Annotated in this window: 53 protein-coding genes (2 of these 53 running past the window's edge); 38 read left to right on the forward strand and 15 right to left on the reverse strand. The window is 72.1% G+C overall.

Translation table 11 applies throughout. From position 1 onward, the window contains the following. The 3 genes from AC5WRL_RS01310 to AC5WRL_RS01320 all read left to right on the forward strand — a co-directional run. On the forward strand, positions 1-438 hold the end of the coding sequence (locus AC5WRL_RS01310; protein ID WP_496086340.1) for a site-2 protease family protein. The gene continues 807 nt to the left of window position 1, outside the view; only the last 438 of its 1,245 coding nucleotides appear in the window; its start codon lies beyond the left edge, outside the window; the stop codon is at positions 436-438. A gap of 58 nt (positions 439-496) precedes the next feature. Then, positions 497-1,435, forward strand: a complete 939-nt coding sequence (locus tag AC5WRL_RS01315) for a tRNA (adenine-N1)-methyltransferase (protein WP_496086341.1) — start codon at positions 497-499, stop codon at positions 1,433-1,435. A 108-nt stretch (positions 1,436-1,543) separates the two neighbouring features. Beyond that, positions 1,544-2,101 carry a hypothetical protein gene (locus AC5WRL_RS01320; protein WP_496086342.1) on the forward strand — a complete coding sequence of 186 codons (558 nt, stop codon included), beginning with the start codon at positions 1,544-1,546 and terminating at the stop codon, positions 2,099-2,101. 60 nt (positions 2,102-2,161) lie between these two features. Here AC5WRL_RS01320 and AC5WRL_RS01325 read toward each other — a convergent pair whose 3' ends face one another. Continuing rightward, complete coding sequence (locus tag AC5WRL_RS01325; protein ID WP_496086343.1) at positions 2,162-2,491, reverse strand: ferredoxin; 330 nt, start codon at positions 2,489-2,491, stop codon at positions 2,162-2,164. A gap of 242 nt (positions 2,492-2,733) precedes the next feature. On the opposite strand from AC5WRL_RS01325, the gene arc reads away from it, so the two are divergent. The 5 genes from arc to prcA all read left to right on the forward strand — a co-directional run bounded on the left by arc (position 2,734) and on the right by prcA (position 8,192). Further along, positions 2,734-4,506 carry a proteasome ATPase gene (gene arc, locus AC5WRL_RS01330; RefSeq protein ID WP_496086344.1) on the forward strand — a complete coding sequence of 591 codons (1,773 nt, stop codon included), beginning with the start codon at positions 2,734-2,736 and terminating at the stop codon, positions 4,504-4,506. A gap of 72 nt (positions 4,507-4,578) precedes the next feature. Further along, positions 4,579-6,090 carry a depupylase/deamidase Dop gene (gene dop / locus AC5WRL_RS01335; protein ID WP_496086345.1) on the forward strand — a complete coding sequence of 504 codons (1,512 nt, stop codon included), beginning with the start codon at positions 4,579-4,581 and terminating at the stop codon, positions 6,088-6,090. 123 nt (positions 6,091-6,213) lie between these two features. Continuing rightward, positions 6,214-6,426, forward strand: coding sequence for a ubiquitin-like protein Pup (locus tag AC5WRL_RS01340; RefSeq protein WP_019434989.1), 213 nt, complete (start codon positions 6,214-6,216; stop codon positions 6,424-6,426). A 146-nt stretch (positions 6,427-6,572) separates the two neighbouring features. Continuing rightward, positions 6,573-7,418, forward strand: a complete 846-nt coding sequence (gene prcB / locus AC5WRL_RS01345; RefSeq protein WP_496086346.1) for a proteasome subunit beta — start codon at positions 6,573-6,575, stop codon at positions 7,416-7,418. A gap of 33 nt (positions 7,419-7,451) precedes the next feature. Continuing rightward, the gene (gene prcA, locus AC5WRL_RS01350; RefSeq protein WP_496086347.1) at positions 7,452-8,192 is read left to right on the forward strand and encodes a proteasome subunit alpha; all 741 of its coding nucleotides are present in this window, start codon (positions 7,452-7,454) and stop codon (positions 8,190-8,192) included. A 199-nt stretch (positions 8,193-8,391) separates the two neighbouring features. Here the strand turns inward: prcA and AC5WRL_RS01355 are convergent, their stop codons facing one another. Continuing rightward, positions 8,392-9,426 carry a LacI family DNA-binding transcriptional regulator gene (locus AC5WRL_RS01355; RefSeq protein ID WP_496086348.1) on the reverse strand — a complete coding sequence of 345 codons (1,035 nt, stop codon included), beginning with the start codon at positions 9,424-9,426 and terminating at the stop codon, positions 8,392-8,394. A 64-nt stretch (positions 9,427-9,490) separates the two neighbouring features. Here AC5WRL_RS01355 and AC5WRL_RS01360 point away from each other — a divergent pair, with 64 nt between their 5' ends. The 10 genes from AC5WRL_RS01360 (at position 9,491) to AC5WRL_RS01405 (ending at position 20,231) form a co-directional block, all read left to right on the forward strand. Then, positions 9,491-10,753: an MFS transporter gene (locus AC5WRL_RS01360; RefSeq protein ID WP_496086349.1), complete on the forward strand. Its 1,263-nt coding sequence runs from the start codon at positions 9,491-9,493 to the stop codon at positions 10,751-10,753. Positions 10,754-10,762: 9 nt separating this feature from the next. After that, entirely contained in the window at positions 10,763-12,124 is a 1,362-nt protein-coding gene (gene pafA, locus AC5WRL_RS01365) for a Pup--protein ligase (RefSeq protein WP_496086350.1), read from the forward strand. 81 nt (positions 12,125-12,205) lie between these two features. After that, positions 12,206-13,195 carry an FKBP-type peptidyl-prolyl cis-trans isomerase gene (locus AC5WRL_RS01370; protein WP_496086351.1) on the forward strand — a complete coding sequence of 330 codons (990 nt, stop codon included), beginning with the start codon at positions 12,206-12,208 and terminating at the stop codon, positions 13,193-13,195. A gap of 53 nt (positions 13,196-13,248) precedes the next feature. After that, positions 13,249-13,620 carry an FKBP-type peptidyl-prolyl cis-trans isomerase gene (locus tag AC5WRL_RS01375; protein ID WP_496086352.1) on the forward strand — a complete coding sequence of 124 codons (372 nt, stop codon included), beginning with the start codon at positions 13,249-13,251 and terminating at the stop codon, positions 13,618-13,620. A gap of 97 nt (positions 13,621-13,717) precedes the next feature. Further along, complete coding sequence (locus AC5WRL_RS01380) at positions 13,718-14,671, forward strand: helix-turn-helix transcriptional regulator (RefSeq protein WP_496086353.1); 954 nt, start codon at positions 13,718-13,720, stop codon at positions 14,669-14,671. Between the two features lie 17 nt (positions 14,672-14,688). Further along, positions 14,689-15,657, forward strand: a complete 969-nt coding sequence (locus AC5WRL_RS01385; protein WP_496086354.1) for a helix-turn-helix transcriptional regulator — start codon at positions 14,689-14,691, stop codon at positions 15,655-15,657. Between the two features lie 43 nt (positions 15,658-15,700). Continuing rightward, the gene (locus tag AC5WRL_RS01390) at positions 15,701-15,895 is read left to right on the forward strand and encodes a hypothetical protein (protein WP_496086355.1); all 195 of its coding nucleotides are present in this window, start codon (positions 15,701-15,703) and stop codon (positions 15,893-15,895) included. A 138-nt stretch (positions 15,896-16,033) separates the two neighbouring features. Continuing rightward, positions 16,034-16,336: a Sec-independent protein translocase subunit TatA gene (tatA, locus tag AC5WRL_RS01395; protein WP_496086356.1), complete on the forward strand. Its 303-nt coding sequence runs from the start codon at positions 16,034-16,036 to the stop codon at positions 16,334-16,336. 74 nt (positions 16,337-16,410) lie between these two features. Then, positions 16,411-17,316 carry a twin-arginine translocase subunit TatC gene (gene tatC, locus AC5WRL_RS01400; RefSeq protein ID WP_496086357.1) on the forward strand — a complete coding sequence of 302 codons (906 nt, stop codon included), beginning with the start codon at positions 16,411-16,413 and terminating at the stop codon, positions 17,314-17,316. Between the two features lie 104 nt (positions 17,317-17,420). Then, entirely contained in the window at positions 17,421-20,231 is a 2,811-nt protein-coding gene (locus AC5WRL_RS01405) for a DEAD/DEAH box helicase (protein ID WP_496086358.1), read from the forward strand. Here AC5WRL_RS01405 and AC5WRL_RS01410 read toward each other — a convergent pair. The 4 genes from AC5WRL_RS01410 to AC5WRL_RS01425 all read right to left on the reverse strand — a co-directional run bounded on the left by AC5WRL_RS01410 (position 20,228) and on the right by AC5WRL_RS01425 (position 24,296). After that, positions 20,228-21,145 carry a 5'-3' exonuclease gene (locus AC5WRL_RS01410; protein ID WP_496086788.1) on the reverse strand — a complete coding sequence of 306 codons (918 nt, stop codon included), beginning with the start codon at positions 21,143-21,145 and terminating at the stop codon, positions 20,228-20,230. The genes AC5WRL_RS01405 and AC5WRL_RS01410 overlap by 4 nt on opposite strands. Positions 21,146-21,213: 68 nt before the next feature. Continuing rightward, positions 21,214-21,909, reverse strand: coding sequence for a gamma-glutamyl-gamma-aminobutyrate hydrolase family protein (locus AC5WRL_RS01415; protein ID WP_496086359.1), 696 nt, complete (start codon positions 21,907-21,909; stop codon positions 21,214-21,216). Between the two features lie 39 nt (positions 21,910-21,948). Further along, the gene (gene eat / locus AC5WRL_RS01420; RefSeq protein WP_496086360.1) at positions 21,949-23,415 is read right to left on the reverse strand and encodes an ethanolamine permease; all 1,467 of its coding nucleotides are present in this window, start codon (positions 23,413-23,415) and stop codon (positions 21,949-21,951) included. Between the two features lie 125 nt (positions 23,416-23,540). Beyond that, the gene (locus tag AC5WRL_RS01425; RefSeq protein WP_496086361.1) at positions 23,541-24,296 is read right to left on the reverse strand and encodes a FadR/GntR family transcriptional regulator; all 756 of its coding nucleotides are present in this window, start codon (positions 24,294-24,296) and stop codon (positions 23,541-23,543) included. 73 nt (positions 24,297-24,369) lie between these two features. Here AC5WRL_RS01425 and AC5WRL_RS01430 point away from each other — a divergent pair, with 73 nt between their 5' ends. The 6 genes from AC5WRL_RS01430 to mycP all read left to right on the forward strand — a co-directional run bounded on the left by AC5WRL_RS01430 (position 24,370) and on the right by mycP (position 31,874). Further along, positions 24,370-25,737: a glutamine synthetase family protein gene (locus tag AC5WRL_RS01430; RefSeq protein ID WP_496086362.1), complete on the forward strand. Its 1,368-nt coding sequence runs from the start codon at positions 24,370-24,372 to the stop codon at positions 25,735-25,737. A 31-nt stretch (positions 25,738-25,768) separates the two neighbouring features. Further along, positions 25,769-27,139, forward strand: coding sequence for an aldehyde dehydrogenase family protein (locus tag AC5WRL_RS01435; RefSeq protein WP_496086363.1), 1,371 nt, complete (start codon positions 25,769-25,771; stop codon positions 27,137-27,139). Positions 27,140-27,143: 4 nt separating this feature from the next. Next, entirely contained in the window at positions 27,144-27,929 is a 786-nt protein-coding gene (locus tag AC5WRL_RS01440; protein ID WP_496086364.1) for a 3-oxoacyl-ACP reductase, read from the forward strand. 47 nt (positions 27,930-27,976) lie between these two features. Further along, the gene (locus AC5WRL_RS01445; protein ID WP_496086365.1) at positions 27,977-28,900 is read left to right on the forward strand and encodes a DUF2510 domain-containing protein; all 924 of its coding nucleotides are present in this window, start codon (positions 27,977-27,979) and stop codon (positions 28,898-28,900) included. 842 nt (positions 28,901-29,742) lie between these two features. After that, positions 29,743-30,546 (forward strand): hypothetical protein, encoded by an 804-nt coding sequence (locus AC5WRL_RS01450; protein WP_496086366.1) that lies wholly within the window; start codon positions 29,743-29,745, stop codon positions 30,544-30,546. Positions 30,547-30,758: 212 nt separating this feature from the next. Then, positions 30,759-31,874 carry a type VII secretion-associated serine protease mycosin gene (gene mycP, locus AC5WRL_RS01455; protein WP_496086367.1) on the forward strand — a complete coding sequence of 372 codons (1,116 nt, stop codon included), beginning with the start codon at positions 30,759-30,761 and terminating at the stop codon, positions 31,872-31,874. On the opposite strand, the gene AC5WRL_RS01460 is transcribed toward mycP, so the two are convergent. Then, entirely contained in the window at positions 31,843-32,817 is a 975-nt protein-coding gene (locus AC5WRL_RS01460; protein ID WP_496086368.1) for a serine hydrolase, read from the reverse strand. The genes mycP and AC5WRL_RS01460 overlap by 32 nt on opposite strands. A gap of 167 nt (positions 32,818-32,984) precedes the next feature. Between AC5WRL_RS01460 and AC5WRL_RS01465 the strand changes: the two genes are divergently transcribed. Both AC5WRL_RS01465 and AC5WRL_RS01470 read left to right on the forward strand, forming a co-directional pair. Continuing rightward, positions 32,985-33,722 (forward strand): SseB family protein, encoded by a 738-nt coding sequence (locus AC5WRL_RS01465; protein ID WP_496086369.1) that lies wholly within the window; start codon positions 32,985-32,987, stop codon positions 33,720-33,722. Between the two features lie 84 nt (positions 33,723-33,806). Beyond that, complete coding sequence (locus AC5WRL_RS01470; protein WP_496086370.1) at positions 33,807-34,658, forward strand: MIP/aquaporin family protein; 852 nt, start codon at positions 33,807-33,809, stop codon at positions 34,656-34,658. On the opposite strand, the gene AC5WRL_RS01475 is transcribed toward AC5WRL_RS01470, so the two are convergent. After that, positions 34,655-35,041, reverse strand: a complete 387-nt coding sequence (locus AC5WRL_RS01475; RefSeq protein ID WP_496086371.1) for a DUF1844 domain-containing protein — start codon at positions 35,039-35,041, stop codon at positions 34,655-34,657. The genes AC5WRL_RS01470 and AC5WRL_RS01475 overlap by 4 nt on opposite strands. Before the next feature lie 288 nt (positions 35,042-35,329). On the opposite strand from AC5WRL_RS01475, the gene infC reads away from it, so the two are divergent. From infC to pheT, 7 genes are all read left to right on the forward strand, one after another. Beyond that, complete coding sequence (infC, locus tag AC5WRL_RS01480; protein WP_496086789.1) at positions 35,330-35,968, forward strand: translation initiation factor IF-3; 639 nt, start codon at positions 35,330-35,332, stop codon at positions 35,966-35,968. A 114-nt stretch (positions 35,969-36,082) separates the two neighbouring features. Beyond that, a complete protein-coding gene (gene rpmI, locus AC5WRL_RS01485; protein WP_019435018.1) occupies positions 36,083-36,277 on the forward strand; it encodes a 50S ribosomal protein L35 in 195 nt (64 codons plus the stop codon). A 112-nt stretch (positions 36,278-36,389) separates the two neighbouring features. Beyond that, a complete protein-coding gene (rplT, locus tag AC5WRL_RS01490; RefSeq protein WP_019435019.1) occupies positions 36,390-36,773 on the forward strand; it encodes a 50S ribosomal protein L20 in 384 nt (127 codons plus the stop codon). Positions 36,774-36,928: 155 nt separating this feature from the next. Then, the gene (locus AC5WRL_RS01495) at positions 36,929-37,777 is read left to right on the forward strand and encodes a TrmH family RNA methyltransferase (RefSeq protein ID WP_496086372.1); all 849 of its coding nucleotides are present in this window, start codon (positions 36,929-36,931) and stop codon (positions 37,775-37,777) included. 108 nt (positions 37,778-37,885) lie between these two features. Next, complete coding sequence (locus tag AC5WRL_RS01500) at positions 37,886-38,965, forward strand: PAS domain-containing sensor histidine kinase (RefSeq protein WP_496086373.1); 1,080 nt, start codon at positions 37,886-37,888, stop codon at positions 38,963-38,965. 326 nt (positions 38,966-39,291) lie between these two features. Then, on the forward strand, positions 39,292-40,428 hold the full coding sequence (gene pheS, locus AC5WRL_RS01505) for a phenylalanine--tRNA ligase subunit alpha (protein ID WP_496086374.1): 1,137 nt from the start codon (positions 39,292-39,294) through the stop codon (positions 40,426-40,428). Continuing rightward, entirely contained in the window at positions 40,428-42,959 is a 2,532-nt protein-coding gene (pheT, locus tag AC5WRL_RS01510) for a phenylalanine--tRNA ligase subunit beta (RefSeq protein WP_496086375.1), read from the forward strand. Before pheS ends, pheT begins: the two co-directional genes overlap by 1 nt. A 70-nt stretch (positions 42,960-43,029) precedes the next feature. On the opposite strand, the gene AC5WRL_RS01515 is transcribed toward pheT, so the two are convergent. Both AC5WRL_RS01515 and ligD read right to left on the reverse strand, forming a co-directional pair. Next, entirely contained in the window at positions 43,030-43,509 is a 480-nt protein-coding gene (locus tag AC5WRL_RS01515) for a nitroreductase family deazaflavin-dependent oxidoreductase (protein ID WP_496086376.1), read from the reverse strand. Between the two features lie 83 nt (positions 43,510-43,592). After that, complete coding sequence (gene ligD / locus AC5WRL_RS01520) at positions 43,593-44,471, reverse strand: non-homologous end-joining DNA ligase (protein WP_496086377.1); 879 nt, start codon at positions 44,469-44,471, stop codon at positions 43,593-43,595. A gap of 40 nt (positions 44,472-44,511) precedes the next feature. Between ligD and ku the strand changes: the two genes are divergently transcribed. Next, positions 44,512-45,477 carry a non-homologous end joining protein Ku gene (gene ku / locus AC5WRL_RS01525; protein ID WP_496086378.1) on the forward strand — a complete coding sequence of 322 codons (966 nt, stop codon included), beginning with the start codon at positions 44,512-44,514 and terminating at the stop codon, positions 45,475-45,477. 15 nt (positions 45,478-45,492) lie between these two features. On the opposite strand, the gene AC5WRL_RS01530 is transcribed toward ku, so the two are convergent. Next, complete coding sequence (locus tag AC5WRL_RS01530) at positions 45,493-46,353, reverse strand: 3-hydroxybutyryl-CoA dehydrogenase (protein WP_496086379.1); 861 nt, start codon at positions 46,351-46,353, stop codon at positions 45,493-45,495. A 124-nt stretch (positions 46,354-46,477) separates the two neighbouring features. Then, positions 46,478-48,724: a WD40/YVTN/BNR-like repeat-containing protein gene (locus tag AC5WRL_RS01535; RefSeq protein ID WP_496086790.1), complete on the reverse strand. Its 2,247-nt coding sequence runs from the start codon at positions 48,722-48,724 to the stop codon at positions 46,478-46,480. Positions 48,725-48,993: 269 nt separating this feature from the next. Between AC5WRL_RS01535 and AC5WRL_RS01540 the strand changes: the two genes are divergently transcribed. Further along, positions 48,994-50,253, forward strand: a complete 1,260-nt coding sequence (locus AC5WRL_RS01540) for a glycoside hydrolase family 10-like protein (protein ID WP_496086380.1) — start codon at positions 48,994-48,996, stop codon at positions 50,251-50,253. A 43-nt stretch (positions 50,254-50,296) separates the two neighbouring features. Here AC5WRL_RS01540 and AC5WRL_RS01545 read toward each other — a convergent pair whose 3' ends face one another. Both AC5WRL_RS01545 and AC5WRL_RS01550 read right to left on the reverse strand, forming a co-directional pair. Beyond that, complete coding sequence (locus tag AC5WRL_RS01545; protein WP_496086381.1) at positions 50,297-50,554, reverse strand: DUF1918 domain-containing protein; 258 nt, start codon at positions 50,552-50,554, stop codon at positions 50,297-50,299. A gap of 79 nt (positions 50,555-50,633) precedes the next feature. Next, complete coding sequence (locus AC5WRL_RS01550; protein WP_496086382.1) at positions 50,634-51,584, reverse strand: EamA family transporter; 951 nt, start codon at positions 51,582-51,584, stop codon at positions 50,634-50,636. Between AC5WRL_RS01550 and AC5WRL_RS01555 the strand changes: the two genes are divergently transcribed. Together AC5WRL_RS01555 and AC5WRL_RS01560 are read left to right on the forward strand one after the other, a co-directional pair. Continuing rightward, the gene (locus AC5WRL_RS01555) at positions 51,583-53,031 is read left to right on the forward strand and encodes an aminotransferase-like domain-containing protein (RefSeq protein WP_496086383.1); all 1,449 of its coding nucleotides are present in this window, start codon (positions 51,583-51,585) and stop codon (positions 53,029-53,031) included. The two genes, AC5WRL_RS01550 and AC5WRL_RS01555, sit on opposite strands and share 2 nt — an antisense overlap. Before the next feature lie 62 nt (positions 53,032-53,093). Beyond that, positions 53,094-53,654 carry a histidine phosphatase family protein gene (locus AC5WRL_RS01560; protein ID WP_496086384.1) on the forward strand — a complete coding sequence of 187 codons (561 nt, stop codon included), beginning with the start codon at positions 53,094-53,096 and terminating at the stop codon, positions 53,652-53,654. Positions 53,655-53,801: 147 nt separating this feature from the next. On the opposite strand, the gene AC5WRL_RS01565 is transcribed toward AC5WRL_RS01560, so the two are convergent. Then, a complete protein-coding gene (locus AC5WRL_RS01565; protein ID WP_496086385.1) occupies positions 53,802-55,919 on the reverse strand; it encodes a B12-binding domain-containing radical SAM protein in 2,118 nt (705 codons plus the stop codon). A gap of 262 nt (positions 55,920-56,181) precedes the next feature. Here AC5WRL_RS01565 and AC5WRL_RS01570 point away from each other — a divergent pair, with 262 nt between their 5' ends. Further along, a protein-coding gene (locus tag AC5WRL_RS01570) for a non-ribosomal peptide synthetase (protein ID WP_496086386.1) crosses the window boundary here: on the forward strand, positions 56,182-56,951 show its beginning. It continues 14,827 nt past the right edge of the window; the window shows 770 of its 15,597 coding nt (coding positions 1-770); it begins with the start codon at positions 56,182-56,184; its stop codon lies beyond the right edge, outside the window.

A 56,951-nucleotide genomic window follows, 5' to 3' on the forward strand; every position in this document is an offset into this window, starting at 1 on the left:
AGCCTCAAGATGGCGCGGCTGCGCGAGCGGCTGCCTGCCCTCAACGCCCGCGTCCTCACCCGCCGGGCCGTCCCCGTCACCGCCCAGACCCCGCTCTCGGAGGCCCTGCGCCGCGCCAACGAGGCCGGCGCCCGCGCCCTGGTGGTGGTCGACGGCCAGGGCGCCCCGCTCGCCCTGGTCCGCGAATCCGGCATCGCCGCCGTCCCCGAGCACCGCCGCCCCTGGGTCGCCGTCTCCACCCTCGCCCAGGACCTGGCGGACGGCATGCGGGTGCCCGCCGACCTCACCGGCGAGGAACTGCTCGACCATCTGCGCGCCACCCCCGCCACCGAGTACCTGGTGGTCGAGGAGAACGACGAGATCTACGGGGTGCTGTCCACCAGCGATGTGGAACGCGCCTTCATGGACGCCATGAGCGGCCCCGCCGCCCGCCGCTGACCGCCGCCCCACCGCCCCGCGGACGGCGCCCGCCCCGTCCTGCACTAGGCTGACCCCCATGTCCGAACCGACCGGTGCCGCCCGCCGACGCGGGCCCTTCCAGGTCGGGGACCAGGTACAGCTCACCGATCCCAAGGGTCGCCACTACACGTTCACGCTCGAAGCCGGGAAGAGCTTCCACACCCACAAGGGTGCCTTCCCACACGACGAGCTGATCGGCGCCCCCGAGGGAACCGTTGTCCGCACCACGGGGAACGTCGCCTATCTCGCGCTGCGCCCCCTGCTCCCCGACTACGTCCTGTCCATGCCCCGCGGAGCCGCCGTGGTCTACCCCAAGGACGCGGGGCAGATCCTGGCCATGGCCGACATCTTCCCCGGCGCCCGGGTCGTCGAGGCCGGCGTGGGCTCCGGCTCGCTCAGCACCTTCCTGCTGCGCGCCATCGGCGACCAGGGCATGCTGCACTCCTACGAGCGTCGCGCCGACTTCGCGAAGATCGCCCAGGAGAACGTGGAGCGCTACTTCGGCGCCCCGCACCCCGCCTGGCAGCTGACCGTCGGCGACCTCCAGGACCAGCTGTCCGACACCGAGGTGGACCGCGTCATCCTGGACATGCTCGCCCCCTGGGAGTGCCTGGACGCCGTCTCCAAGGCCCTGGTCCCCGGCGGGATCGTGTGCGCCTATGTCGCCACCACCACCCAGCTGGCCCGCACCGTGGAGACCATCCGCGAGCACGGCACCTTCAACGAGCCGACCGCCTGGGAGACCATGGTGCGCACCTGGCACGTGGAGGGCCTGGCCGTCCGCCCGGACCACCGCATGATCGGGCACACCGGCTTCCTGCTCACCGCCCGCCGGCTGGCCGACGGGGTGGAGCCGCCGCTGCGCCGCCGCCGCCCGGCGCCCGGCGCGTACGGCTCGGACTATTCCGGGCCGGGCAAGGGCACCGGCGCCGACGCCGCCCGCCCGGCGGAAGCACCGGCGGACGGGGCCGGGTAACCCCGCCGTATCCCGGTGATGTGAGGTGTGGCACGATGCCGGGACCTGCCAACGCGCAGGTCCCGGCATCGAGTTGTTTCTCCGCCTCTCGCCCCAGGAGTCTTCCGCGTGCAGTCCCCGGCAGGCGCAGCACCTCTGTCCCCCAGTGGCCGCCCCGTGCACTGGCTCACCACCGCCGTGGCACTGGCCGCCCTCACCGCGGCAGCGGCCTGGCTCGGCCCCGACGGCGCCGCCGCCGAGCCGCCCGGCACCCCGGGAGAGGGCCCGGACCCCACCGCCGCCGACTATCCGGTGGACTGCGGCCCGTACGGCGTCACCGTCACCGACCACACCGCCGCCGACCTGGACGGCGACGGCATCGCGGAGACCATCGCCGCCGTGCACTGCGACGCCGGCGCCGGCACCCCGCCGCACGGCCTGTACGTCCTCACCGCCCCGGCCAGGGGCGAGAGCGCCCCCCGGGTGGCGCTGACCCTGGTGGACCCGGCCGAGGGCATGACCCTGGAGAACCTGGCCGTGACCGGCGGCACCGTGTCGGTGCGGCTGCTCGGCTACTCCTCGCCCGATGTCCCTCGGTACGCCCCCGACCAGCGCCGCGATGTCTCCTGGGAGTGGACGGACGGCACCCTGGCGCTGCGCGCCGCGCCACCGCCCGGCAGTTACTGACCCGCCGTTCCGCCGGGCGCGGGAGTACGCTCGGCGGTGACCGATGACCGACGACGCGACCTACTGGGCGTTCGTGGCGTCCACGACGGCGTCCGGGCCGTACACCTCGGCCTTGTCCGCCGTCCGGCGCACATGGATGCACTCACCCGGACAGTCCTTGGCCGACTCGATCACATCCCGCAGCAGGGGCAGCGGCACCGGCGCCGTGGCACCGGGAGCGGTGAGCAGCTCGGCCTCCTGGCCGGCGGGCGCCGGAGGCTTCACATACGCGAGGCCGTCGATGTCCAGCTCGAACACTTCCGGGGCGTACTGCGCGCAGATTCCATCGCCCGTGCACAGATCCTGGTCGATCCAGACTTCCAGGTCTCCGGATTCATTCCGCGCGGTCATGTGGCCTGCCGATTCTTGAGAGTGTGAAACAAAGAGAGCCATCCCTGCCGGGTGTTGACCGCTTACGACCATACAACCGTCGGCTTTCCACTCGCCCGGGGTGGGTATTCCCTGGCATGAGGGAGTGCGCAAGGGTGAAGATCGGATCCACCTCGACCGTCTTTGTGATCTAGGGGTTTCGAACCGCACCGGTCCAGGTAGGGTCTGGAAGCGTCCAGCTCCCTTTGGAGGAGGTGAGGACCGTGGCATCCCACGATGACGACAGCAACCGCGGCATCCGGCCCGGTCGGGCATCCGACGACCCGTCCCGGCAGCTTGCCGATCTTGAGCAGGAGATCACCGTCCTGCGCCGAAAGCTGGCCGACTCTCCGCGACACACTCGTGTCCTTGAGGAGCGGATCGTCGAGCTACAGACCAATCTGGCCGGCGTGTCCGCGCAGAACGAGCGGCTCGCCACTACCCTCCGCGAGGCCCGTGACCAGATCGTCGCCCTCAAGGAAGAGGTCGACCGGCTGGCACAGCCCCCGGCCGGTTTCGGCGTCTTCCTGCACGCGAACGAGGACGACACCGCCGACATCTTCACCGGGGGCCGCAAGCTCCGGGTGAATGTCAGCCCCAATATCGAACTGGACAAGCTGCGGCGTGGCCAGGAGGTCATGCTCAACGAGGCGCTCAACGTGGTCGCGGCCATGGAGTTCGAGAGCGTCGGCGAGATCGTCACCCTCAAGGAGGTCCTGGAGGACGGCGAGCGCGCCCTGGTCGTCGGGCACACCGACGAGGAGCGCGTGGTCCGGCTGGCCGAGCCCCTGCTCGCCTCCGGCATCGTGCTGCGCTCCGGGGACGCCCTGCTGCTGGAGCCCCGCTCCGGCTACGTGTTCGAGGTCGTGCCCAAGAGTGAGGTCGAGGAGCTCATCCTCGAAGAGGTCCCGGACATCGACTACAACAAGATCGGCGGTCTGGGCGGCCAGATCGAGCTGATCAGGGACGCGGTGGAGCTGCCGTATCTGCACCCGGACCTCTTCCGGGAGCACGAGCTGCGGCCCCCCAAGGGCGTCCTGCTGTACGGCCCGCCCGGCTGCGGCAAGACGCTGATCGCCAAGGCGGTGGCCAACTCACTGGCCAAGAAGGTCGCCGAGGTCACCGGCAAGCCCGCGGGGAAGAGCTTCTTCCTCAACATCAAGGGCCCCGAGCTGCTCAACAAGTACGTCGGCGAGACCGAGCGGCACATCCGGCTGGTCTTCCAGCGGGCCCGTGAGAAGGCCAGCGAGGGCGCGCCCGTCATCGTCTTCTTCGACGAGATGGACTCCCTCTTCCGCACCCGTGGCTCCGGGGTCAGCTCGGACGTGGAGAACACCATCGTCCCCCAGCTGCTCTCCGAGATCGACGGTGTGGAGGGCCTGGAGAACGTCATCGTGATCGGCGCCTCCAACCGCGAGGACATGATCGACCCGGCCATCCTGCGCCCCGGCCGGCTCGATGTGAAGATCAAGATCGAGCGTCCGGACGCCGAGGCCGCCCAGGACATCTTCTCCAAGTACCTCACCCCCCGGCTGCCGCTGCACCCGGAGGACCTGGAGGAGCACCACGGCAACGCCGAGGCAGCCGTCGCCGGCATGATCCAGACCGTCGTCGAGCAGATGTACGCGGAGACCGAGGAGAACCGCTTCCTGGAGGTCACCTACGCCAATGGTGACAAGGAAGTGCTCTACTTCAAGGACTTCAACTCCGGCGCCATGATCCAGAACATCGTGGACCGGGCCAAGAAGATGGCCATCAAGGCCTTCCTGGACCAGAATCAGAAGGGTCTGCGGGTCTCCCATCTCCTCGCCGCCTGCGTGGACGAGTTCAAGGAGAACGAGGACCTGCCCAACACCACCAACCCCGACGACTGGGCCCGGATCTCCGGCAAGAAGGGCGAGCGGATCGTCTTCATCCGCACCCTGGTCACCGGAAAGAAGGGCGCCGACACCGGCCGTTCCATCGACACGGTGGCGAACACGGGTCAATACCTGTAGTAGCGAAGCGTCCGGCTGCGGGGCATGCGACGGCATGAACCGCAGCCGGACGCTTCTCCCAAGGAGGGCCGCATGACTGTACGGCGAGTGATGGGCATCGAAACGGAGTACGGCGTCTCCGTCCCCGGCCACCCGAACGCCAACGCCATGCTCAGCTCCTCCCAGGTCGTGAACGCCTACGCGGCGGCCATGCACCGGGCCCGGCGGGCACGCTGGGACTTCGAGGAGGAGAATCCGCTGCGCGACGCCCGCGGATTCGATCTGGCACGCGACAACGCCGACGCCAGCCAGCTCACGGACGAGGACATCGGCCTGGCCAATGTCATCCTCACCAATGGCGCGCGACTCTACGTCGACCACGCCCATCCGGAGTACAGCGCCCCCGAGACCACCAGCCCACTGGACGCCCTGCTGTGGGACAAGGCGGGCGAGCGGATCATGGCCGAGGCCGCCCGGCGGGCCGCCGAGGTGCCCGGCTCCCAGCCCATCCAGCTCTACAAGAACAACACCGACAACAAGGGCGCCTCCTACGGCACCCACGAGAACTACCTGATGAAGCGGGAGACGCCGTTCTCCGACATCGTGCGCCATCTGACGCCGTTCTTCGTCTCCCGGCAGGTGGTGTGCGGCGCCGGCCGGGTCGGGATCGGGCAGGACGGCAGCGAGCACGGCTTCCAGCTCAGTCAGCGCGCCGACTACTTCGAGGTCGAGGTGGGTCTTGAGACCACCCTCAAGCGGCCCATCATCAACACCCGCGACGAGCCGCACGCGGACGCCGAGAAGTACCGGCGGCTGCATGTGATCATCGGCGACGCCAATCTGGCCGAGATCTCCACCTATCTGAAGCTGGGCACCACCGCGCTGGTGCTGTCCATGATCGAGGACGGCTTCATCGCGGTCGATCTCGCCGTGGACCAGCCGGTACGCACCCTGCACCGGGTCAGCCACGACCCCTCGCTGCGCAAGCTGATCACCCTGCGCAGCGGGCGCAAGCTCACCGCCGTACAGCTCCAGATGGAGTACTACGAGCTGGCCCGCAAATACGTGGAGGAGCGGTGGGGAGTGGACGCCGATCCGCAGACCACGGATGTGCTCAGCCGCTGGGAGGACGTGCTCGGCAAGCTGGAGACCGACCCGATGAGCCTGGCGGGGCAGCTGGACTGGGTGGCCAAGCGGGAGCTGATGGAGGGCTACCGGCGCCGTGACTCGCTGGGCTGGGACGCGGCCCGGCTGCATCTGGTGGATCTCCAGTACGCGGACGTCCGTCCCGACAAGGGGCTCTACAACCGGCTGGCGGCCCGTGGCCGGATCACCAGGCTGCTGGACGAGGAGGATGTGCTGCGCGCCCAGGGCAGCCCGCCCGAGGACACCCGCGCGTACTTCCGCGGGCGCTGTCTCGAACAGTACGCCGACGATGTGGCGGCTGCCTCCTGGGACTCGGTGATCTTCGATCTGCCGGGCCGGGATTCCTTGCAGCGGGTGCCCACCATGGACCCGCTGCGGGGTACCCGTGAGCATGTGAAGGACCTGCTGGACGCCAGTGCCAGCGCACAGGACCTGCTCCGGGCGCTGTCCGGGGGCTGATTTCCTCCGGATCCGGGAATCATGCGGAGGACCCCCGGACGTTGTAGCAATGAAGGAGCCGATGTCAGCACCGGCTAGTAGGGTCTGATCTTGTTACGTCGAAGCTGAGCAGGGGTGAGGGAGATGGCGACCAAAGACACCGGCGGCGGCCAGCAGAAGGCGTCGCGTACCAGCGAGGAAACCGAGGAAACGACCGCGGAGGTCTCCGAGGAGCTCAAGGAGCGCCAGGAGGAGCTGACCGACGACGTGGACTCCGTTCTGGACGAGATCGACGAGGTCCTGGAATCGAACGCCGAGGACTTCGTCCGCTCCTTCGTCCAGAAGGGCGGCCAGTAATCCACCCCCGGGTGGCGCGCGAACGAGTACGGCAGTTCGCGCGCCACCCGATGTGGATCATGACCAGGTGCCGGGTAGGGTCCCTGGCGTACTCCGCGCCGGCGCCGTGCGCCGCCGGACCGTTTCCATGACCTGGAAGGACTTCTGTGGTAGGCAACTCCCATGACCAGGGGCGACTTCCGGCAGCCTTCCTGAGGCCCGGGTCCTCCTCCTTCTTCGACTTTCTGACCGACATCGCGCCGGAGCAGCTGCCGGGCAACCGGCTGCTGCCGCCGGTCGAGGGCCCCGTCCAGATCCCACACGGCACGACGATCGTCGCCGCCACCTTCGCGGGCGGGGTGGTGCTCGCCGGTGACCGGCGGGCCACCATGGGCAACCAGATCGCTCAGCGGGACACCGAGAAGGTCTTCCCGGCCGACGAGTTCTCCGCCGTGGGCATCGCCGGCAGCCTGGGCTTCGCCATCGAGATGGTGAAGCTCTTCCAGCTGGAGCTGGAGCACTTCGAGAAGGTCGAGGGGCAGGTGCTCTCCCTGGAGGGCAAGGCCAACCGGCTGTCCGCCATGATCCGCGGCAATCTGGGCATGGCCATGCAGGGGCTGGCCGTGGTGCCGCTGTTCGCCGGGTACGACCTGGAGCGGGAGAAGGGCCGGATCTTCTCCTACGACGTGACCGGCGGGCGCTCCGAGGAACTGGGCTTCGCCACCGTGGGCTCCGGCTCGGTCTTCGCGCGCGGCTCGCTCAAGAAGCTGCACCGCGAGGATCTGACGGAGCAGCAGACCGTCACCGCCGTGGTGCAGTCGCTCTACGACGCGGCCGACGACGACTCGGCCACCGGCGGTCCCGATCTGACCCGGCGGATCTACCCCATCGTTACGGTGATCACCGAGGAAGGGTTCCGCCGGCTCACCGAGGCGGAGATCTCCGAGATCGCCCGGACGGTGCACGAGGGCCGTCTTCAGCTGCCCAACGGGCCGCAGGCCCCGGTTCTGTAGATTTCCCAAGGATCAGGAAGGGACGAATAGCCGGTGTCGACGCCGTTCTATGTCTCACCCCAGCAGGTCATGGCGGACCGCGCGGAGTACGCCCGCAAGGGCGTGGCACGCGGGCGCGCCCTGGTCGTACTCCAGTACGCCGACGGCATCGTGTTCGTCGCCGAGAACCCCTCGCGGGCGCTGCACAAGGTCAGCGAGATCTATGACCGGATCGCCTTCGCCGCCACGGGCAAGTACAACGAGTACGAGAATCTGCGCATCGGCGGCACCCGGTACGCGGACCTGCGCGGCTACACGTACGACCGCGAGGATGTGACCGCCCAGGGTCTCGCCAACCTCTACGCCCAGACGCTGGGCACGATCTTCTCCAGCGCCGCGGAGAAGCCCTACGAGGTGGAACTGCTGGTCGCCGAGGTCGGCGAGAGCGGCGCGGAGGACGAGATCTACCGGCTGCCGCACGACGGCTCCATCATCGACGAGCACGGCTCGGTGGCGGTGGGCGGCAACTCGGAGCAGATCGGCAGCTATCTGAAGCAGCGTCACCGGGACGACATGCCGCTGGGCGAGGCGCTGCGGCTGGCGGTCGCGGCGCTCGGCCGGGACGGCAACGGCGGCGAGGCGCGCGAACTGACCGCCGATCAGCTGGAGGTCGCGGTGCTGGACCGCACGAGGCCGCAGCAGCGGAAGTTCAAGCGCGTCCTGGGCCGCCAGCTGGCCCGGCTGCTGGACGAATCCGCCCCAGGGCCGGACAGCAGCGGCCCGGAGGACGACTGATCCGCCGGTCCGGCCGGGCCGCTGTCCGGGGACACACGGTGTCCCCGGACAGCGGCCCGACGGCGTGACGGCACACTCCGAGCGACGCGGCGAGGGAACGCACCCACCCCAGCCGACCGCCCCCGTTCCATCAGTGGGGCCCGGTTCGGCGCCGGCCACCGGGCAGCTGGCGGTGGGAGCTGCCCGGAAGCAGTGGTGGTCAGCGGAGTGGGGGCGGGGCCGTCGATGCCCGGGGGACCAGGGTCACCGGGAGGATGGTGCTGGGGGTGGGGTTTCCTCGCAGGGCTGACACCAGGGTGCGCATGCCCTCCTCGCCCATGGTGGCGGCCGGGAGGCGGACCGTGGTCAGTTCCGGGTCGACCGCCGTGGCCAGCTGGGTGTCGTCGAAGCCGGTCACCGACACGTCGTCCGGCACCCGCAGTCCAAGCCGCCGGGCGGCCTTGCAGGCACCCACTGCCAGCACATCGTCGTCACACACCAGCGCCGTGGGGCGGGGAACCGTGCTCAGGGCACGTTCGGCGGCGGCCAGGCCGCCCGGTACCGACAGCGGGGCCCGCTCGGTACGGACCGGCGCGGCCCCCGGTACCCGCGCCGTCTCGCGGGCCAGCACGCGCGCCCGCTCCCGGAAGGTCCAGGAGTCCACGTCCGCGGCGAGGTGGGCCAGCCGCCGGTGACCCAGGCCCAGCACATGGGCAGCGATCTGCCGCATGCCGTCGGCGATGTCCGGGTTCACGGTGGCGGCGGCCCCCGGGTCGCTGGGCTCGCTGTCCAGCATCACCAGCGGCAGCCCGCCCTCGCTCAGCGCCCGCAGCGCCGGCACCGCCATCGAGGAGGCCAGCACCCCGTCCAGCGTGGCGCTGGAGTGCGCGAAGGGATCGGGCGCGGGGCCGACGCCCTCGGGGGAGGGGTACAGCAGCACCCCGAAGCTGTGCTCGGCGGCGACCCGGGCCGCGCCCGCGTACATCTTGGAGAAGAACTCGCCGGACAGCGCGGGAACCACCACCAGGGCCGTTCTGGTGCGGCCCAGCCGCAGGCTGCGGGCGGCCAGATTGGGGCGGTAGCCCAGCTCGCGGGCGGCGGCCCGCACCGTCTCGGCGCGCGCGGGGGAGACCCGCCCCTGCCAGCGGTCCCGCAGCACCAAGGAGACGGTGGCCTGGGAGACACCGGCCCGCTCGGCGACATCGCGGCTGGTGGGGCGGGCGGGGACACCTCCCGGCCGGGCGCTGCTGTTCACAGTCCGCCATGGTACGTACAATCAGCGCGACGTTATACGTAATACTGAAGCTGCGGGAGCCCTGATGGCATCGGGATACCTGGATCTGCTGCGCGCACCGCACGTGGTGCGGCTGCTGGGCAGCACACTGCTCGGCCGGCTGCCGAACGGCGTCGCAGCGCTGGCCGTGGTGCTCTTCGTACGCGCCGAGGGCGGCGGCTACGGCCTGGCCGGCGCCCTCGCGGCCGGATACGGGGTGGCCACCGCCATCGGCCAGCCGCTGCTCGGCCGGCTGGTGGATCTGTACGGGCAGCCGCGAATCCTGCTGCCCGCCGCGCTGGTGTCGACCACCGCCATGGGAGCGCTGGCCTTCACCGGCGTCGACAACCCGGCCCCGGCCACCGCACTCATGCTGCTGGCCGGGCTCACCACCCCGCCGCTGGAGGGCGCGCTGCGGGCGCTGTGGCCGAGCGTGCTGGGCCGCGACGAGCGGGTGCACCGGGCGTACGCGCTGGAGGCGGTGGCCCAGGAACTCATGTTCGCCGGTGGTCCCTTGATCGTGATGCTGTGCGTGGCCCGGTGGTCGGAGGCCGCCGCGCTGGTGATCATCAACGCGGTCGGGCTGCTGGGCGCCCTGTCGGTGGCGCTCTCCGGGCCCTCCCGGCGCTGGCGCAGCGCGCCGAGGCAGGCGCACTGGCTGGGCGCGCTGCGCTCCAGGGGGCTGCTGGCGCTGCTGGGCGGCTTCTTCTTCATCGGCATGGCGCTGGGGGCAGCCGCGGTCGCCGCCGTGGCGTACGCGGACGGGCACGGCGATGAGCTGATCGCCACCTATCTGCACTCCGCGCTGGGCGCCGGCGCGCTGGTGGGCGGTCTGCTGTACGGGGCGCGGCAGTGGCCCAGGGAGCCGGAGCGGCGGCTGCGGCTGCTGGTAGCGGCCTTGGCCGTGGGCTATCTTCCGCTCGCCCTGGCCCCGTCGGACGTGGCCGTGATGACCTTGCTCTCCGGGCTCTCCGGGATCTTTCTGGCACCCTCGCTGGCCTGCGCCTTCGTGGTCATCGACCGGCACGCGCCGATGGGCACCGTCACCGAGGCGTTCTCCTGGCTGGTGACCACCTTCGGGGTGGGCGCGGCGATGGGCAGCGGGGCGGTGGGCCCGCTCATCGAGTGGGGCCAGGAGAGGGCCGGGTACGCGCTGTGCGGGATCGGCGGGCTGCTCGCCGTGCTGGTGCTGACCCTCACCCGGGGTGTGCTGACCGCGCCGCGCCCGGTGTCGGTGGCGGTGGCCGGGTCGGAAAATGATCGAAACGCCGCCCCCGAACCCCGTTTCAGAACTGAGGATCGGGCGTAATGTTCAGACATGGATCGCCGAATCTTCGGGCTGGAGAACGAGTACGGCGTCACCTGCACGTTCCGGGGACAGCGGCGGCTGTCTCCGGACGAAGTGGCGCGGTACCTCTTCCGCCGAGTCGTGTCCTGGGGCCGCAGCAGCAATGTCTTTCTGCGCAACGGCGCCCGGCTGTATCTGGATGTCGGTTCACACCCCGAATACGCGACACCGGAGTGTGACAACGTCACCGAACTCATCACCCACGACAAGGCGGGTGAGCGCATTCTGGAAGGGCTCCTCGTCGACGCCGAGCGCCGGCTGCACGAAGAGGGGATCGCCGGCGATGTCTATCTCTTCAAGAACAACACCGACTCCGCCGGGAATTCGTACGGCTGTCACGAGAACTACCTCGTGGCCCGGCACGGGGAGTTCTCCCGGCTGGCGGATGTCCTCATTCCGTTCCTCGTCACCCGGCAGCTGATCTGCGGGGCCGGAAAGGTGCTCCAGACGCCGCGCGGTGCGGTGTTCTGCGTCAGTCAGCGGGCCGAGCACATCTGGGAAGGGGTCTCCTCCGCGACCACCAGGTCCCGGCCGATCATCAACACCCGCGACGAGCCGCACGCCGATGCCGAGCGCTACCGCCGGCTGCACGTCATCGTCGGCGACTCCAACATGTCCGAAACCACCATGCTGCTCAAGGTCGGGGCCACCGATCTGGTGCTGCGGATGATCGAGGCGGGGACGGTGATGCGGGATCTCACCCTGGAGAACCCGATCCGCGCCATCCGCGAGGTCAGCCACGACACCACCGGGCAGCGCAAGGTACGGCTGGCCACCGGGCGGGAGGCGTCCGCCCTGGAGGTGCAGCAGGAGTACTACGAGAAGGCGCTCGACTTCTGCGAGCGGCGCGGCATGCGCACCGGCACCACCGAGCAGGTCCTGGAGCTGTGGGGCCGCACCCTGGAAGCGATCCGCGCCCAGGAACTCGACAAGATCAACACCGAGATCGACTGGGTGATGAAGTACCAGCTGATCGAGCGGTACCGGGCCAAGCACAACCTCACCATGTCCCATCCTCGGGTGGCGCAGATAGACCTCGCCTACCACGACATCCACCGCCGCCGGGGCCTTTACTACCTGCTGGAACGCAAGGGGCAGGCCCAGCGGATCTGCAACGATCTGAAAATCTTCCAGGGCAAGTCCGTGCCGCCCCAGACCACCAGGGCCCGGCTGCGCGGCGACTTCATCCGGCGGGCCCAGGAGCAGCGCCGGGATTTCACGGTCGACTGGGTGCATCTGAAGCTGAACGATCAGGCGCAGCGCACGGTGCTGTGCAAGGATCCGTTCCGCTCCGTCGATGAGCGAGTGGAGAAGCTCATCGCCGGAATGTGATCCGGGAATGGCGGGACGGAGGCCGTAGGCTGGTCGGGACCAGCGGGTCCCCTCCCGTCCGTCCCTAGCTGAGTTGGACTGATGATCCCCACGAAACGAGCGCGCCGGATCGTTGCGGCGCTGGCAGTCCCGGCCATTTTGCTGACCGCCGCCGCTTGCGGCTCCGAGGACGGCTCACCGTCGTCCTCGGGGCCGCTCGCCACTGTCTCGGGCAAGGCGGGCGAGCAGCCCGTGATCGAACTCGACGAGGACGCCGGGGTCAGCAAGACCTCGGTAGAGGTGCTCACCGAGGGCGACGGGGCGCAGGTCAAGCAGGGTGACATGCTCGGCATGGATGTCATCGGGCGGACCCCGGGCGGGGAGAGCGACCTGGTCAACACCTGGATGACCCAGGACGGCCAGCCCACCACCTCCGAGGACCCCGACGCGCCGCCGCGCCCGCAGCTGGTGAGTCAGGCCGGCGTGGAGTCGGCGCTGCCCGAGGCCATCACCGCGCCGCTGGTCGGCGTCCCGGTGGGCAGCCGGGTCAAGGTCGAGGGCACCGCCGGCGATCTGCTGGGCGACACCGCCGGCGCGGTGGGCCTGGACAAGGAGCAGGGCATGGTGTGGGTCTTCGACATCAATGTCGCCATCGACCCGACCAGCAGCGCGGTCGGCGAGCAGGCACCGGTCGAGGAGGGCCTGCCCGAGGTCGTGGCCGAGGGCCAGAAGTCGGCCACCATCACCATCCCGGACGGTGACCCGCCCGCCGAACTGCGCCAGCAGACGCTGATCGAGGGCGACGGCGCCGAGGTGCTCGCCGGGCACACCCTGTTCGTGCAGTACACCGGGGTGAACTGGGCGGACGGCAAGAAGTTCGACTCCTCGTGGGACCGCGAGGGCGGTGCCTCCTTCCAGATCGGCGCCGGCCAGGTGATCTCCGGCTGGGACGAGACGCTGGTGGGCAAGCACGTCGGGGACCGGGTGCTGATGGTGCTGCCGCCGGACAAGGCGTACGGCGAGTCCGGCAACGCCAGCATCCCCGCCAACTCCACGCTGGTGTTCGTGGTGGACATCATCGGGGTGGCCTGACCCCGTAGGCTTTCGTACGCACCATCGACATGATCGTTCCTAGGAGTGAATTCGTGAGCATCGACAAGCCCGAGGTCGATTTCCCGGGCGGCGAGCCGCCCGCCGATCTGGAGATCAAGGACCTCTGGGAAGGCGACGGCCCCGTCGCCGAGGCCGGCGCCGACGTCGCCGTCCACTATGTCGGCGTCTCCTTCAGCAGCGGCGAGGAGTTCGACGCCAGCTGGAACCGCGGCACCCCGCTGACCTTCCGGCTCGGTGCCGGCCAGGTCATCCCCGGCTGGGACCGCGGCGTGCAGGGCATGAAGGTCGGCGGCCGTCGCCAGCTGATCATCCCGCCGCATCTCGCCTACGGGGACCGGGGCGCCGGCGGCAAGATCGGCCCGGGCGAGACGCTGATCTTCGTCTGCGACCTGGTCTCGGTCTGATCCCGGCAAGCGGTACCGTGGGCCCATCCCCCTGGGGGGATGGGCCCATCGCTGTATGTGGTGGGCGGGGTACGGACGAGGAAGGGGCGGGCCGTCGATGGCGATCGCCAAGGCCGAGCGGCTGATGAACCTGGCGCTGTGCCTGCTCGGCACCGGCCGACCGCTGACCAAGCGGGAGCTGCGTACGTCCATCGAGGCCTATATCGAGGCCGGCACCGAGGACGCGTTCAGCCGCATGTTCGAGCGGGACAAGGATGACCTGCGGGAACTGGGCATGGTCATCGACACCGTGGAGTCACTGGACGGCGAGATCGGCTATCTCGCCCGCCGGGACCGCAACCGGCTGCCGCCGCTCACCCTGGACGCCGAGGAGGCCGCCGCCCTGGGCCTGGCCGCCAAGGTGTGGCAGCAGGCCCGGCTGGCCGGCGCCGCCAGCGGCGCGCTCCAGAAGCTGCGCGCCGCCGGCATGCCGCTGGCCGGGGCCGAGCAGGAGACGTTCAGCGCGCTGGAGCCCCGCATCCCGGCCGGGGAGGCCGCATTCGAGCCCCTCATGATCGCCTGCCGGGACCGCCGCCCGGTCACCTTCGCCTACCACAAGTCCAATGCCGCTCAGCCCGAGCAGCGGCAGGTCGAGCCCTGGGCGCTGGAGTGCTGGCGCGGCCACTGGTATCTGGCCGGCTTCGACCGCGACCGGGGCGCCGAGCGGGTCTTCCGGCTCTCCCGGATCAGCGGCCGGGTGCGCTCGCGCGGCGGCGCCTTCACCGCCGAGGTGCCCGGCGTGGTGGCGGTGCGGGAATCGGTGGCCGAATGGGCCGGGGAGAGTGCCACCGGGCAGGCCAGGATCCGGCTGCGGGCCGGCGCCGGCTATCCGCTGCGGGCCCGCGCCACCTGGACCGGGGAGCGACAGGACGGCTGGGACGACCTGGAGATCCCGTACGGCCACGGCCTGGGCGCCTGGCTGGTGGAGTTCGGCCCCGATGTGATCGTGCTGGAGCCCGCGGAACTGCGGGCCGACGTGGTGGACCGGCTGCGCGCCGTCGCCAAGGGATGAGGGGGGACGCCCACACCATGGCGACCAATGCCATCGACCGGACCCGCCGGATGCTGTCCCTGGTCACCTATCTGCGCGAGCGCCCCGGCGCCCGGGTGGACGAGGTGGCGCGCGCCTTCGGCATCTCGCAGGACGAGCTGATCTCCGACCTCAGTGTGCTGCCGATGTGCGGCACCAGCTTCCGGGGCGGCGACCTGCTGGACATCGACACCGACGGCGAGCACATCTGGTGGTACAACGCGGAGGCCACCGGCTCCTCGGCCGGCGAGCCGCTGCGGCTGGCCGCCGACGAGGCCACCGCGCTGCTGGTCGCCGCCCGGGCGGTGGCCACCCTGCCGGGACTGCGCGAGGGTGACCGGGCCGCGCTGCTGCGCGCCACCGCCAAGCTGGAGACGGCCGCCGGGGAGAGCGCCGGCGCCTCCTCACGGCTCTCGGTCACCTTCGAGTCCGAGGGCGAGGTCTTCGCACTGGCCGACCGGGCGCTCACCGAGCGCCGCCGGCTGCGCATCCGCTACTACTCGCCGGGCCGCGACGAGCTGACCGACCGGGAGATCGACCCGGTACGGCTCTTCGCGGTCGGCCACACCTACCTGGAGGCATGGTGCCGGCGCAGCGAGGCCCGGCGGACCTTCCGGCTCGACCGGGTGGCCGGCGTCGAACTGCTGGACACCCCGGCCGACCCGCCGCCGGTGGAGCCACGGGATCTGAGCGAGGGCCTGGTGCAGCCGGCCGCCTCCGACCCCGAGGTGATCATCGAGGTGGGCCCCGGCGGGCGCTGGGTCGCCGAGTACTACCCGCACGACACCGCCGAGGAGCTGCCGGACGGCGGGCTGCGGATCACGCTGCGCACCCCTGATCCGGCCACGCTGCGCCGGCTGGCGCTGCGGCTGGGCCGGGACGGCCGGATCGTGGCCCCCACCGAGCTGGCCGACAGCGCGCGGGAGGCCGCCCGCGCCGCGCTGGCCGCGTACGAGGCCCTGGACTGAGCCGGGGGCCGGTCATCCGGCGTGGTGGCGTAGGCTCCGCACCATGTTCTGGGCGATGTTCCACCTCACCCTGGCCGCCACCGGAGTCCTGGTGCTCGGCGTCCTGGCCGTGCGGGTCGGGGTCGAGGCCGCGCGATTCGGGCGGGCGGTGGGGGAGGGCTCCGAGCGGATCAGCCGTGCGGCCGAGGAACTGGAACGCTCGGCCGGGCGGCTCGTCCAGGACACGGCCCGCCGTTAGGGCTACGCCCGGGCATTGCCTTGTGTTCACTCTTGAGCGTTACTATGACTCAGCTCGTGCGGGACGTTCACCTGACTCCCCGTCCGGCACGGCTGGAAAATTCACCCGCCTTCCCGGATGAGAGACTGGACGAAAATCATGGGCCAGATCAGTCTTTGGCAGATCCTTCTCGTCGCGGCCATCGTCGTGCTCGTCTTCGGGTCGAAGCGGCTGCCGGACACCGCCCGCGCGGTCGGCAAGTCGCTGCGGATCCTCAAGAGCGAGACCGCCGCACTGCGCACCGACGGCAACGAGAACGCACAGAGCGGCTCCGCCGGTGACACCGCCCACAGCAGCTCCGAGCCGCAGCCGCAGCCGGCGCCCCGTACCATCCAGGCCGCCCCCGGCGACGTCAGCAGCGCCCGACCGGTGGACGAGCCCCGGAACACCAGCCAGGGCTGACCATCGCGCCGCACCAGCACTGACAGCCGGTGGCCGGAGCGGTTCCGGCCGCCCCGAATGATGAGGACGCAGCGGTGCCCAAGGCCGCCCGCAAGAAGGTGAAGGACCCGGAGGGGCGGATGCCCCTCACGGAGCATCTGCGTGAGCTGCGCAACCGGCTCGCGATCTCGGTGCTCGCGATCGTGGTGATCACGATCGTGGCGCTGTTCTTCGCCAAGAGCATCATGAACTTCATCACCGACCCGCTGCCGCAGTGCCTGGTCGATCGTTCCGAGGGCTCCGACGGCACCGGCAGCCGGTGCGCCACCTTGATGCAGAGCGGACTCACCTCGCCGTTCGCCACCTACGTCAAGATCTCCCTGATGGTCGGCTTCGTGCTGGCCTCCCCGGTGTGGCTGTACCAGGCGTGGGGCTTCATGGCACCGGGGCTGCACAAGAACGAGAAGAAGTACACCCGCGCCGTGGTCGCGGTGGGTGTGCCGCTCTTCCTGTTCGGCGCCTACTTCGCCTACTGGCTGCTGCCCCGCGCGATCCCGGTGCTGCTGAGCTTCTCCGCCGACGGCGCGGAGAATCTGGTCTCCGTCGACGACATCCTCGACATCACCGTGCGGATGGCGGTGGCCTTCGGCTTCGCCTTCGAGCTGCCGCTGGTCCTGGTGATGCTCAACCTCGGCGGCGTGGTCAGCGGCAAGCGGATGCTGAGCTGGTGGCGCGGCATGGTGGTGGGCATCGCGATCTTCGCCGCCGCCATCACCCCCACCGACCTGATGTCGATGATCGCGCTCCAGGTGCCCGTGACCGGCCTGTACTTCCTGGCCACCGGGATCTCGCTGCTCAACGACTGGCGCCGGCGCCGCAATGACCCCGAGTCCGAGCTGAGCGACGACGAGGCATCCGACCTGGACCTCACCCCGTCCAGCATCGACGGCCCGGGGGACGTGCCGCCGGCCGGCCGTAACAGCTACGACGACGCCACCTGACGCCCCGCGCTCACCCGCTGCCCCCGGCACCCCACGGTGCCGGGGGCAGCGGCGCGATAAAGATCACCCCGCTGTCAGTGGTGGCCGGTAGTCTCGACAGCACAATGACCGAGGACATGTCCCCCGCGCAGCGCTACTCCGCCGCCCGCAGGCGCGCCGTCGAGCAGGCCACCGCGTTCGCCCCGTTCCGTCAGCTGTACGACTTCGAGCTCGACGACTTCCAGATCGAGGCCTGCCGGGCGCTGGAGGGCGGCAGTGGTGTGCTGGTCGCCGCGCCCACCGGCTCGGGGAAGACCATCGTCGGAGAATTCGCCGTTCATCTGGCACTCACCCAGGGCCGTAAATGCTTTTACACCACGCCCATCAAAGCTCTCTCCAATCAGAAATTCACCGATCTGGCGAAGCGGTACGGCGCGGACCGCGTCGGCCTGCTGACGGGTGACAACAGTGTGAACGCCGACGCGCCCGTGGTCGTGATGACCACCGAGGTGCTGCGGAACATGCTGTACGCCGGCTCCCAGGCGCTGAACGGCCTCGGCTATGTGGTGATGGACGAGGTGCACTATCTCTCCGACCGCTTCCGGGGCGCGGTGTGGGAGGAGGTCATCATCCACCTCCCCGAGTCGGTGACCCTGGTGTCGCTGTCCGCGACCGTCTCCAACGCGGAGGAGTTCGGCGACTGGCTGGACACCGTGCGCGGCGACACCCGGGTGATCGTGGCCGAGCACCGCCCCGTACCGCTGTGGCAGCACGTGCTGGCCGGGCGGCGGATGTACGACCTGTTCGAGGAGTCGGGCGCCAAGCGCGAGGTCAACCCCGATCTGCTGCGGATGGCCCGCACCGAGGGCGCCAGGACCTGGAACCGGGAGCGCGGCGGCGGCCGGGACCGGCGGCGGGCCGCCGACCGGGAGCGGGAGCGCCGGGCGCGCAACCGGGTGTGGACCCCAAGCCGCGCCGAGGTCATCGACCGGCTGGACGCCGAGGGGCTGCTGCCCGCCATCACCTTCATCTTCAGCCGGGCCGGCTGCGAGGCCGCCGTACAGCAGTGCCTGTACGCGGGGCTGCGGCTGAACGACGCGGCGGGACGGCTGCGGGTGCGGGAGATCGTGGAGCGGCGCACCGCGGCGATCCCCGACGAGGATCTGCGGGTCCTGGGCTACTTCGAGTGGCTGGAGGGCCTGGAGCGCGGTATCGCCGCCCACCACGCCGGGATGCTCCCGGCGTTCAAGGAGATCGTCGAGGAACTGTTCGTACACGGCCTGGTGAAGGCCGTCTTCGCCACCGAGACGCTGGCGCTGGGCATCAACATGCCGGCCAGGTCTGTGGTGCTGGAGAAGCTCGTCAAGTGGAACGGGGAGCAGCACGCCGACATCACGCCCGGCGAGTACACCCAGCTGACCGGGCGGGCCGGGCGGCGCGGGATCGATGTCGAGGGCCACGCGGTGGTGCTGTGGCAGCGCGGCATGGACCCGACCGCGCTGGCCGGCCTGGCCGGGGCGCGGACGTACCCGCTGCGGTCCTCCTTCAAGCCCTCGTACAACATGGCCGTCAATCTGGTGGGGCAGTTCGGGCGGCACCGCTCGCGGGAACTGCTGGAGACCTCCTTCGCCCAGTTCCAGGCGGACCGCTCGGTGGTGGGCATCTCCCGGCAGGTGAGCAAGAACGAGACCGGTCTGGCCGGCTACCGGGAGGCGATGACCTGCCATCTGGGGGACTTCGAGGAGTACGCGCGGCTGCGCCGGGAGCTGAAGGACCGGGAGACGGAGCTGGCGCGGGAGGGCGTGGCCCAGCGGCGGGCGGCGGCTGCCGCGGCCCTGGAGAAGCTGCGGCCCGGCGACATCATCCATGTGCCCACCGGCAAGTTCGCCGGTCTCGCGCTGGTGCTCGACCCCGGGGTGCCGGGCGGCGGGCGCGGCCCGGCGCGGCATCGCGGGGTGGAGGTGCACGAGGGGCCGCGTCCCCTGGTGCTCACCGTGCAGCGGCAGGTCAAGCGGCTGGCCGCGATCGATTTCCCGGTGCCGGTGGAGCCGCTGGACCGGATGCGGATTCCCAAGTCCTTCAACCCCCGCAGCCCGCAGTCGCGGCGCGACCTGGCGTCCGCGCTGCGCACCAAGGCCGGGCACCACGAGCCGGGGCGGCGCGGCCGGCAGCGGGCGGGGGCGGCCGACGACGACCGGATCGCGCGGCTGCGGCAGGAGATCCGGGCGCATCCGTGCCATGGCTGCGACGAGCGCGAGGATCACGCCCGGTGGGCGGAGCGCTATCACCGGCTCAAGCGCGACAACCGGCAGCTGGAGCGGCGGATCGAGGGCCGGACCAACACCATCGCCAGGACCTTTGACCAGGTGTACGCGCTGCTGTCGGAGCTGGACTATCTGGCGGGGGACGAGGTCACCGACGACGGGCGGCGGCTGGCGCGGCTGTACGGCGAGCTGGACCTGCTGGCGAGCGAGTGCCTGCGGGACGGGGTCTGGGAGGGCCTGGACCCGGCGGAGCTGGCGGCATGTGTCTCCGCGCTGGTCTTCGAGACCCGGTCGGCCGACGACGCGCCCGCGCCGGAGCTGCCGGGCGGGCGCGCCAAGGCCGCGCTGGGCGAGATGGTGCGGATCTGGGGGCGCCTGGACGCCCTGGAGGAGCAGCACCGGATCAACCAGGCCACCGGCGTGGGCCAGCGGGAGCCGGACCTGGGCTTCGCGTGGGCCGCGTACCGGTGGGCGCAGGGGCATCCGCTGGACGAGGTGCTGAGCGACGCCGATATGACGGCCGGTGACTTCGTGCGCTGGTGCAAGCAGATCATCGATGTGCTGGGCCAGATCGCGCAGGCGGCGCCGCCCGGTGGCACGGTCACCAAGACCGCCCACAAGGCGGTGGACACGATACTGCGCGGGGTCGTCGCGTACAGCTCGGTCGGTTAGCCGGGTCGGTTCGCGAGGGTGGTGAGCAGCCGGTCCAGGGCGCTGCCCAGGCCCCAGCGTGCGGCGAGTGCGGTCAGGGCCGGCTCGTCGCGTGGGGTACGGGGCAAGGTGGCGTCGTGGTCCGGCAGCCGTACGTCGGTGGCGACCCGTACCACCGTGGGGGCGACGGCCAGATAGGGCAGGGCGGCCTCGATCTTGGCGCGCTGGGAGCGGGTCATCTTGGCCATCGGGTTGTCGAGCGCGGCGAGGACGCCGGTGAGGTCGCCGAAGCGGTCCAGCAGGGTGGCGGCGGTTTTCTCCCCGATGCCCGGCACGCCGGGCAGTCCGTCGCTGGGGTCGCCGCGCAGCACCGCCAGCTCGGCGTAACCGGGGCCGTCCACCCCGTACTTGTCGCGCAGCGCCGTCTCGTCGAAAGCGGCCAGGTCGCCCATGCCCTTGACCGGGTAGAGCACCCGCACGCGGCGGCGGTCGTCGATGAGCTGGAAGAGGTCACGGTCGCCGGTGACGATGTCGACCGGGCCGGTGGCGCGGGTGGCGAGGGTGCCGATGACGTCGTCGGCCTCGAAGCCGGGGGCGCCGAGCCGGGTGATGCCGATGGCGTCCAGGACCTGCTCGATGACGGCCACCTGCGGGGTGAGGGTGTCCGGGACCTCCTCCACGTCCGGGTCACCGGTGGGGGTCTCCTGCGCGACCCGGTGCGCCTTGTAGCTGGGGATCAGCTCGACCCGCCAGTGCGGGCGCCAGTCGGCGTCCATGCAGGCCACCAGGGAGTGCGGATGGTGGTCGCGGACCAGCCGCCCGATGAAGTCCAGCAGCCCGCGCACCGCGTTGACCGGCGTGCCGTCGGGGGCCCGGACGGACTCGGGCACCCCGTAGTAGGCGCGGAAGTAGAGCGAGGCGGTGTCGAGCAGCATGAGAGAGCGGGTCATGCTGGGATCATCCCTGATGGCACTGACAGGGCGGCCCGCACCCGCCGGGTGGGTCAGCGCGCCGCCGCGCGGACGAAGGCGGTCATCAGCCGGGTGTCGTCCGCCGCCTCCGGGTGCCATTGGACGGCCAGGGTGAGGGCGGGGGCGGCCGGATCCTCGATGGCCTCCACGGTGCCGTCCGGTGCGTGGGCGGCGGCGATGAGGCCGTCGGCCAGGGCGTCCACCGCCTGGTGGTGGTAGGTGGGGACGATGATCGGCTCGGGGAGGGTGGCGGCCAGCAGGGTGCCGGGGACCGGGGTGATCTTGTGTTCGCCGAAGGTGCCGGGGCCGGCCCCGCCGTGGTCGTCGAGATGCTGGAGCAGGGTGCCGCCCCTGGCCACGTTCAACAGCTGCATGCCGCGGCAGATGCCCAGCAGTGGCAGGTGCCGGTCGGTGGCGGCCCGGATCAGGGCCAGCTCCCAGGCGTCCCGTTCGGTGGCGGGCGGACCGGTGCGCGGGTCGCGCGCCGCCCCGTACCGTTCCGGGTCCACATCGGGGCCACCGGAGACGATCAGCCCGTCGAGCCGGGCGACCGCCGCCGCTGCCGCCCCAGGTGAGGGGTCGGGCGGCAGCAGGACGGCCAGCCCGCCCGCGCGCTGCACCAGCCGGTGGTAGCCGGCCGGGAGCAGCGCGGCGGGCAGCTCCCACTCCCGCCAGCGGGCGTCGGTCTCCAGATAGGTGCTGATGCCGATCAGGGGTGGGGTGCTCAAGGGTCGCTCCGTGCCTCGGAGTGGATCGGTCGCGGTGGGTCAGTCGCGGTTCAGCTCGGCCTCGGCCGCGGCGAGCGCCGCGAACTCCTCCTCGGGGGCCGCCGCCACCAGCCGGTGCCGAGAGTAGAAGGCGAAATAGCCGACTGCCACCGCGTACACGCCGAGCGCGATCAGCGCGGCCTCCCGGTCCACCAGGAAGGTCGCCACCAGTGCGGCCAGCGCCAGGACGAAGGCCGTTCCGGAGGTGAGCGTCCCGCCCGGGGTGCGGTAGGGGCGGTGCAACCCGGGCTCGCGGCGGCGCAGCACGATGTGCGACAGGCTCATCAGGGCGTACGAGATGGCCGCGCCGAACACCGCGACGTTCAGCATGGTGTCGCCGTTGCCGGTGGCCGCGGCCAGGCCGAAGCCGATCGCGCCGGGGATCAGCAGGCCCAGGTAGGGGGCCTTGCGGCGGCTGGTGAGGGACAGGAAACGCGGCAGATAGCCGGCCCGGGAGAGCGCGAAGAGCTGCCGGGAGCCCGCGTACACCAGGGAGAAGAAGGACGCCACCAGGCCGGCCAGACCGGCATAGTTGATGAAGCGGCTGAGGGTGGTCGGTTCGCCGTTGTCCTGGAGCGCCGTCACGAGGGGGTTGCCGGCGTCCATGAGGGCGGCCGAGCCGCCGGCTCCGGCGGCGGCGAGGAAGGTGAGCAGGGCGAGCACCGCCAGGATGCCGATGGCCCAGGCCATGGCGCGCGGCAGGGTACGGGCCGGGTCGCGGGCCTCCTCGGCGGCCAGCGGCACGCCCTCCACGCCGAGGAAGAACCACATGCCGAAGGGGAACGCGGCCCAGATGCCGAGCAGTCCGAAGGGCAGCCAGGAGTTGGCGCCGAAGGCGGTGGAGTCGACGGGGATGTCGTTGAGGGAGCTGACCTGGAAGTCGCCGAGTGCGCCCAGGACGAAGATCAGCAGGGCGGCGACGGCGATGGCGGTGACGATCAGGGAGAAGCGCAGGGCCTCGCCCACGCCCCACAGGTGGATGCCGATGAAGACCACGAAGCAGCCCAGGTAGACGGGCCAGGCGGAGGTGAGGCCGAAGAGGTTGAGGGATTCGATGTAGTCGCCGATGAAGATGGAGATGGCGGCCGGGGCGAGCACGAACTCGATGAGGATGGCGGTGCCGGTGAGGAAGCCGCCCCAGGGGCCGAGGGCGCGGCGGGCGAAGCCGTAACCGCCGCCCGCGGTGGGGAGGATGGCGGCCAGTTCGGCGGTGGCGAAGACCAGGCAGCCGTACATCAGGCCCATCAGCAGGGCGGCGATGGCCAGGCCGCCGAAGCCGCCCTCGGCGAGGCCGAAGTTCCAGCCGGCGTAGTCGCCGGAGACGACGTAGGCCACGCCGAGGCCGGTGAGCAGCAGCGGGCCGGCGCTGCCGCCGCGCAGGGCGCGCTTGCGCAGATACGCCTCTCCGGTGGCGGGCGCGGGGCCGGGGGGCGGTGCCGTGGGGGGTGCCTGGGTTTCGTCCGACATGGGGCCGCTCCTGCCTCGCGCCACAATGGTTTGGCGGCATACCTTTGCCGTCGGAAGGGTCGGCGCGCAAGACCGCTGCGTAAAACAGCGGTAAACAAGTGGGGCGTGGGGGCCGGGTGCGGCGCTCAGGTGAGGAAGCCGCGCAGCAGCGCCGCGGTGCCCGCACAGTGTTCGCGGGCGATCTCCCGGGCGGCGTCCGCCTCGCCCGCCAGCACCGCCGCGACCAGCGCGGCGTGCTGCTCCTGGGAGTGGGCCAGGTTGCGTACCAGCAGCGGGATGCAGTCCAGCAGCGCGTTGAGTTCGGCCCGTACCGCCGCGTACTGGACGGCCAGGGTCGGGGAGCCGCTCAGCTCGGCCAGCGCCAGATGCAGCGCGGTGTCGGCGCGCCGGTAGTCGGTCAGCGGCGCCTCCTGGGTGGCGGCGAGCGCGGTGCGCAGCCGGGCGGTGCGGTCCGGGTCGGGCGGATCGGCGGCGCACAGCCCGGCGGCCCCCGACTCCAGCACCTCGCGCAGCCGCAGCACGTCCTCCACGTCCACCCCGGCCAGCCGGCGCCGCAGTTCGCCGTGGGCGGCCTCCCGGGCCGGCTCGGGCCGCTCCCGTACGAAGGTCCCGCCGTACCGGCCGCGCCGGCTGACCACCAGGCCCTCGTCCTGAAGGACCTTCAGCACCTCGCGCAGCGTGACCCGGCTGACGCCGAGCCGGTCGGCCAGCTCCCGTTCGGCCGGCAGCCGGCCGCCGTGCGGCACCAGGCCGAGCCGCAGCACCCGCAGTATCTGCTCCAGCGCCTCCTCGAAGCCGTTGCCGGCCCGCACCGGGCGCAGCGCGCCGGGTGGCAGGCCGGCCGGCGTCCCGGACGCGGCCACGCCGCTGAAGTCGTCCATCGACCCTACTTCCCAATCAATGGTCTGCACGGCTACCTTATGGCCTCCGGCTGTAGCGACAGGAGGCCGTCCCGTGGCGGAACCCACATCCCCGCTCTCCCTCGAAGAACTGCGGGGCCTGGTCGACCTCGGCGAGCTCGACACCGTGGTCCTCGCCTTCACCGACATGCAGGGCAGACTCCAGGGCAAGCGGTTCGCCGCCCGGTTCTTCCTCGACGAAGTGCTGCACCACGGTACCGAGGGCTGCAATTATCTGCTGGCCGTCGACACCGACATGAACACCGTCGACGGCTACGCCATGTCCTCCTGGGAACGCGGCTACGGCGACTTCGCCCTGCACGGCGACCACACCACCCTGCGCCGGCTGCCCTGGCACCCCGGCAGCGCCCTGATGATCGCCGACCTCGCCTGGCACGACGGCAGCCCCGTCACCGCCTCCCCCCGGCAGATACTGCGCCGCCAACTGGACCGGCTCGCCGACCGCGACTGGTACGGATTCGCCGGCACCGAGCTGGAGTTCATGGTCTTCAACAACACCTACGAACAGGCCTGGGACGCCGGCTACCGGGGCCTGACCCCCGCCAACCAGTACAACGTCGACTACTCGGTGCTCGGCACCGGCCGCGTCGAACCCCTGCTGCGCCGCATCCGCAACGAGATGGCCACCGCCGGGCTCACCGTCGAATCCGCCAAGGGCGAATGCAACTTCGGCCAGCACGAGATCGCCTTCCGCTACGCCGACGCCCTCACCACCTGCGACCAGCACACCGTCTACAAGACCGGCGCCAAGGAGATCGCCGCCCAGCAGGGCAGCGCGCTCACCTTCATGGCCAAGTACGACGAACGCGAAGGCAACTCCTGCCACATCCACTTCTCGCTGCGCGACGGCGCGGGGCGGCCGGTGTTCGCCGACCCCGACGGCCCGTACGGCATGTCGCGCACCATGCGGCACTTCCTCGCCGGACAGCTCGCCGCACTGCGCGAACTCACCCTGCTGTACGCGCCGAACATCAACTCCTACAAGCGGTTCCGGGCCGGCTCCTTCGCCCCCACCGCCGTCGCCTGGGGCCCGGACAACCGCACCTGCGCGCTGCGCGTCATCGGCCACGGCCACTCCCACCGGATGGAGAACCGGCTGCCCGGCGGCGACGTCAACCCCTACCTCGCCGTCGCCGGCATGATCGCCGCCGGCCTGTACGGGGTGGAGCAGGAACTGGAACTGCCCGACGCCTGCACCGGCAACGCCTATACGGGAGGCGCCGAGACCGTACCCGGCACGCTGCGCGAAGCAGCCGACCTGTGGGAGCGGAGCACGGTGGCCCGTACCGCCTTCGGTGACGACGTCGTCGAGCACTACCTGCACATGGCCCGGGTCGAACAGAACGCCTACGACACCGCCGTCACCGACTGGGAGCGATTCCGCTCCTTCGAACGCCTGTGAGCCGAGAGTGAGTGAGAGGAGAACGCCGCACGTGCAGGACGAGCACGAGGTGATCAACCCGGCGACCGAGGAAACCATCGCCACCGTCCCCGCCACCGGACCGCGCGCGGTGGACGCCGCCGTGGCCCGCGCCGCGCGGGCCCAGGAGCGCTGGGCGGCCCTCGCCCCCGCCGACCGGGCCCGGCTGCTGCGCCGCTTCGCCGACGCCGTGGACGGAGCCGTCGAAGAACTCGCCGAGATCGAGGTACGCGAAGCCGGCCACCCCATCGACAACGCCCGCTGGGAGGCCGGCAACGTCCGCGACCTGCTGGAGTACGCCGCCGGGGGAGTGGAACGCCTCAGCGGCCGGCAGATCCCGGTGGCCGGGGGCATCGACCTCACCTTCCACGAACCGCTCGGTGTCGTCGGCGTCATCGCGCCCTGGAACTTCCCGATGCCCATCGCCGGATGGGGCACCGCCCCCGCCCTCGCCGCCGGCAACGCCGTGCTGCTGAAGCCGGCCGAGACCACCCCGCTCACCGCGCTGCGGCTGGCGGGCCTCGCCACCGAGGCCGGCCTGCCCGAGGACCTGTTCCAGGTGCTGCCCGGGGACGGTCCCACCACCGGCGGCGCCCTGGTGGACCACCCCGGCGTCGCCAAGATCGTCTTCACCGGATCGACCACGGTCGGCAAGCAGATCATGGCCCGCTGCGCGACCGCCGTGAAGCGGGTCACCCTCGAACTCGGCGGCAAGAGCCCCAACATCGTCTTCGCCGACGCCGACCTGGAGCGGGCGGCGGCCACCGCCCCCGGCTCCTTCCTCGACAACGCCGGACAGGACTGCTGCGCCCGCAGCCGCATCCTGGTGCAGCGCCAGGTGTACGACCGGTTCCTGGAACTCCTGGAGCCGGCCGTGCGGGCCGTCACCGTCGGCGACCCCGCCGACCCCGGCACCGCCATGGGCCCGCTGATCTCGGCGGCGCAGCGCGAGCGGGTACGCTCCTACGTCCCCGAGACCGCCCCCGCCGCCATCCGCGGCACCGTCCCCGGCGGCAAGGGGTACTGGTACCCGCCGACCGTCCTGGAGGCGCACACGGTCGATGAACGCGCCGCCACCGAGGAGATCTTCGGACCGGTCGCCGTCATCACCCCCTTCGAGGACGAGGCGGACGCGGTACGGCTGGCCAACGCCACCGCGTACGGGCTCTCCGGCTCGGTGTGGACCCGCGACGCCGGCCGCGCCATCCGGATGGCGCGCGCCGTCGCGGCCGGCAACCTCTCCGTCAACTCGCACAGCAGCGTGCGGTACGCCACCCCCTTCGGCGGCTACAAGCAGTCCGGGCTCGGCCGCGAACTGGGCCCCGACGCGCTGGCCGCCTTCACCGAGACCAAGAACGTGTTCATCAGCACCGAGGAGAACTGAACGCATGTCCGACGAGACCGCCGTGTGCCGCCGCCTGGTCGGCCGTACCGCCGTCGTCACCGGAGCGGGCTCCGGCATCGGCCTGGCCACCGCGCGCCGGCTCGCCTCCGAAGGCGCCAACGTGGTGTGCGCAGACGTGGACACCGTACGGGGCGAGGCCGCCGCCCAGGAGGTCGGCGGACTGTACGTGGCCGCCGATGTGACCGATCAGGAGCAGGTGGAGGCGCTGTTCCGGACCGCCGACGAGACCTATGGCTCGGTGGACATCGCCTTCAACAACGCCGGGATCTCGCCGCCCGACGACGACTCGATCCTGACCACGGGTCTCGAAGCGTGGCGCCGGGTGCAGGAGGTCAACCTCACCTCGGTGTACCTGTGCTGCAAGGCCGCGCTCCCCTATATGCGGCGGCAGGGCAAGGGCTCCATCATCAACACCGCCTCGTTCGTGGCGGTGATGGGCGCGGCCACCTCGCAGATCAGCTACACCGCCTCCAAGGGCGGGGTGCTGGCCATGTCCCGGGAGCTGGGCGTGCAGTTCGCCCGGGAGGGCATCCGGGTCAACGCGCTGTGCCCGGGGCCGGTCAACACCCCGCTGCTGAAGGAACTCTTCGCCAAGGACCCGGAGCGGGCGGCACGGCGGCTGGTGCACATTCCGGTGGGCCGGTTCGCGGAGGCCGAGGAGATCGCGGCGGCGGTCGCCTTCCTCGCCAGCGACGACGCGTCGTTCGTCAACGCGGCCGAATTCCTGGTGGACGGCGGCATCGCGGGGGCGTACGTCACGCCCTTGTAAGCCGGTGGCTGTGGTGGGGGAGCCGATGCTGTGAGAAGTTTTCGGGCGTGAGTGCGAACTCTTCTCCCGGCTGGTACCCCGACCCCGGGCACGCCGGCAACGGCCCGGCACCCGAGCGCTGGTGGGACGGCGCGGCCTGGACCGGACGCACCCGGGCTCCGGCCGCGCCCGCGTCCCTCGCGCCGGGGCCGGCGGGCGAGCGGGAGCGGACGCCGTCGCCCCCGGACGGCGAATCTGGTCGCGGGCCGCTGGTGTTCGTGGCGGTGGGCAGCGCGCTGATGCTGGCCGCCCTGGTGGCGGCCGGGGTACTGCTGCTCGGCGACCGGGGGCAGGAGGCGGACGGCAGCGCGGCCCCGGAGCCGACCGCACCGGCCACGGACCGGGAGCCGGACCAGGAGGAGCCGGACCGGGAGCAGGACCGCGAGCAGGACCGCGAGCAGGGGGAGAACCGCACACCGCTGAGCGAGCCAGGACCCGGCGGGCTGGCCTTGCCGGTGCTGCCCGGCTGGGAGGTCCAGCCGGGGGGCAGCGGCCTCATCGTCACCATCGGCGACTATCCCTGCCCCGCAGACCCGACCCGCTCGTGCGTGACGGCGGGCGCCTTCCTCGATACGGCGGACCCCGCCGCCGGCCAGGACCCGCGGCGGGTCGCGGAGGCGGACATCGCCGCGCACATCGAGGAGTCCTTCGGCGGCGCCACGTACGACGGGGTCACGGACCAGGAGCCGGTGCTCGCCCAGGAGACCACCGTCGCCGGGGAGCGCGGCTACCGGATCCGTACGCTGCTGACCACCGGCGCCGGCATCACGGCGTACGCCGAATCCGTGGTCTTCCCGGCACCGGACGGATCGGGCGGACTACTGGTGCTGCGCCTCGGTTTCGACGTGAGCGCGGACGCCCCGCCGGCCGCCGACATGGACCGGATCACGGCGGGCGTGCGGCGGCCGGCGGACGAGGGATCACCGGCCTGAGGGAGCGGTGGTGGGGGCGGCGGCAGTTGGTACGCTCCCTCATCCGGCGCCCGGTACCCGTGGATGAACCGGTGCACGTAGAGTGACCACCACCGTCGTGAGCAGCGACGGGGCAGGTCGGGCGGGAGGGGCGGGAACCGATGGACACCCAGCCGGGACAGCGACGCCCCGCCATGCCCCTGACACCACCGCGCCCACCTCACCCACCCGCGCCGGGCGGCGCCCCGGGCGCCGGTCCGGCCCAGGCGCGAGGGGAGGACCCACCGATACCGACCGGCGGCGCGCAGCCGCCAACGGCACGCGTCGGCGCGGCGCCCCCGGCGAACCGGGCGGCGGACAGCGCTCCGGCCGCACGCCCGGCCCCCGGAACCACCGCTACCGCGATATCCGCCCCCGGCGCCCCCGTCACCCGTCCCGCCACCCCGAAGCCGCAGGCGGCGCCGGAACACGCACCGACCGGCTCCGGGACGGCGGCTCCGCCACCCGCGGAGCGGGGCGGCGACCAGCGGCGCCCCGCTCCGGTCCCGCCGCTTCCGTCGTCCGCGCCCGGTGGCAGCGCCGGCGCCCGGCCGGCTCCCCCGGAGCCGCCCGTGGCGCCCGGCCATGCGCCGGCCGGCACCATGGCGGGCGTCGGCCGCCGAAGCGGGCAGCGCCCGGGCACGTCAGGCCCGCCGCTACCGCCTTCGGTTCCTCCCGGCGGTAACACGAGGCCGGGCGTGGGGGAGTCGCGGGCCGGGTCCCCGTCGGCGGGACGTCCGGCCGGTGGGCGTGGGCAGGGGAGGGCCGGGTCCGGGGCCCGCGATCGTGCCGCCGGTGTCGGTGGGGAGGGGTTCCCGGACGTCGTGGAGGATTCGCATCCCACGCTCTTGTTGCGGGTGGTCGCCGAACGGCCGCATCCGTTGCGGGTGGTGGCCGTGGTCATCTCGCTCGTGCTGGGCGCCGGGCTGCTGGGCGGGGCCGCCGCCGGGGCCTGGCTCACCGGGGACAGCGCCGAATCGGCCGCCCGCGCGGCCTTCGACGACAGCCGGGCACTGTGGCGGGATATCCCCGTGGACCAGCTGTTTCCACCGGAGTTGACCAGCGAGGGCGCCGGCCCCGGCGGGGCCGAGCGCCAGTGGCTCCGGGTGGCCGTCGCGCCGGACACCGACTGTGCGACCGCCCTCGGCCCGGCCCTGGCCGACGCGCTGCTGCCCGCCGCCGGCTGCGAGCGCGCCGTACGCGCCAGCTACGTCGACGACACCGTCAGCAGCGTCACCACCGTCGGCATGGTCTTCACCGAGGCGGACCCGCCCGGCACCGAGACGCTGCGGGAGCGGTTCACCACCGAGGAACTCGGCCTGCGCACCGACCTCCTCCCCGCCGCCTACGCCCGGCCCGGCACCGCCGCCGAGGACTTCGGCGCCGAACAGCGCGCCACCTGGACCGTACGGGTACTCACCGACGCACCCGTCATCGTGTACGCCGTCAGCGGCTTCGCCGACGCCCGCCCCATCGACACCCCGCAGCCCGCCGCCGAGGCCGTCGCCGAGGGGCAGGACACCGCCGTCGCGCTCGCCGGCCTCGGCCACGAGGCCATGGGCATCGCCGACCAGGTCGAGCGGGGCATCCGCCGGGCGGCCGACCGACTCACCGAGGACAACGGATGACGCCCCGCCGGCCCCTGGCATCCCCGCGACGGACCAGCTCCGCCGGCTGTCCCACCCGGGCGGCGGATCACGGTGACACGGGGCGGGGAGCCCCGGGCATCGGGGGCATCCGCCGGGACGACGGCCCGCTCCCACCGCGCCGGGGCCGCGGCGTTCCGTCGATTCCGGTCCTCGTCGCGCTGCTCTGCGGGCTGCTCGTCGTCGGTTCGCCGGTGGCCGTCGCCGATTCGATCCGGGATCAGCAGCGCTGGGCGCTCGACGCCATCAACGTGCCGAGGGCCTGGGAGACCACCCGGGGGGCCGGAGTCACCGTCGCCGTGCTGGACACCGGAGTCGACGCCGCGCACCCCGATCTCGCCGGCGCCGTACTGGAGGGCCGGGACCTCATCGGCATGGGCGCCGAGCCCGGCGACGAGGAGTGGGCCTCCCACGGGACCGCGATGGCCGGGATCATCGCCGGCCGCGGGCACGGTCCCGGCCGGGACAGCGGCGTCATCGGGGTCGCGCCCGAGGCCGAGATCCTGCCCGTGCGGGTACTGCTGGAGGACGACGACCCCGACCGCGACGCCGCCCGCGACGCCCGCCGCGGCGCGCTGGCCGAGGGCATCCGGTGGGCCGCCGACCAGGGCGTCGACGTCATCAACCTCTCGCTCGGCGACGACAGCGAATCCGCGCACCCCGACCCCGAGGAGGACGCGGCGGTGCGGTACGCGCTGAGCAAGGGCGCCGTCGTCGTCGCCTCGGCCGGCAACGGCGGCGAGGAGGGCGACCCCGTCTCCTACCCGGCCGGCTACCCCGGGGTGATCGCGGTCGCCGCCGTGGACCGCAGCGGCAGCCGCGCCGCGTTCTCCACCCGCCGCTGGTACGCCACCCTCAGCGCCCCCGGCAAGGACGTCATCGTCGCCGACCCCGACGGCGCGTACTACGCGGGCTGGGGCACCTCGGCCGCCGCCGCCTTCGTCTCCGGCGCCGCCGCCCTGCTGCTGGCCGCACATCCCGATCTCACCCCGGCCCAGGTCCGTACCCTGCTCACCTCCACCGCCCAGGACCCGCCCGCCGGCGGTCGCAGTGACGCGCTGGGGGCCGGCCTGGTCGATCCCGCCGCCGCTCTCGACGCCGCCGCCGAACTGCCGGGGAAGGGGGCATCGCCCGCCTCCGAGGGGTACGCGGAGGAGTTCTTCGGCCCCGGACCCCGCCCGCAGGAGGGCGGTGGGGGCGGGACGAGCTGGCTGGCTCCCGTCTCCGGGGTGCTGGGAGCGGCGCTGCTCGGCGTCTCGGTGTGGCAGTTGCGCGGGCTCAGACGCCGCGACCGTCCGGGCCGGAGCTGAGCGCGCCCACCGCGTCCCGCGCCGCGCTCTCCACGGCCGCGATCCCGCTCTCGTAGTCGGCGTGGCCGTCCGAGACCACCGCGATCAGATACGACTGCCCGCCCACGGTCACCCGGCCGATGCTGTTGACGTCCCACAGCCCGGTCGTACTGCGCGGCAGCCAGCCGTTCTTCAGCTCCGCGCCACCCGCGCCGGAGGCGTCCGCCGCCGATATCCCCCACTGCTGCTCGGGCACCACCGTGCCCATCAGCTGCCGCAGATAGTCACGGGACGCCGCGTTCAGTACGGGGCCCGGCCCGGGGCTGAAGATCTGCCGCAGCAGGGTCAGCTGATCCGCCCCCGTGGTCTGGGTCAGCCCCCAGTGCCCGCCCGCCCCGCCGGTGGTGGCGGTCAGCCCGAGCCGCGCGTTGGCGGCGTCGAGCCCCGGCTGCCGGCCGATCACCCGCCACAGCACATCCGTGGCGTCGTTGTCGCTCTGCTGGATCATCGCCGCCGCCAGCGACTGCTCGCGCGGGGTGAGCTCCCGCCCCGCGTCCTGCGTCTGGAGCAGCAGCGCCGCCAGCACATCGACCTTCACGATGCTGGCGGTGTCGAAAGTCCCCGTGCCGTACGCCGCACTCGCGCCGCTGTCCAGGCCCAGTACGCACACGGATATCCGGATCTGCGGCCGGCCCGCCAGCAGCGGCTCCAGCGACCGGGCCAGGGCCGCGTCGGCGGGTGTCGCCGGCAACTGTCCCAGCGCCTGGAGATCGGGGGTGATGCCGCCCGCGTTTCCGGGCGCCGGCTCCACCGCCGGAGGCTGAGCGCTCACCGCTGGTTCCCCTCCCCGGGGCACGTCACCGGCCACCCCCGTCGCCAGTACGGCGGTCGCCGCGACCGCCGGAACCGCCCAGCGCCGGACACGGGCCCACCGGGGCCGGCGCGGGGATATCGGTTCGTCCATGCTGGGCACGGTAACCCGCACATCTGCCCGAGTCACCTGTCTCCCGGAGAAAAACCGGTAACAGCAGGTGACAAAAACCCGGAAACGGCGCGCACCGGCACCGGCGGGCACCCCCCGTACGGCCCCCGCCCATCCGGCCGCATCGCCACCCCCGATACCCTCGGCGGGTGGCGCTCAAGAACATTCCGCAGCCCGCGTTCGCCGGCGACGACGGCGGCCAGGACCCCGAACTGGGCCGTGCCCTCGCCGACTGGGCACACGACCGGGCCACCGAGCCCCGGCTGCTTGAGGTCCTGGCCGGCGCCCGGCTGCTGGTGCCGGTGGTCGCCGTGCTCGGCGAGGCCGAGACCGGCCCGGACGGGCTGCGCCGCGAGAAGAGCAGCGACATGGCGGTGCTCACCCTCACCGTGCCGGACGGCCGGCGCGCGCTCCCCGTCTTCACCTCCATTGAGGCGCTCACCCGCTGGCGGCCCGACGCCCGTCCGGTGGCCGTCACCGTGCCGCAGGCACTCGGCGCCGCCGTCCAGGAGGGCGCCGGCACCCTGGTGCTCGATCTGGCCGGCCCGGTCACCTACGAGCTGGCCGGTCCCGCGCTGCGCACCCTGGCCGGCGGGGGCGCCGACCTGGCCCGTACCCCCGCCGTACGGGACGCGGTGCGCGCCCTGCTGACCGCCGAGCCGGCGATCCGCGCCGCCCAGCTGGTGGCCGCCGCGGACGGCGCCGACAGCGACGCCACCCTGGCGCTGCTCATCGAGGAGAGCAGCGACCCGGCGCCCGTGGTGGGCCGGCTCGCCCGGGCGCTCGCCGCCGACCAGGTACTGCGCGCCCATCTGGTGCGCGGGCTCCAACTGGCCGTGCTGCCGGCCGGCACCGCGCTGCCGGGGGAGCCCCTGCTGCGCCGCTGACACCCGGATGGCGCAATCGATGTGCGACGCGCCCGGCCCCTCGTTCAGACTCGCACAAAGATCCACCCAGGCACTGGAGGCGCCATGTCCGCGGAGACCGTGGAGACCGAATCCGAGCAGGCCACGACCGAGGACGAGGCGCAGTTGTTCTCGGCCGAGCTGATAGGGACCCTGATCCTGGTCTTCTTCGGCGTCGGTTCGGCGGTGCTGGCCGGCGAGTTCATCGGATCCTTCGGCATCGCGCTGGCCTTCGGCTTCACGCTGCTGCTGCTGGTGTTCATCCTCGGGCCGGTGTCCGGCAGCCACCTGAACCCGGTGGTCACCCTCGCGATGTTCCTGTCCGGCCGGATGACCATCAGAAGAACGGCGATCTACTGGCTGGCCCAGTTCATCGGCGCGATCGCCGGGGCGGCGCTGCTGTTCCTGGTGGCGCGCCAGGTACCCGGGCTGCGGACCAGCCAGGCGTTCGGCACCAACGGCTACGGCTACCGCTCGGCGGTGGGCCTGTCCACCTTCGGCGCGCTGGTCGCCGAGGTGATGCTGACGTTCCTGCTGGTCTTCGTCTTTCTCTCGGTGACCCACAAGGTCACCCTGGCACCGCTGGCCGCGGTCCCGGTGGGGCTGACGCTGGCGGCGGTGCACCTGGTCGGCATCCCGCTGACCGGCACCTCGGTCAACCCGGCGCGCAGCTTCGCGCCGGCCATCTTCGCGGGCGGCCAGCCCTGGGCCCAGATGTGGCTGTTCTTCGTGGCACCGATCGCGGGCGCGCTGCTGGCGGTGCTGGTGCGGTATCTGATCCACCCGCACGGCGAGCGGCTGTTCCCGGGGCTCGCCACCCTCTCCGGTCCGCGCGCCCCGGGCGGCAAGGGAGAGGGCGGCGACGGTCACGACGGCGGTGACAGCGCGGGTGACAGCACCGGGCCCCGGTCCTCCTAGCCGAAGACCGGCCCGGTGTACTTCTCGCCGGGCCCCTGGCCCGGCTCGTCCGGCACGCTGGACGCCTCGCGGAACGCCAGCTGGAGCGACTTGAGACCGTCGCGCAGCGGCGCCGCGTGGTACGAGCCGATCTCGGTGGCGCCGGCGGTCACCAGGCCGGCCAGGGCGGTGATCAGCTTGCGGGCCTCGTCCAGGTCCTTGTGCTCCTCGCCGCCCTCGGCCAGGCCCAGGTTGACCGCCGCCGAGCTCATCAGATGGACGGCCACGGTGGTGATCACCTCGACCGCCGGGACATCGGCGATGTCCCGGGTGGCGCCCTCCACGGCGGAGTCGGCGGGGCCGGCGGGGTTGGCGGGATCGGGGGTCTGGACGGCGTCGCTCATGCCGACCAGCCTAGGCGGCTCCGTACGGCCCCCCGTCCCCGGGATGCCCCCCGGCGTACGAGGTGTACGATAAGAGATGACCGGTCGGACACTCATGTGCCCGGCCCGCAAGTGGAGGCTCCGAACTCCCACCTGATCCAGTCCCCGGACCGGCAGGTCACCGGTCAGGCTGCGCCCCGCGGTGATCGCGGCGGTGCTCCGGTCTGTCAAGGAGCCCCGCCTGTGTGCCGTCCGGGGCGTTTTTTGCGTCCTCCGTGGGGCGGTGGTCACCCGCATACCCGTGCACGGCTGTCCGCCAGACAACCGTGCGGCGCAACCCGAGGAGGCCCCATCAGCGCCGAGCCCCGCATCAACGACCGGATTCGCGTCCCCGAGGTGCGACTCGTCGGTCCCAGTGGTGAGCAGGTCGGCATCGTGCCGCTTGCCAAGGCACTGGAGCTTGCCCAGGAGTACGACCTGGACCTGGTTGAGGTCGCGGCCAACGCCCGACCCCCCGTGTGCAAGCTCATGGACTACGGGAAGTTCAAGTACGAGTCGGCCATGAAGGCCCGTGAAGCGCGCAAGAACCAGGCGCACACGGTGATCAAGGAGATGAAGCTCCGGCCGAAGATCGACCCGCACGACTATGACACCAAGAAGGGTCATGTCGTCCGGTTCCTCAAGCAGGGGGACAAGGTCAAGATCACGATCATGTTCCGCGGTCGTGAGCAGTCCCGCCCGGAGCTGGGCTACCGGCTGCTGACGCGGCTCGCGGAGGACGTTCAGGAGTTGGGCTTCGTGGAGTCCAGCCCCAAGCAGGACGGCCGGAACATGATCATGGTTCTGGGCCCGCACAAGAAGAAGACCGAGGCTATGGCCGAGGCCCGCGAGGCGCAGGCCGCCCGCAAGGCCGAACGCCTGGAACAGCAGGGACGCACCGCGTCCTGAAGGTTCCTCGCGCCGCGCGGTGCTCGCGCGGCGGTGAGGAACGGAAGCAACTGACGCCCCGGCCGGGCCCCACCGGGCTCCCGGGGGCGTCACCGACGAGGAGAGAGCGGCGACATGCCGAAGAACAAGACGCACAGCGGTGTCAGCAAGCGATTCAAGCTCACTGGCTCCGGCAAGGTGATGCGCCAGCGCGCCGGTCGCCGTCACTACCTGGAGCACAAGCCCTCGACGCTGACCCGTCGCCTCGCCGGCACGACGGAGACCGCTCCGGCCGACGCCAAGAGGATCAAGAAGCTTCTCGGCAAGTGAGCCGGTGCCGCCCGCCCCACCGGGCGGCGGCGATACGGCTCGACGACCGGGACCCATCCGTTTCCGGGTCGCGTGAAGACAACACCGCGGCCCCCCGACAAGGAGTTCACACGTGGCACGCGTCAAGCGGGCAGTCAACGCACACAAGAAGCGCCGGGCGATCCTGGAGCAGGCCAGCGGCTACCGCGGCCAGCGGTCCCGCCTGTACCGCAAGGCGAAGGAGCAGGTCACCCACTCCCTCGTCTACAACTACAACGACCGCAAGAAGCGCAAGGGCGACTTCCGGCAGCTGTGGATCCAGCGGATCAACGCCGCCGCCCGCGCCAACGGCATCACCTACAACCGCTTCATCCAGGGCCTGAAGGCCGCTGAGATCGAGGTGGACCGCAAGATCCTCGCGGACCTCGCGGTGAACGACCCCAACGCGTTCGCCGTCCTGGTGGAGACCGCCCAGAAGGCGCTCCCCAGCGATGTGAACGCCCCCAAGGCCGCCTGAGCTTGCTCTTCCCCGTACCCCCGGGTACGAAGGCCGGCCGTCCCCGATGAAGGGGACCCCGTGTGATGGACCCGCAGGCGGCACCGCCTGCGGGTCCGGTGTTTTCCGGCCACCCGCCCTCCTCAGCCCGCACCACCAGAAGTGAGCCGCCGCCCATGGCATCCGCCGCCGAGCCGATCTCTCCGCGCTCCCCCCGCGTCACCGCCGCCCGCCGGCTGGCCCGCCGCAGCTTCCGGGGCAAGGAGCGCCGCTTCGTGGCCGAGGGGCCCCAGGCGGTACGCGAGGCCATCGCGCACCGCGTGGACGGTGAGCAGACCCTGATCGAGCTGTTCAGCACGGCCGAGGCCGCGCAGCGGCATGCCGATGTGGTCGAGGCCGCCCTTGCCGCCGGGGTACGGGTCCACCTCGCCGACGACGAGGTGGTCGACGGGATCTCCCACACCGTCACCCCGCAGGGCCTGGTCGGCGTGTGCCGCTTCATCGACCGGCCGCTGCGCACCGTGCTGGCCGCCCGCCCCAGGCTGGTCGCCGTCCTCGCCCACGTCCGCGATCCGGGCAACGCCGGTACCGTGCTGCGCTGCGCGGACGCCGCCGGCGCGGACGCCGTCATCCTCACCGACGCCTCGGTGGACCCGTACAACCCCAAGGCGGTACGGGCCTCGGTCGGCTCGCTCTTCCATCTGCCGGTGGTGGTCGGCGTCTCCGTCGAGGAGGCGGTGGCCGCGCTCGCCGGCGCCGGGGTACGGGTGCTGGCCGCCGACGGCGCCGGCGAGCACGACCTGGACGCCGAACTGGACGCCGGGCGGATGGGCGGCCCCACCGCCTGGATCTTCGGCAACGAGGCGTGGGGGCTGCCGCCCGAGACCCGGGAGCTGGCGCACGCCGCCGTCCGGGTGCCCATCCACGGCCGGGCCGAGAGCCTCAACCTCGCCACCGCCGCCGCCGTCTGCCTGTACGCCTCGGCCCGGGCCCAGCGCGCTCCCGGCGGCTGTCTCGCCCGCTGACGGGCCCGGACTCCCCGCCGGTGTCCGCTCCGCGTCCGTCCGGGGAGGGGATTATTGACGCCGCTCCTAGTAAGGTGACGCGCAGGTGGGAGAGGGGCGATTTCGGGGATGGACAGCGCAGCCGGGGCCGGGGAACCGCACGTGCGGCCCGACGACCTTGCCGATGGGCTCGTGATCGCGGACCACCTCGGTGTCATCCGCTGTTTCAACGCCGAGGCCGGCCGGCTGACCGGCGCCGTACCCACCGGGATGCTGGGCCGCCCCATCCAGGACGCGCTGCCGCTGGAGCACACCGACGGCCGCCGCTGGTGGTCGCTGACCGACCCGTACACCGGCCCGGCCACCCGCTCCGGGGAGCCGGAGAACCATCTGCTGCTGCCCGGCGGACGCGAGGTGCTGGTCACCACCCGCTATCTGCGCGCCGCCCCCGGTGGGCCGCTGCACCGGCTGGTGCTCGGTCTGCGGGACGCCGGCGCCCGGCACCGCGCCGAGCGCTCGGACGCCGAGCTGATCGCCACCGTCGCCCACGAACTGCGCTCACCGCTGACCTCGGTCAAAGGCTTCACCGCCACCATGCTCGACAAGTGGGACCGGTTCACCGACGACCAGAAGCGGCTGATGCTCCAGACCGTGGACAGCGACGCCGACCGCGTCACCCGGCTGATCACCGAACTGCTGGACGTGGCCCGCATCGACTCCGGCCGGCTGGAGATCCGCCGCCAGCCCGTCCTGCTCGCCGACGCCGCCCGCCGCCACGTGGAGACCCTGGTCAACGGCGGCTGCCCGGCCGACCGCTTCACCCTCCGGGTCGCCGATGACCTCCCGGGGCTGTGGGCCGACCCCGACAAGATCGACCAGGTGCTGGGCAACCTGCTGGAAAACGCGGTGCGGCACGGCGCGGGAACCGTCACCATCGAGATGCGGCGGGTACCCCCCGGCGACCACCACACGGAAGGCACGGCGGTGACCGTGAGCGACGAAGGGCCCGGCATCCCCGAAGAGGCGATGCACCGGGTCTTCACGCGCTTCTGGCGGGGCAGCGACCGCAGCGGCACCGGCCTTGGCCTGTACATCGTCAAGGGCATCGTGGAGGCGCACGGCGGCACCGTCACGGTGGGCCGCGCCGACCGGGGCGGCGCCCGGTTCCGATTTACCCTGCCCGCGGGCACCCCGGCCTTCATGGCCTGACCGGTCCCCGCGGGCCCCTCACGTCCAGGCGTTTCCCGCCCGCGGCGCGCTCGCCCCGCGGGCCTGTCCGACACATCCCGCCAGGGACTTGACTCCCCCAGCCCTCCCCAGCTCTTCGAGCAGGGGAGACCCCATGGCCGGGAGGGGCCCCCTGCACCAGCCGCCGCGGGCTCAACCGGCGCCATGCGTCGGACAGGCCCTAGACTCGACCCCTGGCACGCACTACGCCGTGGGGTATCGCAGCAGGTACCGGACGATCCGGGCCGGGCCGGGGCCCGGCGCGCAGCGCAGTGAAGCGCACAGCCATACGGAAAACATGGGAAGAGATGTCCGCACCCAATAAGTCGTACGACCCTGTCGAGGTCGAGGCACTGAAACCGGAAGAGATCGACCGGGCGCGCGAGAACGCGCTCGGAGCGATCGCCGCCGCCGGCGATCTCGACGCGCTGCGCGAGGTCAAGGCCGCACACGCCGGTGATCGCTCGCCGCTGGCGCTGGCCAACCGCGAGATCGGTGCCCTGCCTCCCCAGGCCAAGGCCGAGGCCGGCAAGCGCGTCGGCCAGGCCCGCGGCGCCGTGAACAAGGCGCTCAAGACCCGGCAGGAAGAGCTGGAGGCCGAACGTGACGAGCGGGTCCTGGTGGAGGAGGCGGTCGATGTCACCCTCCCGTACGACCGGGTCCCCTCCGGCGCCCGGCATCCGCTGACCACGCTCTCGGAGCGCATCGAGGACATCTTCACGGCCATGGGCTACGAGGTGGCCGAGGGCCCGGAGGTCGAGGCGGAGTGGCTGAACTTCGACGCCCTCAACATCGCCCCCGACCACCCGGCGCGCACCACCCACGACACCTTCTTCGTCGCGGACCCGGCCGGCACCGGGAAGAACGCCGGAGCCGACTCGGGCGTCGTGCTGCGCACCCACACCTCGCCGGTGCAGATCCGCTCGATGCTGGACCGCGAGCCCCCCATCTACGTGATCTGCCCGGGCCGCGTCTACCGCACCGACGAACTGGACGCCACCCACACCCCCGTCTTCACCCAGGTCGAACTGCTGGCCATCGACGAGGGCCTGACCATGGCCGACCTCAAGGGCACCCTGGACCACATGGTGTCCTCGCTGTTCGGCGAGGGGATGCACACCCGGCTGCGGCCCAACTACTTCCCCTTCACCGAGCCGTCCGCCGAGATGGACATGGTGTGTTACGTGTGCCGCGGCGAGTCCGTCGGCAACCCCGACCGGCCCTGCCGTACCTGCTCCAGCGAGGGCTGGATCGAACTCGGCGGCTGCGGCGTGGTCAACCCCCGGGTGCTGGTGGCCGCCGGCATCGACCCGGAGAAGTACAGCGGCTTCGCCTTCGGCTTCGGCATCGAGCGGCTGCTGATGTTCCGGCACAACGTCGAGGACATGCGCGACATGATCGAGGGTGACGTGCGCTTCACCCGGGCGTTCGGGATGGAGATCTGATGCGGGCCCCGCTTTCCTGGCTGCGGGAATACGTCGACCTGCCGGCCGAGGTCACCGGGCGTGACCTGGCGGCGAAGCTGGTCTCGGCCGGACTTGAGGTCGAGACCGTCGAGCGGCTCGGCGCCGATCTCACCGGGCCGCTGGTCGTCGGTGAGGTGCTGGCCATCGAGGAGCTGACCGAGTTCAAGAAGCCCATCCGCTACTGCCAGGTGGATGTGGGCGACGCCAACGGCACCGGCGCGCCGCAGAACATCGTGTGCGGCGCGCGGAACTTCGCGGTCGGCGACAAGGTCGTCGTCGTGCTGCCGGGCGCCGTGCTGCCCGGCGGCTTCAAGATCTCCGCACGCAAGACGTACGGTCACGTCTCCGAGGGCATGATCTGCTCCGCCGCCGAACTCGGCATGGGCGATGACCACTCCGGCATCATCGTGCTGCCGCCCGGGTACGAGCCCGGCACGGACGCCATCGAGCTGCTGGAACTGGTCGACGAGGTGCTGGACATCGCCGTCACCACCGACCGCGGCTACTGCCTGTCGCTGCGCGGCATCGCCCGCGAGACCGCCACCGCGTACGGGCTGCCGCTGCGCGACCCGGCGCTGCTGGACGTCCCCGCGCCGAACGGCGAGGGCTACCCGGTGACGGTCGCCGACCGCGGCGCCTGCGACCACTTCGTGGCCCGCACCGTCAGCGGGGTGCAGCCGCACGCGGTGACCCCGATCTGGATGCAGCGCCGGCTCCAGAAGGCCGGCATGCGCCCGATCTCGCTCGCCGTGGACATCACCAACTACGTGATGCTCGAACTCGGCCAGCCGCTGCACGCGTACGACCGTGCCCGGCTGCACGGCGCGATCGGCGTACGGCGGGCCGCTGCCGGCGAGAAGCTGACCACCCTGGACGGTGCCGAGCGCACCCTGGACGCCCAGGACCTGGTCATCACCGACGAGCAGGGCCCGATCGGGCTGGCCGGGGTGATGGGCGGCGCCCACACCGAGATCGCCGAGACACCGCGGGCGGGCGCCGACGCGCTGCTCGGCGACGCCGGCACCACCGAGATCGTGGTCGAGGCCGCGCACTTCGACCCGGTGACGGTGGCCCGTACCTCCCGGCGGCACAAGCTGTCCTCCGAGGCGTCACGGCGCTTCGAGCGGGGCGTCGACCCGCAGGCCGCGGCAGCCGCCGCGCAGCGGGCCGTCGATCTGCTGGTGCTGCTGGCCGGCGGCACCGCAGGGGCCGGCATCACCCATGTCTCGGTGCCGCTCACCCCGCGCACCATCAAGGTCGCCGCCGACCACGCGGACAAGGTGGCGGGGGTGGCCTACGGGCGCGAGACGGTGGTACGGCGGCTCCAGGAGGTGGGCTGCGACGTCTACGGCTCCGACGAGCTGACCGTGACCGTGCCCAGCTGGCGGCCCGACCTCACCGACCCCAACGACCTCGCCGAGGAGGTCATCCGGCTGGAGGGATACGAGAACCTTCCCGCCACCCTGCCGCGCCCGCCGGCCGGCCGGGGGCTGACCCGGCGCCAGCGGCTGCACCGCCGGGTGGGCCGGGCGCTGGCCGGGGCCGGCTATGTGGAGGCGCTCAACTACCCCTTCATCGGGGCGGCGGCGCTGGACGGCCTCGCGGTGCCGGCCGACGACGCCCGGCGCCGCACCGTCACGCTGGTCAACCCGCTCTCGGACGAGGAGCCGGCGCTGCGCACCACGCTGCTGCCCGGGCTGCTGGCGGCGCTGCGCCGCAACGACGGGCGGGGCAGCCACGATCTGGCGCTGTTCGAGACCGGTCTGGTGTTCCTGCCCACGGGCGAGGAGACCGCTCCGGTACGGCTGCCGGTGACCCGGCGCCCCACGGACGAGGAGATCGCGCGACTGGACGCGGCGCTGCCCCAGCAGCCCCGGCACGCCGCCGTGGTGCTGGCCGGGGCGCGCGAGCGGTCCGGCTGGTGGGGCGGCGGGCGTCCGGCCGGCTGGGCCGACGCGGTCCAGGCGGCCCGCACGGTGGCCCGCGAGGCCGGCGCCGAGCTGATCGTGGAGAACGCCCAGCACGCGCCGTGGCACCCCGGGCGCTGCGCGGCGCTGTATGTGGGCGTCGACGGTGAGCGGGTGCTGGCCGGGCACGCGGGGGAGCTGCACCCCCGGGTGATCAAGGCGCTGGGTCTGCCGGAGCGGACCAGCGCGGCGGAGGTCGATCTGGATCTGCTTCAGCGCGCGGGTACGGAGGCGGTGGGCGCGCCGCGGATCTCGACGTTCCCGGTGGCCACCCAGGACGTCGCCCTGGTGGTCGACGCCACGGTGCCGGCCGGCGAGGTCGAGGCCGCGCTGCGCGCGGGTGCCGGGGAACTGCTGGAGTCGCTGCGGCTGTTCGACGTCTTCACCGGCGAGCAGCTGGGCGAGGGCCGCAAGTCGCTGGCGTACGCGCTGCGGTTCCGGGCACCGGACCGCACGCTGACGGCGGAGGAGGCGACGGCGGCCCGCGAGGCGGCGGTCGCGGCGGCCGTGGAGCGCACCGGGGCGGTGCTGCGCGGGGCGTGACAGCGCCCCGTACCGGAACACCGCGGGCCCGGCCGTCGTCTGACGGCCGGGCCCGCGGTGTTGCTGCGGGTCAGTGCGGCTGCGGCGCGGGCTCCAGAACGAAGACCGGGATCACCCGATCGGTCTTCCGCTGGTAGTCGGCGTAGGGCGGGTACGCCTCGACGGCCCGGTCCCACCACACGGCCTTCTCCTCGCCGGTCACCTCGCGGGCCAGCATGTCCTGCCGCACCGGGCCGTCCTGAAGCTCCACCCGGGGGTCGGCCACCACATTGTGGTACCAGACCGGATGCTTGGGGGCCCCGCCCAGGGAGGCGACCACGAGATAGCGGCCCTCGTGCTCCACCCGCATGAGCGGGGTCTTGCGGATCCGGCCGCTCCTTGCGCCGACGGTGGTCAGGATGATGACCGGCAGGTCCCGCAGGTGGACGTTGTCCCTGCCGATCAACTCCGCCAGGGTCGTGCCCCGGGTACCGCCGGAGCTCTCGTACAGCTCCACCTGGTTCCGTACCGGCTCCGAGGTGCTCGGCTCGTACTCGCCGGTCAGTGGCATGGTGCCCTTCCCTTCACGCGGTTGAGGAGTCTCCGTCCGCCCAACGTATGCGGCCGGTGCCGTCATTCCCGGCAGGCCCACACTCACGGGAGCGGGCGGGCGGCGCGGGGGTTGAGGAGCGGGGTCATCAGGTCGCCGTGTTCGGCGAGGCGGGGCGGGAGGTCGGGGAGGGTGAAGGTCAGCTCCGCCGGGTCCGTGCAGGCGGCGACCTCTTCCCAGGTGAGGGGGGTGGAGACGGTGGGCGCCGGCCCGGCGCGCAGCGTGTAGGGGGCGGCCGTCGTCTTGCGGGCCGCGTTCTGGCTGTGGTCGATGAAGACCTTGCCGGGCCGCAGCCGCTTCGCCATGGTGGCGATCGCCAGCCCCGGCAGCGCCGCCGCCGCCTCCTCGGCCAGCGTCTTCGCGTACTGGGAGGCCCGCCGGGACTCCACCGGGAGCAGCGGGCTGAGCAGATGCAGCCCCTTGGAGCCGGAGGTCTTCGGGTACGCGGCCAGGCCGTCGCCGGCCAGGCGGTCGCGCAGCCACAGCGCGACCTCGCAGCAGTCGGCGATGGTGGCCGGCTCGCCCGGGTCCAGGTCGAACACCAGCCGGTCGGCGATGCCCGGCGTCTCGTACCGCCACTGCGGGGTGTGAAACTCCACCACCAGGTTCGCCGCCCACACCACGCTCGCCAGATCCTGGAGCACCACCTGCCGCATGGTGCCGCCGCCCGAGCGTGGCACCTCGCAGATCTTCACCCAGCCGGGGGTGCCCTGCGGAACGTGTTTGGTGAAGAAGCGCTCGCCGTCCGGGCCGTCCGGATAGCGCAGCAGGCTCAGCGGCCGATCGCGCAGATGGGGCAGGATCGCGCTGCCGTGCGCGGCGTAGTAGTGCAGCAGCTCGCCCTTGGTCGTGCCGTCCGGATAGATGACCTTCTCCAGCCGGGACAGCGACAGACGGCGCCCCTCCACCTCGACGACAGGCATAGCCTGAGGATGGCACGAAAGCTAACAAAAGGGGCTAACGATGCGATCGCTGTGGAAGGGCACCATCTCCTTCGGCCTGGTCAGCATCCCGGTCAAGGTCGTCAGCGCCACCGAGAACCACTCGGTGTCCTTCCGGCAGATCCACACCGCCGACGACGGCCGCATCCGCTACCGCAAGGTGTGCGAGCTGGACGGCGAGGAGGTGGGCGGCGACGAGATCGGCAAGGCGTACGAGGCGGCGGACGGCTCCGTCGTCCAGCTCACCGACGACGATCTCGCCGCGATGCCGCTGCCCACCGCCCGAACCGTCGACATCCTCGGCTTCGTACCGGTGAGCAGCATCGACCCGTACCAGCTGGACCGCTCCTACTACCTGGCGCCGGACACCGGCGCCGTCAAGCCGTACGCCCTGCTGCGGGAGGCGCTGCGGCGCAGCGAGAAGGGCGCCATCGCCAAGCTGGCGATGCGCGGGCGCGAGACGCTGGCGCTGCTGCGGGCGCTGGAGGGGGAGAGCGAGGACGTGCTGGGCATGCACACCCTGCTGTGGCCCGATGAGATCCGGCCCGCCACCGGGGTGGTGCCGGCCGAGAAGGTCACCGTCCGGGACGCCGAGCTGGATCTCGCGGACACCCTGATGGACACCCTGGGCTCGGTGGACATGGCCGAGCTCCACGACGAGTACCGGGCGGCCGTGGAAGCGCTGGTCAGCGCCAAGCTGGAGGGGCGGGTGCCGCAGGAGGTCACCGAGCGGCCGGCCACCGGCGGGCGGGTGATCGACCTGATGTCGGCGCTGGAGGACAGCGTGCGCACCGCCCGCGAGAAGCGCGGCGAGGGGGAGGCCGAGGCCACCGTCACGCCGATCAAGAAGAAGACGGCGGCGCGCAAGCAGACACCCGCGAAGAAGGCGCCCGCCAAGAAGACCGCGGCCAAGAAGACCACCGCGAAGAAGACCACGGCCAAAAAGGCCGCCGCCAAGAAGACCGCGAACCGCAAGCGGGCTTCCTGACGGCGGGCGGCGCCCTCAGCCGTACGAGTAGAAGCCGGCGCCGCTCTTGCGGCCCAGCTGGCCGGCCGCGACCATCCGGCGCAGCAGCGGCGGCGGCGCGTACAACTGCTCCTTGAACTCCTCGTACATGCTGTCGGCGATCGCGGCCACCGTGTCCAGACCGATCAGATCGGTGAGCCGCAGCGGCCCCATCGGATGGGCGCAGCCCTGCTCCATGCCGTTGTCGATGTCCTCACGGGTCGCCGCCCCCGACTCGAACATCCGCACGGCGGCCAGCAGATACGGCACCAGCAGCGCGTTCACCACGAAGCCGGAGCGGTCCTGGGCCCGGATGGCGTGCTTGCCCAGCACGTCCCGGACCAGCGCCTCGGCGCGGCGCACCGTCTCCTCCCCGGTGGTGAGCGCCGGGATCAGCTCCACCAGGCGCTGCACCTGCGGCGGGTTGAAGAAGTGGATGCCGATCACCTGCTGCGGCCGGCCGGTGGCCACCGCCAGCTTCACCAGCGGGATGGAGGAGGTGTTGGAGGCCAGAATGGCGTCGGGTCGGGTGACGACCTGGTCCAGCACCTGGAAGATCTCAGTCTTGACCGGCTCGCTCTCCACCACCGCCTCGATCACCAGATCACGGTCGGCGAACTCGCCCAGATCGGTGGTGAAGGTCAGCCGCCCCAGGATCTCCTCATGCTCCTGTCCGGTGATCCTGCCGCGCTCGGCCGCCTTGTCCAGGGAGTTCACCAGCCGGGTACGGCCGTACTCCAGCGCCTCCCCGGTCGTCTCGGCGACCCGCACCGAAAGCCCTGCCCGCGCGCACACCTCCGCGATGCCCGCACCCATCTGGCCACAGCCCACCACTCCGACGCGTTCGATGTCCTTCACACGTGCCCCTTCGCTGGTCCGGTGCTGTCCGCTCCACGTTCGGTCGGTCGGCCCCGACGTTACCGGGCGGGCGGAAGGGGAGCGGGGGTGGGACCGGCGCGGGCGGCCGGTCCCACCGGACCGGCTACGCGGTGTCGCCGTAGATCACCCCACGGCCGTTCGTCGACAGATAGACCCGGCCGTAGATCCGCGGATCGCCGGTGATGGCCTCACCGGTCCACGCCCACTGGTGATCGTTGTCATTGATCCGGGTCCAGGTCGCCCCGGTGTCGGTGGAGCGGTAGATGCCGCGCACCCCGTTCACCACGCCGCTGCTGTACAGCGCCTGGTACGACTGACCCGGGGCCGGCGCGCCGAAGCCGATGTTGTCGGCGTTGATCGAGCTGACCCGGGAGAACGTCGTGCCACCGTCCGTGGAGCGCCACAGCCCGCCGCCGGCCAGCCAGATGTCGCCGGTGCGCCCCGGGACGGCGCCGAACCGTACCTCGCCGGTGGCCGGCAGCCCCTGTGCGGCGGAGGCGGTGAAGGTCGCCCCGCCATTGCTGGAGACGTAGAAGGTGCCCTGGTGGAAGCCGTAGAAGCGGCTGGGGTTCACCCGGTCCGCCTCGACCCTGGCCCCCTGCGGGATGCCCTGGGAGGCGGCCCAGGAGTTCCCGAAGCCCACCGAGTAGTGCACGCCGGCGCCGGCGGCCGGGCTCCACACGAAGCGGCTGCCGTCGGCGGCGGCGGCGACCGTACCGCCACTGGCGCCGCCCGGGGCGGAGCCGGACCACCAGTTGGCGCCGTTGTCGGCGGAGAAGCCGATGAGCGGATCGCTGCCGTCGCCCACGTGATTGCCGACCCGGACCACGATGTTGGGTGACAGCTCGGCGTAGTCGAGGCTGGTGGTGGTGCCGAAGCTGGGCTGCCGGAACATCATCGACGGCACCTGCTGCACATTGGTGTGCCGGAAGCCGCCGATGTCGCTGAGGGCGCTGAGCAGCGGGGCGCCCGAGGGCGGGGAGATCAGATCGTTGACCGCGGTCTCCTCGATGCCCTTGACGAACGGGCGCACGGTGAACGTCTGGTTGCGGTCCCAGTTGGTGAGCTGGGTGGTGCCGTACACGGTGGCCCCGGTGCCGTACAGCAGCCGGTCCGGGTTGAACGGGTCGATCTCCATGCCCTCGGTCATCCAGCCCAGCTTCGGGGTCTCCTCCGGGGGTTGCGGATTCTCCCCGAAGGTCAGCCACGGCACCGAGGACACATCCATCGTGTAACGCTTGGTGCGCTGCGGGTAGTTGCCCCACTGCCAGGCCGCCGTCCAGCTGTCGCCGCCGTTGGTGGAGCGGAAGATCTGGGTGTCCGGCCACCAGGAGCTGTAGCCGGTGACCATCACGGTGCCCGGATTCTGCCGGTCCACGGTCAGGCCGCTGAAGCCGAACCAGCGGTCACCGCCGGCCGGCACCGGGGAGACGTCCTTCCACTGGCCGGTGCTCGTGCTGTACCGCCACACCTCGCCGTCCCCGCCGGCGTACGGGCCGGGGTTGTCGGCGGTGGCGATGTACAGGTCGCCGGTCCGCTCGTCCAGCACCCCCTTGTGCGGCAGATAGCCGGTGGGGGCGCCGGGCACCGGGGCCCAGGTCTGGCCGCCGTTGGTCGAGCGGTAGATGCTCTGGTTCAGGTCGGCGACCCCCGCGTACAGGGTCTGGGTGGTGGAGCCGGCCGAACCGGTGCGCGGATCGAAGGTCACCCACACCACGCCGATGATGTCGTTCTCGTACCCCCAGGGATCGCTCGGGTTGAGGACGTAGCTTCCGGGGTTGGGGAAGGAGGTGACCTTCGACCAGGTGACGCCGGCGTTGGTGCTGCGCCACAGGCCCTGGCCGCTGGGGGCGCCGAGGTAGAGGACGTTGTTGTTGTTGGGGTCGACGACCAGCCGCTCGCCCATGCCACGGCCCGGCATGTTGCCGCCGAGCTTGAAGGGGAGTTCGGTGCGCTGCCAGGTCTGGCCGCGGTCGGCGGAGCGCAGGATGGCGCCGTTCTTGGGGTCCCAGTCGTTGGTGTAGGTGCCCACGGCGGCATAGACCCGGTTGGGGTTGACCGGGTCGGAGGCGATCGAGGCGACGCCCGTGTACCCCCAGTCGTCCCAGCCGATGGAGTCCAGCAGGGGGACCCACTCCTGGGCGGGCTGGTTCCAGCGGTAGGCGCCGCCGATGTCGGTGCGGGCGTAGACGAGATTGGGCTCGGAGCGGTTGAAGACGAAACTGGGGACGAAGCCGCCGCCGCCGATCTGGACGTTCTTCCAGGTGTACGCCTGGGCGCTGATGTCGTCGGCGGAGGCCGCGGGGGCGGCCGTGGTGAGCAGTCCCGCGGCCAGGGCCAGGCCGGCCATGATCGCGGTTACCGGTTTCCAGCTGCGCACGTGAGCGCTCCTCTCATGATGAGACCGCCGGGCGGGCGGTGTGGAGGGTGCGTGGAAGTGATCAAGCGATGGGAGCGCTCCCAGAAGTGCGTGTCGCTGATGTTAACTGTCGAATGTTGTTCGCATAAGGGTGTGTCACGGGCGGATCACGGCAAGGGGTTTGGACGAAGCTGGGGCGGCGGTGGTACGCATACGCCGGGCAGCGCAGTACGCAGGATCGACACCCCAGGGGGCACGCAGTGGGACGAGTCAGCCGCAGGATCTTCGGCACCGCCACGGTCGGGGCACTGGCCTCGGTGCTGACGTTCTCCCAGGCGTCGGCGAGCGGCGGGCCCCGTGGTGGGCCCCGGGAGCGCGGGCTCGCGGGCGCGGCCGGGCCGGGCAACGCGGCGGCCGGGCTGCGCGGCATGTGGATCGCGACGGTCGCCAACATCGACTGGCCGGGCAAGCAGGGGCTGTCGGCCACGGAGGCGAAGCAGCAGCTGACGGCGCTGCTGGACGCGGCGGCCGGCTGGAACCTGAACACCGTCTTCCTCCAGGTGCGGCCCACCGCCGACGCCCTGTGGCCCTCACCGTACGAGCCGTGGTCGCACTGGCTGACCGGTACCCAGGGCAAGGATCCGGGCTGGGACCCGCTGGAGTTCGCGGTCACCCAGGCACATGCGCGCGGCCTGGAGCTGCACGCCTGGTTCAACCCGTACCGGGTGGCGATGCACGCGGATCCGGCGGCGCTGGCGAAGGACCACCCGGCCCGTACCCACCCGCAGTGGGTGGTGACGTACGGCGGGCGGATGTACTACAACCCCGGGCTGCCCGAGGTGCGGGCCTTCGTCCAGGACGCCATGTGCCACGCAGTCGAGCACTACGCCATCGACGGGGTGCACTGGGACGACTACTTCTATCCGTACCCCGTGGCGGGCCAGACCTTCGACGACGCCGCCGCCTATGCCGCGCACGGCGGGGACTTCCGCGATCGCGGCGACTGGCGGCGGCACAACATCGATCTGCTGGTGACCGAGATGCGGGACCGGGTGGCGGAGCTCAAGCCCGGGCTGCCGTTCGGGGTCAGCCCGTTCGGGGTGTGGCGCAACCAGTCCACCGACCCGCTCGGCTCGGCCACCCGGGGCGGGGTGCAGACGTACGACGATCTGTACGCGGATGTGCGCAAGTGGGTCAAGGAGGGGCAGCTCGACTACGTACTGCCGCAGCTCTACTGGAACATCGGCTACGATCCCGCCGACTACGCGACGCTGGTGCGCTGGTGGGCGGATGTCGCGGAGGGCACCGGGGTGGCGCTGTACATCGGCGAGGCCCTGTACAAGGCCGGTGACGCCGCCCAGCCGGCGGCCTGGCAGGACCCGGCCGAACTCTCCCGTCATCTCACGCTGTGCCGGCAGTACCCGGTGGTCGGCGGGAACTCCTTCTACTCGGCCGCGCATGTGGTGCGCGACCCGATCGGCGCGATGACCCGGGTCCACCAGGACCACTACCGCACATAGCCGGGCCGGTGGCCGGCGGCCGGGCGCGGTGCCGGTGGATGCGTCAGATCGGGCCCGTCCGCCGGCGGCGCCGGCCGGTCCTGCCCCTGGTCTTGTCCTTGCCGCCGGCGCGCCGGTCCGCCACGTGCTCCACCACGGTGTCCGGGCCGGGGGACAGCACGCTCTCGTGGCCGTCCTCGGAGCGGACCCGGTACGGCGGCGCACCGTCGGGGCCCAGCACCTCCGTGATCTCGGTGACCCGGTCCTGCTGACCCACGGTCCTGCCGTGGGTCACCATCCGGTCGCCCGCCTTCGCTCGCATCGTGTGCCCTCCCGTCGCCCGTCGCGTCTGGGGTGTGCTCTCTGATGCCTGCCGGCTGATGTTCTCGCCACTTATCAGTCTATGGGCGGCTGCCCGTCCTGGCAGGTCCGGGACGGGACGGCGCCAGCTGGGTGACCGTGATGCAGGCCAGGACCGCCAGTGCGGTGACCGGTGCCGCCCAGGTCAGGTGCTCGTCCAGCAGCAGTACCGCCCACAGGAGGGTGAGCAGCGGCTGGGCGAGCTGAAGCTGGCTGGCGCGGGCGACGCCGGCCCGGGCCAGTCCCCGGTACCAGACCACCAGGCCCACGAACTGGGAGACCAGCGCCACCCACAGCAGCCCGGTGAGGGAGCGGGCGGTCAGCTCGGCCGGCTCGGCCGCCAGGGCCAGGGCGGCGGCGGGTGCGGCGAGCGGGAGGGAGAGCAGCAGGGCCCAGGAGATCACCTGCCAGCCGGGCAGTTCGCGGGCGAGCCGGCCGCCCTCGCCGTAGGCGGCGGCGGTGACCAGCAGGGCGGCGGCGAGATAGAGGTCGCCCTGGTTGAGAGTGCCGCCGCTGGTGCTGACGGTGAAGACGAGCACGGCGGCGGCGCCGGCCAGGGCGGCGGCCCAGAACGCGGGGGAGGGGCGGCTGCCGGTGCGCAGCGTGCCGTAGACGGCGGTGGTCAGCGGGAGGAGGCCGACCACCACGGCGGAGTGCGAGGTGGAGGAGGTTTGCAGGGCGAGCGCGGTGAGCAGCGGGAAGCCGATGACGGTGCCGCCGGCCACGACGGCGAGGCCCGTCCAGTGCCGGCGCTCGGGGCGGCGGGCGCGGGTGACGCGCAGCGCGACGGCGGCGATCAAGGCGGCCAGCAGGATGCGCAGCGAGGTGGTGGTCCAGGGGCCGAAGCCGTCCATGGCCCAGGCGGTGCCGGGGAGGGTGAAGGAGAAGGCGAGGACGCCGAGGGCGGCGAGGGCGAGGCCGCCCCGGTCGGGGGTCCGCCGGTCGGCGACCGCTATCGCGCTGGGGAGAATAGCGCTACTCTGTGCTGTCATGCATCAGAGTAGCAGTGAGGGGGAGTTGGCGCGCATTCTGCGCGATGAGCTGGACCGCTACTCTCCGGGTGAGAAGCTGCCGTCCAGTCGGGTGCTGGTCCAGCGGCACCGGGTCAGCCCGGTCACCGTCTCCCGGGCGCTCGCGGCGCTCGCCGCCGAGGGGCTGGTGGTCACCCGCCCCGGGGCCGGCGCCTTCCGGGCCGCACCCCGCAGCGCCGCACCCGCCCCGGGCGACACCTCCTGGCAGGAAGTCGCCCTCACCGCCGACACCTCGGCGGAGGGCGGGCCGCGCGGCGCCGATGCCACCGGTGTACTGGCCACCCTCGCCGCGCCGCCGCCCGGCGTCATCGAGTTCAACGGCGGCTATCTGCCGCCCGGGCTGCGTCCCGAGCGGGCGCTGTCGGCGGCGCTGGCCCGCGCGGGGCGGCGGCCCGGTGCCTGGGACCGGCCGCCGATGGAGGGCATCGAGGAACTGCGGGCCTGGTTCGCCCGGGAGATCGGCGGCCCGGGCGGCGCGGTCACCCCCTCCGGGGTGCTGATCACCGCCGGTGGACAGAGCGCGCTCACCACCGCGCTGCGCGCGCTTGCCCCGCAGGGCTCGGCCGTACTCGTCGAATCGCCCACCTATCCGGGGCTGCTGGCCGCCGCCCGCGCCTCCGGGCTGCGCCCGGTGCCGGTGCCGGTGGACGAGGACGGGGTACGGCCCGACCTGCTGGAGCGGGCCTTCGCGGCCAGCGGGGCCCGGGTGTTCGTGTGCCAGCCGCTGTTCCAGAACCCGACCGGCGCCGTGCTGCACCCGGCACGCCGGGGGCGGGTGCTGGCCGCCGCACGGGCGGCCGGGGCCTTTGTGATCGAGGACGACTTCGCCCGCTGGCTGGCCCACGACGACGCCGGCGCGCTGCCGCCCGCGCTGGCCGCCGAGGACCCGGACGGGGTGGTGGTGCACGTCCGCTCGCTCACCAAGATCACCTCGCCCAGCCTGCGGGTCGGCGCGCTCGCCGCGCGGGGTCCGGCCTTCGAACGGCTGCGGTCGATCCAGGTGGTCGACAGCTTCTTCGTGCCGCGCCCGCTCCAGGAGACCGCGCTGGAACTCATCAGCGCCCCGGCCTGGGCCCGGCATCTGCGTACGGTGTCCGCGGAACTGCGGCTGCGCCGGGCGGCGATGGCCACGGCGCTCGCCGCCGAGCTGCCCGGCGCACCGCTGCCGCACATCCCGCGCGGCGGCTACCACCTGTGGCTGCGGCTGCCGGAGGGCGCCGACCCGGCGGCGGTGGCGGACGCCGCGCTGCGCGCCGGGGTGGCGCTGGCCCCGGGCGGCCCGTACTTCGCGGCCGAACCGCCGTCCGCGCAGCTGCGGTTGAGCTTCGCGCCGGCGGCGGGGGTGGGCGAGATCGGCGAGGGGGTGCGGCGGCTGCGCGCGGCGTGGCCGGTGCCGGGGCCCGGATAAAACCCCTGGAGATTTACGTCGCCGTAGTGGTGCGGTACACAGGTGGCTCATACCATCGCGCCATGCTGGTCACGCTGATCGCCGCTGCCCGCACCTCCCTGCTGCTGGAAACCCGCTTCGGCGAGGACCGCCCGCTGGACGCCGCCGGGTGGCAGGCGCTGGAACGGGCCGTGCCGGCGCTGGCCCCGCTGGCCGCCGCCGAACTGCGCTACTGCTCACCCACGGCCGGCAGCCGGCAGACCGGCGAGGTGCTCGGGTACGCGCCGCTGGCCCAGCCGGCGCTGCGGGACTGCGACATGGGCCGCTGGAACGGACTCACCCTGGGCGAGGTGACCGCGCGCGAACCGGCGGCGGTCGACGCCTGGCTGAGCGACCCGCGCGCGGCGCCGCACGGCGGGGAGGCGCTGCTGTCCTTCATCGCCCGGGTCGGCGGCTGGCTGGACACCCGCCCCCTCGCGGACGACGGCCGGATCGTGGCGGTGACCGAACCCTCGGTGATCCGGGCGGCGATGCTGTACGCGCTGAAGGCGCCGCCGCACGCGTACTGGCGTACCGAGATCTACCCCTTGTCGGTGGTCAGCCTGCACGGTGCGCGGGGGCAGTGGAACCTGCGGCTGGGCTGAGCCCCGCCCCGGCCGGCCCCCTGCCCGGCCGGCCCGCTGCCCGGCCGGCGGCCACGGTGGCGGACGTCGTCGTGTCCGGCGCGCTCCTGGGCCTTGCCCACGCGTGCCCGGGGGAGCGGTGCGGTGCCGGCCGCGGCCATCTTGCGGTCAGTCGGCCGACCGGGCGTGCGGTCGGGGGGACGGGCCGGAAGCCGTGGTGACGACGTCCGCCGGCCGGATCACCACGACCCCCAGGGCCACCAGATGGTCCAGGAGGGTCACGTCGACCCGGTCGTCGTGCTCGGCGGCGGACTCCGCGTACTCCTGGATCGCGGCGCGCAGCACGGCGGCGGGGACCGGGCCCTCGCCGAGCCGGCGCAGGACGAACTCCTCCGCGCGGCTGAGGGGGTAGAGGGCCGAGGAGGCCCGGTCGACGGCGATGGTCAGCGTCATGCGCGACACCTCGAAGACCGGGCGCGCGTCCGGTGCGGCCGGATCGTCGAAGTGCACGGCCCCGGAGTTGGCCACATGGACCCGCTGCAACGCGCAGTCCGTGGACAGGGCGACCGTCGCCTCGTCCGGGACCGCCGCGCGGGGGGACACCGGTTCGCCGGCGGCGGCGAAGAACCGGCGGAACGCGTCCGGGCCCACATCGGCGTTGTAGAGGATGTCCTCCGGCACATCGATCAGGGCGACCTCCGGGTAGAGGCGCTGGATGCGTTCCATGGCCGCCGCGCCGTCCGACACCTTCTCCGGATCGGTGTGCCGGTAATCCAGGTGGTACCAGCGCTTCTTGGGGTCGCCGAGCACGATGATCCCGTACTTCTCCGGGGTGTCGGCGATGGGAGCGCCCTTGAGCAGCCGGAACGTGCCCACGTCCGCGCGGGCGATGACATGCCGGTGGTCGCGGACGAAGCGGTAGGTGTCGTCCGCCTCCTCCGCCGTCTCGGACGGGAAGCCGCTGAACACCCCGGCCTCCACGGAGATCCCCGCCGAACCGCACATCCGCAGGATGTTCGACATCCGCTGCCGGTCGGTCCCCTTGACCATCGCCTCCAGCACGCGTTCGTTGGCGCTCTCCATCCCCATGTACAGGCGTACGCAGCCGGCCCGCCGCATGGTGGCGAAGAGTTCGTCCGTCATGCCCTTCTCGAAGCGGGCCACGCCGTGCCATTTGATGTCGGTGCCGCGTGCGATCAGGGCCTCGGATATCCGCTTCAGGTGCAGGGGCAGCATGACATCGGACTCGAACGAGAACACGTCCTCGCCGGTGGCCTTCCGGATGGTGGCGACATCCTCGGCGATGAGCTGCGGCGAGCGCATCCGGTACGGCGTCATCTTGATGAACGCGTAGTTGCAGAAGGCGCATTTGTTGAAGTAGCAGCCACGGGTGGGCATCAGGCAGATGATGCGCTTGGGCGCGAAGTAGCGGTCCATCGGCATCATCGTGAAGTCCGGGGTGGGCGACCAGTCCAGATCGAGCTGGTAGTGGTCATCCAGCTGGCTGATCACCCGGCCGTCCACGTACCGGACCATGTTGGCGACGGCGGCCGGGTCGCGCTTGCCGTGCAGCGCGTCGACGAAGTGCAGGAACGTCTCGTCGGCCTCGCCGACGAAGAAGGAGTCCAGCCAGCGTCCGAACCGCCCGTCCGCCATCAGCACGTCCTTGCCCCAGGTGATCACCGGGCCGCCGAAGGTTATGTGGATGCCGGGATCGGCCGCGCGGATCCGGTCGGCCAGGATGAACGCGGGGATCAGCTGGGAGAAGTACGGGACGGACAGGCCGATCACCTTCGGGGCCGCCGCGAGCAGCGACGGAACGGTGGTCGTCTCGAAGTACCGGGCGAGCGGGCCGGCGTCGGTCCTTACGGCTTCCTCGATCTCCGCGTAGGAGTCGTAGGAGCTGGGCGAGTAGGAGTACTTGCCGAACCTGACCCGCGGATGCGATGCCGACAGCAGATCGCCGGCCAGGTGGAAGAGGCGCTTGGCGAACAGGAGTTTCATCGGATCGTAGAAGTCGACCGGGTCGCGCAGAATGGCGCGCGCCACGTCGATGTCCGCGATCAGCTCCGCCGCCGCACCCCTCGACCGGCCTGCAACATCCTCGTGGTGCAGCGCCTCGGCCAGCGCGTCCGGTCTCCAGAGATCGTCGAACGCCTCAAGGTTCACATCACGCAGCGACACATCCGCGTAACCGGCCCGGGTCAGGACCGCGCCCAGCAGCGGCAGCGCGCCGTACGGCAGCGAAGGATCAGCGGCGGGGGGAAAGACGATCGTGACATTCACGAGGGCTCCGCGTCGGCGAGGTGGGCTGAAACGGAGGCACACACCCCGCGTCGGAGGGTAGCCCACGCCCCGCCCCGCGCCAACTGACACGATCTTGCTATTCCTCCGCGTCCGTCACCTGCAACTCCCCGGCACGCCCATGGTTTTCTGTCACCCTCAAGATCTTGTCGGAGCGCTTGACGAGGTGGAACCATGTGCCTCCGCACCCGGGATACGGGAACGGGCGCGGCGAAAGGCGAGCGAGAACCGGGGGTTAGCGGCCATGACGGGTTGGACCACTCCGGCCTCCTTCGACCAGGAGCGGGTCTGGCTCGCGAGCCGGCTCGACCCCGACTCCCCGGCCTACCACATCCCCACCGTCGTCCCGCTGCCCGAACTCGGAACCGCACTCCGCACCGACCACGTGACCGCCGCCCTGCACACCGTCGTACGGCGCCACGAGGCACTGCGCACCACCTTGAACCAGGCTGCCGACGGCTCGCTCCACCAGACCGTCCACGAACACGTCGAACTGACCGTGCCCGAGGAAGACCTGCGATCCCTGGACCGGGCGGCGGCCGGCCGCCGCGCCCAGGAACTCCTCACCGAACTCGCCACGGCACCCTTCGACCTGACCCGGACTCCGCTGCTGCGCGCCCGGCTCATCCGCCGCACCGAAGCCGAGCGACTGCTGCTGGTGGTCGTCCACCACAGCGCGTTCGACGCCGCCTCCGTCGCCCTGCTGGACGAGGAGATCACCGAGCTGTGCCGGGCCGCCGCCGAAGGCCGCCCCGCCGACCTTCCCCCGCTGCCCGTCCAGTACGCCGACTACGCCGCCTGGCAGCGCTCCCGGTACGACAGCGGCGAGTTCGAGCCGGACCTCGCCTACTGGCGCGAGCGACTGGCCGGGCTGCCACCGGTGCACGCCCTGCCCCTGGACCGGCAGCGCCCCCCGGTCCGCGGCGACAGCGGCGACACCATCCGGTTCGCCGTACCGAAGGAGGCCGGCGACACGGTGGCCGCGCTCGCCCGGCGCGGCGGCACCACCCCGTT

The sequence above is a fragment of the Streptomyces sp. NTD107 genome, from assembly GCF_059510435.1.

Excerpts from the sequence above, each read along its gene's own strand:
- AC5WRL_RS01315 (WP_496086341.1), top strand. The coding sequence starts at position 497 with ATGTCCGAACCGACCGGTGCCGCCCGCCGACGCGGGCCCTTCCAGGTC.
- AC5WRL_RS01325 (WP_496086343.1), bottom strand. The coding sequence starts at position 2,491 with ATGACCGCGCGGAATGAATCCGGAGACCTGGAAGTCTGGATCGACCAG.
- dop (WP_496086345.1), top strand. The coding sequence starts at position 4,579 with ATGACTGTACGGCGAGTGATGGGCATCGAAACGGAGTACGGCGTCTCC.
- AC5WRL_RS01340 (WP_019434989.1), top strand. The coding sequence starts at position 6,214 with ATGGCGACCAAAGACACCGGCGGCGGCCAGCAGAAGGCGTCGCGTACC.
- AC5WRL_RS01360 (WP_496086349.1), top strand. The coding sequence starts at position 9,491 with ATGGCATCGGGATACCTGGATCTGCTGCGCGCACCGCACGTGGTGCGG.
- pafA (WP_496086350.1), top strand. The coding sequence starts at position 10,763 with ATGGATCGCCGAATCTTCGGGCTGGAGAACGAGTACGGCGTCACCTGC.
- AC5WRL_RS01370 (WP_496086351.1), top strand. The coding sequence starts at position 12,206 with ATGATCCCCACGAAACGAGCGCGCCGGATCGTTGCGGCGCTGGCAGTC.
- AC5WRL_RS01380 (WP_496086353.1), top strand. The coding sequence starts at position 13,718 with ATGGCGATCGCCAAGGCCGAGCGGCTGATGAACCTGGCGCTGTGCCTG.
- AC5WRL_RS01385 (WP_496086354.1), top strand. The coding sequence starts at position 14,689 with ATGGCGACCAATGCCATCGACCGGACCCGCCGGATGCTGTCCCTGGTC.
- AC5WRL_RS01390 (WP_496086355.1), top strand. The coding sequence starts at position 15,701 with ATGTTCTGGGCGATGTTCCACCTCACCCTGGCCGCCACCGGAGTCCTG.
- tatA (WP_496086356.1), top strand. The coding sequence starts at position 16,034 with ATGGGCCAGATCAGTCTTTGGCAGATCCTTCTCGTCGCGGCCATCGTC.
- AC5WRL_RS01405 (WP_496086358.1), top strand. The coding sequence starts at position 17,421 with ATGACCGAGGACATGTCCCCCGCGCAGCGCTACTCCGCCGCCCGCAGG.
- AC5WRL_RS01410 (WP_496086788.1), bottom strand. The coding sequence starts at position 21,145 with ATGCTGCTCGACACCGCCTCGCTCTACTTCCGCGCCTACTACGGGGTG.
- eat (WP_496086360.1), bottom strand. The coding sequence starts at position 23,415 with ATGTCGGACGAAACCCAGGCACCCCCCACGGCACCGCCCCCCGGCCCC.
- AC5WRL_RS01425 (WP_496086361.1), bottom strand. The coding sequence starts at position 24,296 with ATGGACGACTTCAGCGGCGTGGCCGCGTCCGGGACGCCGGCCGGCCTG.
- AC5WRL_RS01440 (WP_496086364.1), top strand. The coding sequence starts at position 27,144 with ATGTCCGACGAGACCGCCGTGTGCCGCCGCCTGGTCGGCCGTACCGCC.
- AC5WRL_RS01460 (WP_496086368.1), bottom strand. The coding sequence starts at position 32,817 with ATGGACGAACCGATATCCCCGCGCCGGCCCCGGTGGGCCCGTGTCCGG.
- AC5WRL_RS01470 (WP_496086370.1), top strand. The coding sequence starts at position 33,807 with ATGTCCGCGGAGACCGTGGAGACCGAATCCGAGCAGGCCACGACCGAG.
- AC5WRL_RS01475 (WP_496086371.1), bottom strand. The coding sequence starts at position 35,041 with ATGAGCGACGCCGTCCAGACCCCCGATCCCGCCAACCCCGCCGGCCCC.
- rpmI (WP_019435018.1), top strand. The coding sequence starts at position 36,083 with ATGCCGAAGAACAAGACGCACAGCGGTGTCAGCAAGCGATTCAAGCTC.
- AC5WRL_RS01495 (WP_496086372.1), top strand. The coding sequence starts at position 36,929 with ATGGCATCCGCCGCCGAGCCGATCTCTCCGCGCTCCCCCCGCGTCACC.
- AC5WRL_RS01500 (WP_496086373.1), top strand. The coding sequence starts at position 37,886 with ATGGACAGCGCAGCCGGGGCCGGGGAACCGCACGTGCGGCCCGACGAC.
- pheS (WP_496086374.1), top strand. The coding sequence starts at position 39,292 with ATGTCCGCACCCAATAAGTCGTACGACCCTGTCGAGGTCGAGGCACTG.
- pheT (WP_496086375.1), top strand. The coding sequence starts at position 40,428 with ATGCGGGCCCCGCTTTCCTGGCTGCGGGAATACGTCGACCTGCCGGCC.
- AC5WRL_RS01515 (WP_496086376.1), bottom strand. The coding sequence starts at position 43,509 with ATGCCACTGACCGGCGAGTACGAGCCGAGCACCTCGGAGCCGGTACGG.
- ligD (WP_496086377.1), bottom strand. The coding sequence starts at position 44,471 with ATGCCTGTCGTCGAGGTGGAGGGGCGCCGTCTGTCGCTGTCCCGGCTG.
- ku (WP_496086378.1), top strand. The coding sequence starts at position 44,512 with ATGCGATCGCTGTGGAAGGGCACCATCTCCTTCGGCCTGGTCAGCATC.
- AC5WRL_RS01535 (WP_496086790.1), bottom strand. The coding sequence starts at position 48,724 with ATGGCCGGCCTGGCCCTGGCCGCGGGACTGCTCACCACGGCCGCCCCC.
- AC5WRL_RS01545 (WP_496086381.1), bottom strand. The coding sequence starts at position 50,554 with ATGCGAGCGAAGGCGGGCGACCGGATGGTGACCCACGGCAGGACCGTG.
- AC5WRL_RS01555 (WP_496086383.1), top strand. The coding sequence starts at position 51,583 with ATGCATCAGAGTAGCAGTGAGGGGGAGTTGGCGCGCATTCTGCGCGAT.
- AC5WRL_RS01550 (WP_496086382.1), bottom strand. The coding sequence starts at position 51,584 with ATGACAGCACAGAGTAGCGCTATTCTCCCCAGCGCGATAGCGGTCGCC.
- AC5WRL_RS01560 (WP_496086384.1), top strand. The coding sequence starts at position 53,094 with ATGCTGGTCACGCTGATCGCCGCTGCCCGCACCTCCCTGCTGCTGGAA.